Source organism: Kitasatospora sp. NPDC051705, from assembly GCF_044453265.1.
Lineage (GTDB): Bacteria > Actinomycetota > Actinomycetes > Streptomycetales > Streptomycetaceae > Kitasatospora.
The window spans coordinates 1-57,671 of sequence record NZ_JBITCO010000017.1; the positions used below are offsets into that span (position 1 = coordinate 1).

The 57,671-nt window shown below is 75.2% G+C and carries 30 protein-coding genes and 1 rRNA gene (1 of these 31 running past the window's edge); 25 read left to right on the forward strand and 6 right to left on the reverse strand.

Features of this window, described 5'->3' with window-relative positions:
* Positions 1-92: ribosomal RNA gene (gene rrf / locus ACIA8Q_RS21615) — 5S ribosomal RNA — on the forward strand; the annotation flags it as partial.
* A gap of 213 nt (positions 93-305) precedes the next feature.
* On the opposite strand, the gene ACIA8Q_RS21620 is transcribed toward rrf, so the two are convergent.
* The 4 genes from ACIA8Q_RS21620 to ACIA8Q_RS21635 form a co-directional block, all read right to left on the reverse strand.
* Positions 306-965, reverse strand: a complete 660-nt coding sequence (locus tag ACIA8Q_RS21620; RefSeq protein WP_360214046.1) for an ATP-binding cassette domain-containing protein — start codon at positions 963-965, stop codon at positions 306-308.
* Positions 966-1,254: 289 nt separating this feature from the next.
* Entirely contained in the window at positions 1,255-2,058 is an 804-nt protein-coding gene (locus tag ACIA8Q_RS21625) for a winged helix-turn-helix domain-containing protein (protein ID WP_360214048.1), read from the reverse strand.
* Positions 2,059-2,175: 117 nt separating this feature from the next.
* The gene (locus ACIA8Q_RS21630) at positions 2,176-2,805 is read right to left on the reverse strand and encodes a hypothetical protein (RefSeq protein WP_396317558.1); all 630 of its coding nucleotides are present in this window, start codon (positions 2,803-2,805) and stop codon (positions 2,176-2,178) included.
* Positions 2,806-3,565: 760 nt separating this feature from the next.
* Positions 3,566-3,994 carry a hypothetical protein gene (locus ACIA8Q_RS21635; RefSeq protein ID WP_360214052.1) on the reverse strand — a complete coding sequence of 143 codons (429 nt, stop codon included), beginning with the start codon at positions 3,992-3,994 and terminating at the stop codon, positions 3,566-3,568.
* A 318-nt stretch (positions 3,995-4,312) separates the two neighbouring features.
* On the opposite strand from ACIA8Q_RS21635, the gene leuC reads away from it, so the two are divergent.
* Genes leuC through ACIA8Q_RS21660 form a run of 5 tightly spaced genes read left to right on the forward strand, consistent with a single transcriptional unit; the run spans position 4,313 to position 9,973 of the window.
* A complete protein-coding gene (gene leuC / locus ACIA8Q_RS21640; protein ID WP_360214054.1) occupies positions 4,313-5,713 on the forward strand; it encodes a 3-isopropylmalate dehydratase large subunit in 1,401 nt (466 codons plus the stop codon).
* A gap of 36 nt (positions 5,714-5,749) precedes the next feature.
* Positions 5,750-6,397, forward strand: a complete 648-nt coding sequence (gene leuD / locus ACIA8Q_RS21645) for a 3-isopropylmalate dehydratase small subunit (RefSeq protein ID WP_396317559.1) — start codon at positions 5,750-5,752, stop codon at positions 6,395-6,397.
* Positions 6,394-7,605, forward strand: a complete 1,212-nt coding sequence (locus ACIA8Q_RS21650) for a pyridoxal phosphate-dependent aminotransferase (protein WP_396317560.1) — start codon at positions 6,394-6,396, stop codon at positions 7,603-7,605. The genes leuD and ACIA8Q_RS21650 overlap by 4 nt, the downstream gene beginning before the upstream one ends.
* Entirely contained in the window at positions 7,602-8,630 is a 1,029-nt protein-coding gene (locus ACIA8Q_RS21655) for a TauD/TfdA family dioxygenase (RefSeq protein WP_360214060.1), read from the forward strand. The genes ACIA8Q_RS21650 and ACIA8Q_RS21655 overlap by 4 nt, the downstream gene beginning before the upstream one ends.
* A complete protein-coding gene (locus ACIA8Q_RS21660; RefSeq protein WP_360214062.1) occupies positions 8,627-9,973 on the forward strand; it encodes an MFS transporter in 1,347 nt (448 codons plus the stop codon). The genes ACIA8Q_RS21655 and ACIA8Q_RS21660 overlap by 4 nt, the downstream gene beginning before the upstream one ends.
* A gap of 121 nt (positions 9,974-10,094) precedes the next feature.
* On the opposite strand, the gene ACIA8Q_RS21665 is transcribed toward ACIA8Q_RS21660, so the two are convergent.
* Both ACIA8Q_RS21665 and ACIA8Q_RS21670 read right to left on the reverse strand, forming a co-directional pair.
* A complete protein-coding gene (locus ACIA8Q_RS21665) occupies positions 10,095-10,739 on the reverse strand; it encodes a response regulator transcription factor (protein WP_360214064.1) in 645 nt (214 codons plus the stop codon).
* Positions 10,727-12,067 carry a sensor domain-containing protein gene (locus ACIA8Q_RS21670; RefSeq protein WP_360214066.1) on the reverse strand — a complete coding sequence of 447 codons (1,341 nt, stop codon included), beginning with the start codon at positions 12,065-12,067 and terminating at the stop codon, positions 10,727-10,729. The genes ACIA8Q_RS21665 and ACIA8Q_RS21670 overlap by 13 nt, the downstream gene beginning before the upstream one ends.
* Before the next feature lie 244 nt (positions 12,068-12,311).
* Between ACIA8Q_RS21670 and ACIA8Q_RS21675 the strand changes: the two genes are divergently transcribed.
* The 19 genes from ACIA8Q_RS21675 to ACIA8Q_RS21765 form a co-directional block, all read left to right on the forward strand.
* The gene (locus ACIA8Q_RS21675) at positions 12,312-13,046 is read left to right on the forward strand and encodes an ABC transporter ATP-binding protein (RefSeq protein ID WP_360214112.1); all 735 of its coding nucleotides are present in this window, start codon (positions 12,312-12,314) and stop codon (positions 13,044-13,046) included.
* A 3-nt stretch (positions 13,047-13,049) separates the two neighbouring features.
* Entirely contained in the window at positions 13,050-15,620 is a 2,571-nt protein-coding gene (locus ACIA8Q_RS21680) for an FtsX-like permease family protein (RefSeq protein ID WP_360214068.1), read from the forward strand.
* A 420-nt stretch (positions 15,621-16,040) separates the two neighbouring features.
* Positions 16,041-17,201 carry a serine hydrolase domain-containing protein gene (locus ACIA8Q_RS21685; RefSeq protein WP_396317561.1) on the forward strand — a complete coding sequence of 387 codons (1,161 nt, stop codon included), beginning with the start codon at positions 16,041-16,043 and terminating at the stop codon, positions 17,199-17,201.
* Positions 17,202-17,219: 18 nt separating this feature from the next.
* Positions 17,220-23,555 carry an amino acid adenylation domain-containing protein gene (locus ACIA8Q_RS21690; protein ID WP_360214072.1) on the forward strand — a complete coding sequence of 2,112 codons (6,336 nt, stop codon included), beginning with the start codon at positions 17,220-17,222 and terminating at the stop codon, positions 23,553-23,555.
* Entirely contained in the window at positions 23,552-36,037 is a 12,486-nt protein-coding gene (locus ACIA8Q_RS21695; RefSeq protein ID WP_396317562.1) for an amino acid adenylation domain-containing protein, read from the forward strand. Before ACIA8Q_RS21690 ends, ACIA8Q_RS21695 begins: the two co-directional genes overlap by 4 nt.
* A gap of 12 nt (positions 36,038-36,049) precedes the next feature.
* A complete protein-coding gene (locus ACIA8Q_RS21700; protein ID WP_360214076.1) occupies positions 36,050-40,672 on the forward strand; it encodes an amino acid adenylation domain-containing protein in 4,623 nt (1,540 codons plus the stop codon).
* 67 nt (positions 40,673-40,739) lie between these two features.
* Positions 40,740-41,495 (forward strand): alpha/beta fold hydrolase, encoded by a 756-nt coding sequence (locus ACIA8Q_RS21705; protein ID WP_360214078.1) that lies wholly within the window; start codon positions 40,740-40,742, stop codon positions 41,493-41,495.
* Between the two features lie 299 nt (positions 41,496-41,794).
* Complete coding sequence (locus ACIA8Q_RS21710) at positions 41,795-43,339, forward strand: tryptophan halogenase family protein (RefSeq protein ID WP_360214080.1); 1,545 nt, start codon at positions 41,795-41,797, stop codon at positions 43,337-43,339.
* A gap of 29 nt (positions 43,340-43,368) precedes the next feature.
* Positions 43,369-44,634, forward strand: coding sequence for a cation:proton antiporter (locus tag ACIA8Q_RS21715; protein ID WP_360214082.1), 1,266 nt, complete (start codon positions 43,369-43,371; stop codon positions 44,632-44,634).
* A complete protein-coding gene (locus ACIA8Q_RS21720; protein WP_360214084.1) occupies positions 44,631-45,137 on the forward strand; it encodes a flavin reductase family protein in 507 nt (168 codons plus the stop codon). The genes ACIA8Q_RS21715 and ACIA8Q_RS21720 overlap by 4 nt, the downstream gene beginning before the upstream one ends.
* Positions 45,138-45,184: 47 nt before the next feature.
* Positions 45,185-46,888 (forward strand): 2-isopropylmalate synthase, encoded by a 1,704-nt coding sequence (locus tag ACIA8Q_RS21725; RefSeq protein WP_360214086.1) that lies wholly within the window; start codon positions 45,185-45,187, stop codon positions 46,886-46,888.
* Positions 46,889-46,924: 36 nt separating this feature from the next.
* Positions 46,925-48,346 carry a PLP-dependent aminotransferase family protein gene (locus tag ACIA8Q_RS21730; protein ID WP_360214088.1) on the forward strand — a complete coding sequence of 474 codons (1,422 nt, stop codon included), beginning with the start codon at positions 46,925-46,927 and terminating at the stop codon, positions 48,344-48,346.
* A gap of 59 nt (positions 48,347-48,405) precedes the next feature.
* The gene (locus tag ACIA8Q_RS21735) at positions 48,406-49,428 is read left to right on the forward strand and encodes a 3-oxoacyl-ACP synthase (RefSeq protein WP_360214090.1); all 1,023 of its coding nucleotides are present in this window, start codon (positions 48,406-48,408) and stop codon (positions 49,426-49,428) included.
* Positions 49,425-49,706, forward strand: a complete 282-nt coding sequence (locus tag ACIA8Q_RS21740) for an acyl carrier protein (RefSeq protein ID WP_360214092.1) — start codon at positions 49,425-49,427, stop codon at positions 49,704-49,706. Before ACIA8Q_RS21735 ends, ACIA8Q_RS21740 begins: the two co-directional genes overlap by 4 nt.
* Positions 49,707-49,770: 64 nt before the next feature.
* Complete coding sequence (locus ACIA8Q_RS21745) at positions 49,771-50,913, forward strand: acyl-CoA dehydrogenase family protein (RefSeq protein WP_360214094.1); 1,143 nt, start codon at positions 49,771-49,773, stop codon at positions 50,911-50,913.
* On the forward strand, positions 50,910-52,127 hold the full coding sequence (locus ACIA8Q_RS21750; RefSeq protein ID WP_396317563.1) for an HAD-IIIC family phosphatase: 1,218 nt from the start codon (positions 50,910-50,912) through the stop codon (positions 52,125-52,127). The genes ACIA8Q_RS21745 and ACIA8Q_RS21750 overlap by 4 nt, the downstream gene beginning before the upstream one ends.
* A 14-nt stretch (positions 52,128-52,141) precedes the next feature.
* Complete coding sequence (locus ACIA8Q_RS21755; RefSeq protein WP_396317564.1) at positions 52,142-53,071, forward strand: 3-hydroxyacyl-CoA dehydrogenase family protein; 930 nt, start codon at positions 52,142-52,144, stop codon at positions 53,069-53,071.
* Complete coding sequence (locus ACIA8Q_RS21760; RefSeq protein WP_360214100.1) at positions 53,068-54,966, forward strand: non-ribosomal peptide synthetase; 1,899 nt, start codon at positions 53,068-53,070, stop codon at positions 54,964-54,966. The genes ACIA8Q_RS21755 and ACIA8Q_RS21760 overlap by 4 nt, the downstream gene beginning before the upstream one ends.
* Before the next feature lie 50 nt (positions 54,967-55,016).
* On the forward strand, positions 55,017-57,671 hold the 5' portion of the coding sequence (locus ACIA8Q_RS21765; RefSeq protein ID WP_360214102.1) for a condensation domain-containing protein. It continues 2,049 nt past the right edge of the window; the window shows 2,655 of its 4,704 coding nt (coding positions 1-2,655); the start codon lies at positions 55,017-55,019; the stop codon falls past the right edge of the window.

Sequence of the window (57,671 nt, forward strand, 5' to 3'; positions counted from 1 at the left end):
CGCCCGGTTACATTCCGAACCCGGAAGCTAAGCCTCACAGCGCCGATGGTACTGCAGGGGGGACCCTGTGGGAGAGTAGGACGCCGCCGAACAATTCTTCGAGAAAACCCTCGCCGGGGCACCCGGCGGGGGTTTTCTGCATTTCCGCACGCGGACCGGGCGTGGGGGAGCCGCGGGGGGAGGACGCCGCGGGGCCTTCCGGTGGGGGTGGGCCGGGCCGGGTCCGGCGGGGGAGGTGCCGGAGAGGGGGGCGCTGCGGCCGCGGAGGCGCCGGGGGGGAGGGGGCGCCGGGGAGGCGCGGTGGTTCAGGGGGTCGCGGATCTGCGGAGCTGCCGGAGGCAGGCGGCGATCTCGGCCGGCGTCGACGGGCCGAGGGCGTCGGCGAGGCGGCCGTTGTGGAGGAAGACGACGCTGTCGGCGCTGGCGGCGGCTTCGGGGTCGGTGGTGACGAGGACCGCCGTGACGTCGAGGGCCTGGACCGCGCGGCGCAGCGAGGCGCCGACGGCGCGCGCGAGTTCGGGCGAGTCGTCGTGTCCGGGGGCGTCGACCAGGAGCAGCCGTGGTGAGCCGGCCAGCAGGCGGGCCAGCATCGCGTTGTGCTGCTGTGTCCGGCCGAGCTTGCGCAGCGGCCGCCGCCAGAACCAGAGCCGGGTGACCCGGCTGATCTGCCAGGCCTGGCGGCGGCCGAGCCGGGGCGTGCCCGGGTCGACGAACTCACGGACCGTCACGTTCGGGTGGACGGGCTCGTGTTGGCCCCAGAGCGCGCCGACGGCACCCCGTTCACCGTCGGCCCAGTGGACCGTGCCGGTGGACGGGGTGGTGAGGCCGGCCATGCACTCCAGCAGCGCCGTGGTGCTGGCGCGTTCGTCCCCCATGACGGCGCAGAAGCGTCCTTTTCGAACGCCGAGCGAGAACTCGCGCAGCACCGCCGTGGGACCGTTCGTGCCCGGGTGGATTTTCGACACGTTTTCCAGCGTGACGGCACAGCCAGGTGCGGCTTCCCGCTCGGCCGGTGCTCCTCCCATCATGAATCCGCTCCCAGGCTTCCGTAAATGATGCGTGCGGCGACAAGGCATCGTGCTTGCATGCCCCGAACCTACTCGCTCGTAATGGGTTTAGGCCATGCTGCCCGCATCCGTTTGTATGGTGCACTTTCCTAGACCATGCGTGCCGGATCAGGATCGTGCCGGTGGTGGTGCCGCCGGTTCGTCGGTTCGGGGATCGTCGGAATAGGGCGAATTGTCAGAGAATTAGTCAGACCAGCGGATCTCCGCGCAGAAGGGCCCCGCCCAGCGGGGTCAGGGTGTGGTGGACCTTGTTGAGCGAGCGCAGCGTGGTGATGAGGCCGGCGGCCCGCAGGACGGCGGTGTGCTGGCTCGCGGCGGCCGTGGAGATGCCCACCAGCTCGCCGACCTCGGTGGTGGTGCAGGTGGTCGTCAGGACCTGCAGGACGGCCGCCCTGGTGCGCCCCAGGAGGGCTCCCAGGGCCTGGTCGCCGTCGGGCGCCGGATCCCACAGGTTCTCCCGCTCGCGGGGGACCGGGATGGGGTAGAGCAGCAGCAGGGGGCGGTTGCCCTGCTGCTCGATGAGGATCGGCGACCGGGAGAACAGGAACAGCGACGGGGCGATCTCCAGGCCGGTCGCCTCGAGCTTGATGTCGTTCCCGGTGCCGGGGACCTCCAGGACCGGCGGGCGCCAGCGGATCGCCGGGTGGAGCGTGCTGAGCAGCTGGTCGACCCCGCCGCTCATCATGATCTGCGCCCGGGCGTTGCGGTCCACCTCCAGGAGGGTCGAGACCTGGCTCCAGTACGGCTCGACCGCGATGCGGTGGAATGTCTCCAGATCGCGCAGGACGCGCGGTCGGAAGTCGGTTCCGGAGCCGGCCGAGGCGGAGTGTTCGAGAATTCGGTAGAGGTCCGGGAAAGGTCGTACGGTGCGGGCGAGTTCGGCCAGTGCCCGGCCGTCCCGTTCACCCGCGACCCGGCGGCGCCAGGAATGGAAAACCGGTCCTCCGCCGCCCGTGGCGAAGGTTTCCAGTGCGCACAGTGCCTCTCTCATCGGATCCGGATGTGCGGCCGACGACACTTTGGCCAGACTTGCCGGACTGAAGAATATGCGTCGCATTGCCAAGTCCCCCTTGAGGTCCGACGCGTTCGTGATCGGAGGTAATCGTTCTCAGGCCGGCATGGCGGCTGCTTCGATCACGTCCTCGGACGCACGGTCGGGCTCGTCGGGGAGAATCGGATAGAAGAGCGTCGGTCCGTCGGCAATGGCGTGGTCGTCCACCAGGACCGGGGAATCCGGCGCCAGGAAGTAGGACGGGGCGATCGTCAGCCCGACGTCCTCCAGCCGCAGGTCCTCGCTCTGCCCGGGAATCTCCAGCGAGCAGGTGGACAGCCGGAGCGTCGGGTGGAGGGTGCTCAACAGGCTTCGCGCGCCGCAGTCCTGGAGGATTTCCAGCCGCTTCGTGCGCTCGCTCTGGACGGTGTGCGAGATGACGTCCCAGTGGGGGGCGACCATGATGCGGTAGAAGGACTCCAGGTCCGGCAGGAGGCGGGTGTCGGCGCTGGTCCCGCCCTGTCGGGCGCGCCGGATCATGGTGTCCATGTCGGGGAACGGGCGGATGGTCCGGGCGAGTTCGACGAGCCGCCGGGTGGAGCCCAGGCGGTGGGCCGGGGCGAGCCGGCGCGCCGGGCCCGCGGGGCGGGTTTTATGCCATCGCAGCCGGCGTTTCGACTGGCGGTGTCGGGAGGCCAGCAGGTCCAGGGCGAAGAGTGATTCGCTGACCCAGTCAGGGGTCGGCATGATACGCGTTCTCAACAGGCTTGCCGACGTGAAGTGCAGACGTGGCACGAGTCCCCCATGAATGCCGTTGATGTGTGCGGGTCGGGAACGGGATCCACGGTGAGGTGGAAAGCCGACCCTGCGGTTCCGCAAGGTCGGCATGGCCATGCCCGTTCCCGTACCTACTACGCTACGTCGCACTTTAGGGGGGTGACAGTCGAGTCTTCGCCAGTTCGAAGGTGCAGTTCTCTGCACCTGATCCGGATAGCGGACTCGACTCGCTCCGCCCGCCTCCCGGGGCGGTCGTGACCCCAGGGGCGGAAGTGACGAGAGGGGCCGGAGGGGCCGGTGGGGTGATCGGCGCGGACCCCTCCGCGGGGTCGGACGCGGTCACGCACCCGGGTCCGGACACGGGTCCGCGCCCTCGGCGGACCAGCCAAGAGCGCGGAAGTTCCTCCGGCGCGGGACCGATGTCCCGTCAGAGCGTGATGAGCACGTTGATCAGAACGCCAACGGCGACCACGGCGAGGACGACCCAGGGCCACATGGGGCGTTCCTTAGTGGGCTTCCAGCCGGTCGAATCGGGCATGACTGCTCCTGGCTTGTATTGGTACGGGGAGGTTTACGGCCGGGCCCCTCGGAAGACGGGGGACCCAACGAGGGGCCCGGCCAAGGGAATCGGTGCGGGAACTGTTTGTGCCCTGTTCACCGATTCCGGTCTGGGTTCACCGCGGCGCTCGACGGGAACGCCGGCGGTGACGCTGGTTCGGAAGACCAGTCCTCACGGGTAGTCGTGGTGGTCGAGGCAGGTCTGGCGCAGTTCCTTGATGCGGTCGTTCTGCTCTCCGATGTAACCCACCACGGTGCGCGCCGTACCCTTCTCCCGGATGTCGGCGTTGCGCATCTTCTCGGCGGTCGAGTGGATCGCGTCGCGGAGCTTGTCGTCGGGCGCCTGTTTGGACAGCCCGTCGAGCTCGTCGGCCCGCTCGCGCATCTTCTTGCGGGCCTCGTCCACGTTGTCGGGGAACGGGTCGGTGAAGGTCTTGCCGAAGATCTTCGCGCACAGCTCGATCCGGTCGGCCGCCTTGGTGCTGACCTCGCAGGCGGACGTTCCCGCGCCGACCAGGAGCGCGGCGGCCAGGGCCAGAACCGCTGTTCTGCTCCGCCGGCCTCCTGGCCCGGCCCCGCGGCTCCTCCGCGTGGGGTGCATGCTTCCTCCCTGGCTCCCGTGGGATCCGATGTGATGTGCCCGTCCTCCCGGCGTCGCTGCCGCCGTCGGATGACTCCATCCTGACGCCCGGCGAAGTGGTTTTCATGGGGGCTTACTTCCGATCGAAGGTGCAGTTCTCTGCACCTTTCTTCGTGCACGCCGGCGACTGTCCTGCGCGTTTTCGGCCCCGCTTAAAGACGTGGTGGGGGGTGGGTGCGGACATGGAGGCTGAGATCCGTACGGCCGGGGCGACGGGCGGTACCCGGGGTTCCGCCCCAGGGCCGTGCTGCACGGGGAGCGCAGGAGAGAGGGACGACGATGGGCCCAGCACGGACACTCGCGGAGAAGCTGTGGGAGCGCCACGTGGTGGCCTCCCGGCCCGGCGGACCGGACCTCCTCTACATCGACCTGCACCTGACCCACGAGGCCACCTCGCCGCAGGCCTTCGACGGGCTGCGGCTGGCCGGCCGCGGCGTCCGGCGCCCGGGGCTCACCCTGGCGCTGGAGGACCACAACGTGGCCACCACGCCCGACGCGGTCCTCGACCCGGTGAGCCTCGTCCAGCTGCGGACGCTGCGCCGCAACTGCGCCGAACAGGGCGTCGAGCTCTACTCGGTGGGACACCGGCGGCAGGGCATCGTGCACGTCGTCGGGCCCGAGCTCGGCCTGGTCCAGCCCGGCATGACGATCGTCTGCGGAGACAGCCACACCGCCACCCACGGGGCCTTCGGCGCGCTCGCCTTCGGCATCGGCACCAGCGACGTCGAGCACGTGCTGGCCACCCAGTGCCTGGAGATCGCCCGGCCGCGCACGCTCGCCGTCGAGTTCACCGGCCGGCTCCCCGCGGAGGTGGGGGCGAAGGAGCTGATCCTCGCGCTGATCGCCCGGATCGGCGCCAACGGGGCGCAGGGCCACCTCATCGAGTACCGCGGCGAGGCGGTGCGCGGGCTCTCCATGGAGGCCCGGATGACGCTCTGCAACATGAGCATCGAGGCCGGTGCCCGGGCCGGGATCGTCGCACCCGACGACACCACCCTGGAGTACCTGCGCGGCCGCCCGCACGCCCCCACCGGGGCGCGCTGGGACGAGGCCGTCGCCGACTGGGCCACCCTGGTCACCGACCCCGGCGCGGTGTTCGACCGTACCGTCGAGCTCGACGTGAGCGCGCTGACCCCGCTCGTCACCTGGGGCACCAACCCCGCCCAGACCGTGCCGCTGGCCGACGTCGTCCCGGACCCGCGCGGCTTCGCCGACCCGCTCGAACTCGCCTCCGCCGAAAGGGCGCTGGAGTACATGGGGCTGCGGCCCGGCACGCCGATGCGGGACCTCGCCATCGACGTGGTCTTCCTCGGCTCCTGCACCAACGGCCGGCTCGAGGACCTGCGCTCCGCGGCCGGCGTGCTGCGCGGGCGCAGCGTCGCCGACGGGACCAGGATGCTGGTCGTCCCCGGCTCGATGCAGGTGCGCGCCGAGGCCGAGGCGGAGGGGCTGCACGAGGTCTTCCTGGCCGCCGGTGCCGAGTGGCGCCTGCCCGGCTGCTCGATGTGCCTGGGCATGAACACGGACCGTCTCGAGGGCGTCGAGCGCTGCGCCTCCACCTCGAACCGCAACTTCGAAGGCCGGCAGGGCGCGCGGGCCCGCACCCACCTGGTGTCGCCGGCGGTCGCCGCCGCCACGGCGGTGGCCGGGCGGCTCGCGGCCCCCGCCGACCTGGCCTGACCGCCCCCGGCCCGGCCGGAGAGAGGACAGCACAGCATGGAACCCTTCGTGGAACACCACGGACGCGCGGTCGCCCTGCGCCGCGACGACATCGACACCGACCAGATCCTGCCCGGAGAGTTCTGCAAGCGGGTCACCAAGTCCGGTTACCAGGACGGGCTGTTCGCGCGCTGGCGGGCCCAGGGCGGCTTCGTCCTGGAGGAGCCCCGGCACACGGGCGCGACCGTCCTGCTGGCCGGCCGGGACTTCGGCATCGGCAGCTCCCGGGAGCACGCCGTGTGGGCGCTGCGCGACGGGGGCTTCCGCGCGGTGGTGGCCACCGGCTTCGGTGACATCTTCCGCCGCAACGCCCTCAACAACGGGCTCGTCCCCGTCGACCTGCCGACCCCGGTGGTCGAGCCGCTGATGGACCTCGCCGAGTCCGCCGGGGGCCTGACGGTCACCGTGGACCTGCGGGCCGGCCTGCTGCGCTGGCCCGGCGGCGAGCACCCGTTCACCGTGGACGACCGGGCCCGGGCCCGGCTGCTGGAGGGGCAGGACGTGATCGCCGAGACGCTGCTGCAGGACGCCGCCATCGCGGCCTACGAGGCCCGCCGCCCGGCCTGGCTGCCGGAGATCCCGCGCGGCGCCTTCGACCGTGCGCGGCAGCAGCCGGCCGACGCGGTGGCGGGGGCGGCCCGATGACCGCCACCGCGCACCGCGACGCCGGCCGGCCCGATCCCGCGGCCCGCCCGGTGGGCGCTGGGCGGGTGGACGCGATGCCCGGCGGCGGACTGGCCGCGCTGCTCCTGGAGGGGCTGCCGCCGGGCACCGTCGACCTCGCCGTCGGCACCCCGGCCTACCCGGACACGCCGCCCGGGCTGGTCGAGGCGGCGGTGGCCGCGCTGCGCCGCGGGGTCCACCAGTACCAGGACCCGGCCGGCCTGCTCGCGCTGCGCGAGCGGATCGCCGCCGCGCTGCCCGGGGCGCCCGACCCGGTCGGCGAGATCACCGTCACCGTCGGCGGCAGCGAGGGCCTGGCCGTCGCGCTGCTCTCGCTGGTCGACCCGGGCGACGAGGTGGTCGTCTTCGAGCCCTTCTACGAGAACTTCCTCAGCGCCGTCGCGCTCACCGGCGCGCGTCCGCGACCGGTGCGGCTGCGCGAGTCCGACTGGGGCGTCGACCCGGAGGAGCTGGCGGCGGCGTTCGGCCCGCGCACCCGCGCGGTGATCGTGAACAGCCCGGCCAACCCCACCGGGGCGGTCCTGGACCGCGCCACCCTGGACCTGCTGGCCGAGCTCTGCGGCCGCTGGAACGCCACCGTCGTCTCGGACGAGGTGTACGCGGGCTACGTCTACGAGTCGGCCGGCTACCGCTCGGTCGCCGAGGTCGAGGGCCTGGCCGACCGGTCCGTGGTGGTCGGCAGCCTCTCCAAGAGCCACTCGGTCAGCGGCTGGCGGCTCGGCTTCCTGCGTGCGGCGCCGGCCCTGACCGCGCTGCTGCGCAAGGTGCACGTGGCGACCACCGGCGGCGCCGCCGCCGCCCTGCAGCACGCCGCGGCCGACGCGGACCTGCTGCTGCCGGACCGCTGGGACCACGCGGCGGGGATGCGCGAACGGCGCGACCGCACCGTGGCCCTGCTGCGGGACGCGGGCTTCGCCCTCACCCGGCCGGCCGGCGGCTGCTACGTGCTGGCCCGGATCGACGGGCTGACCGACGAGCCCAGCCCGCGGTTCGTGCGCACGCTGCTCGCCGAGACCGGCGTGCTGGTGGCGCCGGGCACCTCGTTCTTCCTCGACCCGGCCGACGGCGAGCGCTACGTCCGGGTCGCGTTCAACCGTCCGCTCCACACCCTCGACACCGCTGCCGAGCGGCTTCGCGCCCGCAGCCCGCAGAAGGGAGTCACCCAGTGACAACCGCCATCAGCATCTCGACCGAAGCGCGGTACGACGGGTTGGTCCTCGGGATCTCCGCCGACACCACGGGCAACCGGCTGGTCGACCTCGGCCGGGAGCAGGGGTCGTTCATCCGCGAGCGGATCACCGAGCACGGCGCGGTGGTGCTCAGCGGCTTCGACTGGCAGGAGTGGCCGGAGCTGGACACCTTCGTCAACGCGGTGGTCGGCCGGCCGCTCGACTACACCGAGCGCTCCTCGCCGCGCACCGAGCTGCACCCCGGGGTGTTCACCGCGACCGACCACCCGGCGACCGAGGAGATCTTCCTCCACACCGAGCAGTCGTACAACCTGAACGTCCCGCGCTACCTGTTCTTCTTCTGCCGGCAGGAGTCGCCCGACGGCGGCGCCAGCCTGCTGGCCGACTGCCGTGCCCTGTACCGCGGGCTGCCCCGGGAGACCGCCGAGCGCTTCGAGCGCGAGGGGTACCTGCTGGTCCGCAACTTCCGCCCCGGCCTGGGCCTCTCCTGGCAGGAGGCGTTCGGCACCAGCGACCCGGACGAGGTCAAGGCCTACTGCGACGCCAACCGGATCGAACTGGAGTGGCTGGAGCGCAACCACCTGCGGACCCGCCAGCTGCGCTGGGCGGTCGCCGCCCACCCGGAGACCGGCGTCCGTTCCTGGTTCAACCACCTGACCTTCTTCCACGCCCGCACCCTGCGCGAGGACGTCGCCGACTTCCTCCTGGAGGAGTACGGCCCGTGGGGCATGCCGACCAACACCTTCCACGCGGACGGCAGCGAGATCCCGGACGAGGTGGTGCACCAGCTGCAGGCCGCGTACCGGGAGCAGCAGGTCGACGTCAACGTGCACACCGGTGAGGTGCTGGTCGTGGACAACATCAGCGTGGCGCACGGGCGGGCGCCGTTCGTCCCGCCGCGCGACCTGTTCGTCAGCATGGCCGGGGCGCACGCCTGGTCGGAGCTCCGCCCGGTGGAGCGGACGTCGGCGCCGGCGGTGGCGCTGCCGACCGCGCCGCGGTGACCCCGGCCGGCACGACGGCCGACGCCGCCGACGCGGTGGCCGCCGAGCCGGGCCCGCCGCCGCTCGCCCGCAACCGCGAGTACAACCTGTTGTGGACCGCGAACGTGGTCTCCCAGCTGGGCGCGCAGGGCACGCTGATCGCCTACCCGCTGCTGGTGCTGGGCCTCGGCGGCTCCGCGTTCGAGGCCTCGCTGGCGGAGTTCGCGATCGCGGGCTCGCGGGCGCTGGCCGCGCTGCCGGCCGGCGCGCTCGCGGACCGGGTCAGCCGCAAGGCGCTGATGCTGGTCTCGGAGCTCGGGCGGGCCGTGGCCCTGGGCCTGCTGGCGCTCCTGGTGGCGCTGGGGCACGCGCCGCTGGCGGTGATCCTGGTGGTGGCGGTCGTCGAGGGGGTCTGCACCTCCCTGTTCGGCACCGCCGACCAGGCGCTGCTGCCGGGCGTCGTGCCGGCCTCGCAACTGGCCGACGCGGTGACCCGCAACACCGCCCGCTACTACCTGGCGACCATCGTGGGCCCGGGGATCGGCGGATTCCTGTACGGCGTCCAGCGGTTGCTGCCGTTCCTCACCCAGGCCGTCACCTCGGCGCTCGCCTTCGTGACGCTGCTGTTCCTGCGCCCGCCGGCGCCGCGGCCCGCCGCGGACGGCGCGGACGCCGGCGGCGGGGACGCCGCCGACGGGCCCGGCGAGGGGCCCGGCGAGGGGCCGCAGGAGAGCACCCTGCAGGCGATGGCCGCCGGGCTGCGCTGGCTGCGCGGCAACCGGCCGGTGCGGGCCACCGTGCTGCTCGGCACCGCCTTCAACCTGGTGTTCAGCGGCCTGCTGATCACCGTGGTGGTGATGGCGCAGCAGGACGGCCGGTCCGGCGCCGAGATCGGGGCCATCGGGGCGCTGATCGGCGCGGGCGGCGTGCTGGGCGCGCTGTCGGCCGGAGTGCTGCGCCGCTCGCTCACCCCGTTCACCGCGCTGATGGTGCTGACCTGGGCGAGCGCCGCCCTGGTGCCGCTGCTCGCGGTGGTGCCGACGGGCTGGCCGGCCGGGCTGGTGCTGGGCGCGGCGGCGTTCCTGGCGCCGACCGCGACCGCGCTGGTGGCCGGCCACCAGATGATGGTCACCCCGGACGCCATGCGCGGCCGGCTGGCCGGTCTGATCGGGGTGTCGATGGGCGCCGCGGCGGCGCTGGGCCCGCTGCTGTCCGGGCTGCTGCTGGAGACCGTGCACGGGGTGCCCACCGTGTTGAGCTGTGCGGCGGCGTTCCTGCTGATCGCACTCGGCGTCGCCGCCACCCCCGCGGTGCGCGCCTTCCCCGCCCTGCCCGACGACCGGGGGCATCCGCCCGGGAGTTGAGGCCCGGGATCCGAGGTCCGGGGAACAGCGGACAGGGGCGGCGCCCGAACGGCGCCGCCCCTGTCCGTCTTCGCGCGTGCCGGCCCTGACTTGCCTAGTCCGTCACCGTGCTGATCGTCCGTCAGGCCCGGAGGTAGGTCAGCACGGCGAGGACCCGGCGGTGCCCGCTGTCCGGCGTCGGCATGTCCAGCTTGGAGAAGATGTTGCCGATGTGCTTGTTCACCGAGCTCTCGGCGATGAACAGCATCTCGGCGATGGTGCCGTTGTTGCGCCCCTCCGCCATCAGGGCCAGCACCTCGCGTTCGCGCTGGGTCAGCGAGGAGAGCGGGTCGTCGCCGGCCCGGCGGACCATCAGCTGCGAGATGACCTCGGGGTCCATCGCGGTGCCGCCGTCGGCGACCCGCTCCAGCGCCTGCAGGAACTCCTCGGCGCGCCCCACCCGGTCCTTGAGCAGGTAGCCGACCCCGGAGGCGCTCTGCGCCAGCAGCTCGGTGGCGTACGCCCGTTCGACGTACTGGGAGAGCACCAGGACGGGCAGGTTGGGCAGTTGCTTGCGGGCCTCGACCACGGCCCGCAGGCCCTCGTCGCGGAAGGTGGGCGGCAGCCGGACGTCCACCACGGCGACGTCCGGGCGGTGTTCGAGCAGCGCGGGCAGCAGGTCGTCCCCGTTGTCCACGGTGGTGCACACCTCGTGGCCCTCGCTGTTGAGCAGCAGCACCAGCCCCTCACGGAGCAGGGCGTTGTCCTCGGCGATCAGGATCCGCATGGAATCTCCACCTTCAGTACGGTCGGGCCCCCGGTCGGGCTGAACAGCTCGGTGGTCCCGTCGAATGCGGCGACCCGCCGCCGGAGTCCGAGGATCCCACTCCCGGCGCCCTCGGTGGCGCCGCCCTTGCCGTCGTCCTCGACCCGGATCGAGATCGCCTCCGGGGCGATCCGCAGCCACACCAGGGCGCTGCGGGCGCCGCTGTGCTTGGCGATGTTGGTGAGCGCCTCGGAGATCACGAAGTAGGCGGCCGCCTCGGCCGCGGCGGGCGCGCGCGGCGGCGCCCCGGCCGACTCGTCGATGTCTATCCGGGTCGGGACCCCGCAGAGCGCGGTGAGCGCCCGGACGGCGTCGGTGAGTCCGCGGTCGGCGAGCACCGGCGGGTAGATGCCGCGGACCAGGTGGCGCAGCGACTCCAGGGCCTGCTCGGCCAGGTGCTGGGCGGCGTCGACCATCTCCGGCACCTGTTCCGGGCGGTGGCCCAGCGCGCGCTTGATCATGCCCAGTCGCAGCGAGACCGCCACGATGCCGGCCTGGGCGCCGTCGTGTAGGTCGCGTTCGATCCGGCGCAGCTCGGCGTCGTGCGCGTCCAGCGCCTCGGCGCGGGTCACCGCGAGTTCGCGGACGCGCTGGGCGAGCGCGACCCGGGCGCGGGCGGTCAGCAGCCGGCGCGACATCCGGGCGTGCACCAGGGCCAGCCCGCGCATCGCGGCCATCGCCACCACGGCGTAGCCGATGCCGATGAACAGCGCCAGGAACGCCTTCGCCCAACCGTCGACGTTCATCAGGATGATGGAGTTGCGCTCGTTCTCGGCGAGCTTCCACCACACCGGTGCGGAGAGCCAGTTGAAGGCGTTGCCGCAGATGCTCAGGGCGAAGATGGACAGCGCCGAGCCGACCACGCCGTGGGTGATCAGCCAGACCAGGTCCTTGCGGACCGCCGGGTCGCGCAGCGAGGGCTTGCGGGGGCCGGTGCGGCCGGGTTCGAGGTCGCGGTAGGGGCTGCGGACCGTGGTCTCCAGCAGCCGCCCCACCCGCCTGCGGTGGAACTCGGCGTAGCTGCGCAGCAGCCGCAGGGTCCGCGGCAGCAGCAGGAATCCGGTGCCGACCAGGCAGAGCGCGAAGACGACGGCGATCAGGTAGAACAGCACCAGACCGGCGAGGCCGGTCATCAGGCAGAGCAGCATGTAGCCGGCGGCCGGAGGGAAACGGGCCAGCGTCTGGCGGATCCACTGCTCCGGTTCCAGCCGCCGTAACTCCGCGATGCCGGGTGCCCGTACGGCTCCCAGAACTCCTCGTACGGCTTCTGAAACCTTCCGAGTGAACATCCCGATCACCCTACCACCGTCCCAAATCCGGCGCGGGGTGGCACTTTTCTGCACCATCGAGTCTCCAGTTCGTGCCCTGGTCCGGGCCCTGCCGCGGGACCTACCTTCGTGAACGTCAAGTGGTGCGTGCGAGTGGTGGAGGCCGGAAGTGAGCAGAAAGGCACGGGGAGCGCGGACGGAGGAGCTCCAGGGCGCGGCGCAGGAGGAGTACGCGAATCCGCCGCGGCCGGACGGGAGTGCCGCTCTGGACGCGCACTGGGTGGTCCGCCTCGACGGGGTCCGCAAGACGTACGGCAAGGGCGCCGGGGCCGTGCACGCGCTGCGCGACCTCTCCCTCGCCTTCGCCCGGGGCACCTTCACCGCGGTGATGGGCCCCTCCGGGGCGGGCAAGAGCACCTTCCTGCACTGCGCGGCCGGGCTGGACCGCCCGGACGCCGGTTCGGTGGTGCTGGGCGGTACGGAGCTGGCGCAGCTGAGCGAGGTCGAGCTGACGATCATGCGCCGGGAGCGGGTCGGCTTCATCTTCCAGGCGTACAACCTGATGTCGGCGCTGACCGTCGCCGACAACATCACGCTCCCGCTGATGCTCGCCGACCGCCGGCCGGACCACCAGTGGCTGCAGCAGGTCGTGACGCAGGTGGGACTGTCCGACCGGATGGGCCACCGGCCGTCCGAGCTCTCCGGCGGTCAGCAGCAGCGCGTGGCGATCGCCCGGGCGCTGGCGGCCCGGCCGGAGGTGGTCTTCGCCGACGAGCCGACCGGTGCGCTGGACACCCGCACCGCCCGCCAGGTGCTGCAGCTGCTGCGCGAGGTGGTGGACGGCCTCGGGCAGACCGTGATCATGGTGACCCACGACCCGGTCGCCGCCTCCTACGCCCACCGCGTGGTGTTCCTCGCGGACGGCAGCTACGCCGAGGAGATGACGCACCCCACCCCGGACCGGGTGGCCGAGCGGATGACCCGGCTGGGGGAGTGGTGAGTCGTGTTCAGGCTCGTCGTACAGACCGTCAAGGAGCGTAAGGCCGGATTCGTCGGGGCGTTCGTCGCCCTGTTCGGCGCGTCCGTGCTCATCACGGCCTTCGGCATCATCCTGCAGTCCGGCATCGGCAACGGGGTGCCGGTCCAGCGCTACTCCGGTGCCGCGGTCGTGGTCGGCGGTCAGAAGCACTTCACGGTCCACGAGGCCAAGAAGAGCAAGTCCAAGGACCTCAAGGACGCCGTCGGCGTCCCCGTCGACCTGGTCGACAAGGTGGCCCGGACCGAGGGCGTCGACCGCGCGGTGCCGGTGCTCACCTTCCCCGCGCAGGTCGTCTCCAACGACGGCGAGCAGCTCGTCAAGGGCGCCGACGACCGGACGACCAACGGCACCAACTGGGGCGCGGCGGCGCTCGGCCCGTACGACCGGGCCGGCGACGAGCCGCGGCGCGCCGGTGAGGTGGTGCTGGAGAAGTCCGTCGCCGACCACCGCAAGGTGAAGGTGGGCGACAGCGTCAGGATCGCCTCCACCCGGGACGCCTCCTCGTACCGGGTCGTCGGCATCGTGACCTACAAGGGCGGCGGCGGGGCGCTGCGCACCCCGCCGCTGTTCTTCTCCGACGACGAGGCGCGCACCCTGTTCGGCCGCACCGACCAGGTCAGCGCCATCGGCGTGCTGGCACCCGGCGGCACGAACGCGGGCAAGCTCGCCGACCGGATCGAGAAGGCGCTCAAGGGCGCCCGCACCGACGTCTACACCGGCGACGGGCGCAGCAGCGTGGAGAACCCCGACGTCGCCTCGGCCCGGGGCAGCCTCAAGGAGCTGGCCGGCTCGCTCGGCGGCACCGTCGTGCTGATCACCATGATGGTGGTGGGCAGCACCCTGGCGCTCAGCGTGCACCAGCGGCGGCGCGAGCTGGCGCTGCTGCGCGCGGTCGGTGCCACGCCCAAGCAGATCCACAAGATGATCTCCGGCGAGGCGCTGGTGATCTCGCTGGTCGCCTCGGTGCTGGGCTGCTTCCCCGGCATGATCGCCGCGGGCATCCTGCGCGGGGCGCTCGGGGCCATCGGCATCCTGCCCGACGACTTCGAGTTCTCCTACGGCCCGATCCCGGCGATCGCGGCGGTGGGCATCGGGGTGATCGCCGCGCAGGTGGCGGCGTTCGCGGTGGCCCGCCGGGTGGTGTCGATCCGGCCGGTGGAGGCGCTCAGCGAGGCCCAGACCGAGCAGCCGGGCATCGGCGGCGCGCGGGTGACCATCGGGGTCCTGCTGTTCGTCCTCGGCTTCGGCGCGTCGCTGCTGCCGCTGTTCTTCGGCAGCATCTTCGCGGTGGCCGGGGCCGGCAGCGGCGGGCTGATCATGGTGATCGCGATCCTCATGCTGGCCCCGCCGGTGGTGGCCAGGGCGACACGGCTGATGGCCGCGCCCTTCCAGCGCCGCTTCGGCACCCTCGGGTTCCTCGCGGTGGCCAACACCCGGGCCAACGCCCGCCGGCTGGCCGCCGGCATCGGCCCGCTGATCATGGCCATCGGCTTCGCCTCGGTGCAGCTGTTCATCCCGACCACCACGTCGGGTGCGGCCGAGGACCAGGCGCGGGCGGGCGTGGTCGCCGACTACACCCTGACCAGCGAGGCCGGCGGACTGCCGGTCAGCGCGCCCGGGTTCATCAGGACCCTGGACGGGGTGGACGCCGCGGCCGGGACGGTGCGGGTCGACCTCTTCGCCTCCACGAAGATGCTGGGCTCCCCGGAGATCTTCGACTACAAGGCGCAGGGGCTCACCACGGGCAACCTGGACCGGGTCCTCGACCTGGACGTCTCCGAGGGCTCGCTGGACGCCCTCACCGCGGACACCGTGGCGATCAGCAGCGGGGCGTCCGCCACGCTCGGTGCGGGCGTCGGCGGCTCCGTCAAGGTGCACATGCCGGACGGGCAGACGCTGGAGCCGAAGGTGGTGGCCGTGTACCAGCGCGGCCTGGGCTTCGGCGACATCACACTGGCCTACGACACCGTGCTGCAGCACAGTTCGCGCCGGATGTACGACTCCGTGCTGGTGCGCGTCAAGCCCGGCGCGGACCAGAAGAAGGTGATCGGCGAGCTCACCGGGCTCAACGACCGCTACCCCGGGGTGCAGGTCCGCGACAAGGGCGGGCTGTCCGCCGCCCAGCAGAAGGCCGGGGTGGCCGGCCTGGTCGGCAGTGCGCTGCCACTGGTCCTGGTCTTCGGGTACATCGCGGTGGCCGTCGCCAACACCCTGGTGATGACCACACTGGCCAGAGCACGGGAGTTCGCGCTGCTGCGGCTGGTCGGGGCGACCCCGGAACAGGTCATGCGGATGATGCGCACCGAGACGCTGATGCTGATCGTGATCGCGGTGGTGGTCGGCAGCCTGGTGCCGATCGTGCCACTGGTGACGGTCAGTCTGGGGCTGACCGGCTCGCTGGTCCCGCACATCCCCCCGCTGCTGTACCTGGCGATCGTGGCGGCGACCTCGGCCCTGGCGGCCGCCGCCGTCCTGATCCCGACCAAGCTCGCCCTGCGCGCCCGCCCGGTGGAGGCCATCGGGCTGCGCGAGTAGTCCGGAGCACGGGGGCGGCCTCGCACCGCACCCTTTGCAGCACCGACCCGCCGATGGGGTCCGCGACCGCGGACCCCATCGGCGTTTCCGGGTTTCCGGCCGGGTTTCCCGGCAGGCCGGACGGCACGTCGTTCGGCAGGTCGGACAGCAGGTCGGACGGCAGGTCGCAGTGCGGCAACCAGGGTCATTCGGCTGCAACTTAACGACCCTGACCGGCCCCGCCGCCCGGTGTTAGCCTGCATTCACCAGAACGAATTCCCCTTTTGCGTAATCCCCGTACCGACGAGCCGCGGACCGAACGCGGCCGAACGGGACTGTCGTGCTGCGCCTTTTTCGGATTCCGGTGAATGCGGTGGGTGGGTTTCAGTGAATTCACAGTCATGGCGTGAAAATGCCGGGCGGCTCGCGCGCGAACACGGCGTGCGGACGCTGCGGTGCGCCTTCTACGACGCCGGCGAACTCCGGGTCGCCGGGCCGGGCGCGGAGGCCGGGGCGGCCCCCGTCCTGCCGTTCGCCTCGCTCACCAAGCTCCTCACCGCGACGGTGGCCGTGCAGCTGGCCTTCGACGGAGACCTCGACCTGGACCGTCCGGTCGGCGAGTACCTGAACGAAGCGCCGTACTCCGCACTTGACATGACGATCCGTCATCTCCTGAGCCACTCCTCCGGACTGGTGACCGACGCCCCCGGCGGCGGCGGGCTGCGGGCCGCTGTCGAGGCGGAGCCGCTCTTCGCCCCCGGAACGGCCTTCTCCTACTCCAACGCCGGGTTCGCCCTCGCCGGGAAGGTCGTCGAGGCCGTCGCCGGGACGAGCTGGCGCACCGCCGTGACGGAGTTCCTGCTCCGGCCGCTGGGCGTCGAACCGGCCTTCCTGCCGGCCGGCGCCCACCCGCGCGACCTCGCCCCCGCGACCGCCGTCGCCGGAACCGTCACCGACCTGGTCGCCTTCGCCCGGCTGCACCTGGACGACCGCCCCGCCGCCCTGGCCGCCCTGCTCGACCGGGAGGCCGTCCACGAGATGGCCCGACAGGCCTTCGACACCCTGCCGTTCGGCCTGGCCGACGGCTGGGGCCTGGGCTGGGCCCGGTTCGGCAACGGCGTCGACCGCTGGCTCGGCCTGGACGGCGTCGGCGCCGGCGCCACCTGCCACCTGCGGATCCAGCCGGAACGCGGCACCGTCATCGCGCTGCAGGCCGACTCCCCGGCCGGGCTCGGCGCCTGGCAGGACCTGCTGGCCCTGCTCCGGGCCGACGGCGTGGACGTCCCCGGCCCCGCCCCGGCCCCCGCGGCCGGCGCCGGGCAGGAGCTGCCGGACTGCACCGGGCGGTGGGCCAACGGCGAGACCGTCTACTGGATCCGCCCCGGCGCCGCGGCGGACGACCGCGCCCTGCCCGGCGCCACCGTCCTGGTCGACGACGACGGGACGGAGTACGACCTGACCGGCCGGAGCGAGCGCGTCTTCGCCGCCCGGCACCCGCGGCTGCCCGAGGTGGAACACCTCGGCCGCTTCCTGCTCGACCCGGAGACCGGGCGCGCGGACCACATGCAGTTCGGCGGCCGCGTCCTGCGACGCGTCGCCTGAACAGGCTGGAGAGCGAACGTGACGATCACCAACGACAGTGCCCTGTCGCCGGCGCAGCAGCGCCTGTGGTTCCTGAACCGCTTCCAGGAGGGCGCCGCCGGCCACACCCACGCGGTGGCGCTGCGCCTGACCGGCGCGCTGCTCCCGGACCGCCTGCGCGCCGCGCTGGACGCCCTGGTGCGCCGGCACCCGCTGCTGGGCACCGTGCACCGCGAGGAGGAGGGCCGCTGCCGCCCCGGTGCGGCCCCCGACGGCGCGCCGTTCGCCGGGCTGCGCGCCGAACCCGTCGACCCCGACCGGGTGGACGAGGCGCTGGCCCGGGCCGCCGCGGAAGGCCTGGACCTCACCCGGGAGGCCCCGCTGCGGGCCCGGCTGCTGGCCGCCGGCCCGCAGGACCACGTGCTGCTGCTGACCGTGCACGAGATCGCCGCCGACGAGCGCTCGCTCGGCCTGATCCTCGACGACCTGGCCCGCGCGTACACCGCCGACCAGGACGCGGCCCCCGCACCCCAGTACGCCGCGGTGGCCGCCGCCGACCGCGCCCGCTACGGCGCCCCCGACCGGCCCACCGACCAGGCCGCCGCCGAACTCGCCCACTGGCGCGCCGTGCTGGACGGCGCCCCGTCGCAGCTGGAGCTGCCCGTCGACCGGCCGCGCCCGGCCGTCACCCGCTACGCCGCCGACGAGTACCGCACCGCGCTGGACGCCCCGCTGACCGCCGCCCTCACCGGCCTGGCCGCCGACGCCGGCGCCGGTGTCGAGGCCGTGCTGCACGCCGCCGTGACCGTCCTGCTCGGCCGCTTCGGCGCCGGCCCGGACGTCCCCCTGGTCGGCAGCCTGCCCGGCCGGGACGACGCCGAACGCGCCGGAACGGTCGGCCCGTTGGCCAACCCGGTGGTGCTGCGCGCGGCCGCCCGGCCCGGCGCCGGCTTCCGCGAGCTGGTCCGCGCCTGCGCGGCCGCCGCCGACACCGCCCGCCGCAACGGCGGCGTCCCCTTCGAGACCGTGGTCGGCGCGCTGCGCCCGGAGCGGGCGCTCAACCGCCACCCACTGGCCCAGGTGGCCCTCGACCTCACCGAGGACCTGCCCGCCCGCCTGCCGTTCGGCCCGCTCGACGCCCGCGTCGAGCGACTGCCCCGCCGGCACTCCCCGTTCGACCTGCGGCTGGCCTTCCGCACCGCGCCGGACGGCGGGGGGCTGCGGCTGCACGTCACCTTCAGCACCGAGCTGTTCGACCCGGCCACCGCCCGGCGGCTCACCGACGCGCTGGTCCGCCTGCTGGCCGCCGTCGCCGCGCAGCCGGACCGGGACCCGGCCGACCACGACCTGCTGGACCCGGCCGAGCGGCAGGCCCTGCTGCACGAGTGGAACGCCACCGCGCGGCCGGTGCCCGACGCCGACGTCTCCGCGCTGTTCCGGGCCCGGGCCGCCGCCCAGCCCGACCGGACCGCCCTGATCGCCGGCAGCACCGTGCTCAGCTACGCCGAACTCGACGACCGCGCCGAGCGGTTGGCCGGCGAGCTGCGCCGCCACGGCGCCGCCCCGGGCCGGCTGGTCGCCCTCGCCCTGCCGCGCTGCGCCGACCTCGTCGTCGCCCTGCTCGCCGTCGCCCGCACCGGCGCCGCCTACGTGCCGCTCGACCCGGACTACCCGGCCGACCGGATCGGCTACATCCTCGACCACGCCGGGCCCTCCGCCCTGGTCACCGACACCGCGACGGCCGCCCGGCTGCCCGCCACCGCCGCGCACCCGGTGCTGCTGGACGACGCGCAGGTGCGCGCCCGGCTCGCCGCCGGGCCCGCCCCGGCACCGGGCCCCGCCGCCACCGCGGCCGACCCGGCGTACGTCATCTACACCTCCGGATCCACCGGCCGCCCCAAGGGCGTGGTCATCAGCCGCCGCGCGCTCACCAACTTCCTGGTCTCGATGGCCGACCTCTTCCCGCTGGCCGCCGAGGACGTCTGGACCTCCGTCACCACCATCGCCTTCGACATCGCGGCCCTGGAGATCTACCTGCCGCTGGTCGGCGGCGCCACCGTCGTCCTCGCCGACCGCGCGACCGTCACCGACCCGGCCGCGCTGGGCGCCCTGGTCACCCGCACCGGCACCACCGTCCTGCAGGCCACCCCCAGCCTCTGGCAGGCGCTCTGCGACGAGGTGCCGCAGGCGCTGACGGGCCTGCGGATGCTCGTCGGCGGGGAGGCCCTGCCGGCCGCCCTCGCCGAGCGGATGCGCCGCACCGGCCGCGAGGTCACCAACCTGTACGGGCCCACCGAGACCACCATCTGGTCCACCGCCGCCCGCCTCGACGACCGCCCCGGCGCGCCGACCATCGGGCGCCCGATCGGCAACACCCGGGTGCGCGTCCTGGACGAGGGGCTGCGCCTGGTGCCCGTCGGCGTCGCGGGCGAGCTGTACATCGCCGGCGACGGCGTGGGCACCGGCTACCTGCACCGCGAGGACCTCACCCGGGACCGCTTCCTGCCCGACCCGTACGGCGCCGACGGCGAACGGATGTACCGCACCGGCGACATCGTCCGCTGGGCCGCCGACGGCAACCTCGAGTACGTCGGCCGCGCCGACTTCCAGCTGAAGGTGCGCGGCTTCCGGATCGAGCCCGGCGAGATCGACGCCGTCCTGGAACGGCACCCCGCGGTGGCCCGGGCCGTCACGGTGGCCCGCGACTACGGCACCGCCGACACCCGGCTGGTCTCCTACGTGGTGCCGGCCGGCCCCGCCGGGGCCGACCCGGCCGAGCTGCGCGCGCACGCCGCCGCGACCCTGCCCGGCTACATGGTCCCGGCCGTGGTCGTGCCGATCGCCGGCATCCCGCTGACCCCCAACGGCAAGACCGACCGGTCCGCCCTCCCGGACCCGGGCACCGCCGCGGCCGGCGCCGGGCACGGGCCGCGCAGCGCCCGGGAGGAGCAGCTGTGCGACCTCTTCAGCGAGGTGCTCGGGGTCGGCTCCGTCGGCGTCGACGACAGCTTCTTCGACCTCGGCGGGCACTCCCTGCTCGCCACCCGGCTGATCGGCCGGATCCGCTCGGTGCTGGACGTCGAGGTGCCGATCCGCACCCTGTTCGAGTCGCCCACCGTCGCCGGGCTGGCCGGCCGGCTGGGCGGCGTGCCGGCCCGCCGGGCCGGGCTCGTCCCGGTCGGGCGCGAGCGGCCGCTGCCGCTGTCCTACGGGCAGCAGCGGCTCTGGTTCCTGTACGACTACGAGTCCCAGGGCACCGAGTACAACTCGCCGCTGGGCCTGCGGCTCACCGGGCCGCTCGACGTCGCCGCCCTCGGCCGCGCCGTCGACGCCCTGGTCGAGCGGCACGAGATCCTGCGCACCACCTTCGCCACCGAGGACGGCCGGGGCGTCCAGGTCGTCCACGACCCCGCACCGCGGCCGCTGCGCCGCACCGACCTCGGGCAGGAGGGCGGCGCCGAGGGCCTGGACGCGCTGCTGCGCACCGGGCTGAGCCGCAGCTTCGACCTGCGCGGCGGCCCGCTGCTGCGCCCCTGGCTGATCCGGCTGGGCGACGAGGAGCACCTGCTGGTCCTCGACATGCACCACGTCGTCACCGACGGCTGGTCCAAGGAGGTGATGGCCCGCGAACTCGTCGCGCTGCTCGACCGGGAGACCACCGGCCGGCCCGCCGGGCTCGCCCCGCTGCCGCTGCAGTACGCCGACTACGCCGCGCACCAGCACGCCGAGCACGGCGAGCGGGAGGCCGCCGACCTGGCCTACTGGAAGGGCCGACTGGACGGCGTGGTGCCGCTGGAGCTGCCCACCGACCGCCCCCGGCCGGCCACCCGCAGCACCGTCGGCGCCGTCCACGCCTTCGAGCTCCCCGCCGCCCTGGTCGCCGACCTCACCCGGCTCTGCCGCCGCGAGGGCAGCACCCTGTTCACCGTGCTGACCGCCGGCGTCCAGCTGCTGCTGTCCCGCTACGCCCGCCAGCGCGACGTCGCGGTCGGCACCATCGTCTCCGGCCGCGAGCACAGCGAACTCGAGGACGTGCTCGGCTTCTTCGTCAACACCCTGGTGCTGCGCGCCCGCACCACGCCGGAGACGACCGTCGGCGCCTTCCTGGCCGAGGTACGGCAGACCGTCCTGGACGCCTTCACCCACCAGCACCTGCCGTACGACCGGCTGATCGACGAGCTCAAGCCCGACCGCGACCCGAGCCGCACCCCGCTGATCCAGGCGGCGCTGATGCTCAAGCGCGCCCAGGACGCCCTGCCCGGCCCCGACGGCCTGCGGGTCGAGGAGGCGGCGCTGCCGCGGATGCACGCGCTGTTCGACATCGGCTTCGAGTTCGAGGAGCGCGACGGCCGGATCGGCGGCCTGGTCGAGTACAGCACGGCGCTGTTCGACCCGGAGACCGTCGAGCGGATCGCCGGCCACCTCACCGCCCTGCTCGCGGGCATGGCGGCCGACCCGGACCGGCTCGTCGACGACGTGCCGATCATGGGGGAGGAGGAGCGCCGGCTCGTCACCACCGGCTGGAACGCCACCGCCACCGACGCCCGCTTCCGCACCGCCACCGTCCACCGGCTGGTGGCCGAGCAGGCCCGGCGCACCCCGGACGCCCCCGCCGTCACCACCGAGGACCGCAGCCTGACCTTCGCCGAACTCGACGCGCTCACCGACGCGCTGGCGCACCGGCTGGTCGATCGCGGCGTCGCACCCGGCACCGTGGTCGGCGTCCGGACGCTGCGCGGCGCCGAGATGACGATCGCCCAGCTCGCGGTGCTCAAGGCCGGCGGAGCCTACCTGCCGCTCGACCCGGAACTCCCCGACGACCGCACGCTCTTCGTGCTCGGCGACGCCGGTGTGCCGGTGCTGCTCACCCAGCGCGGCCTGGCCGGGCCCGGGGCGCCGGAGGGAGTCGAGACGCTCTACGTCGAGGACACCGCGGCGGGCACCCCGGCCGGTGGCCCCGACGGGCCGCCCGAGGTGGCCGTCGGCCCGTCCGACCTCGCCTACGTGATCTACACCTCGGGCTCCACCGGCCAGGCCAAGGGCGTGCTGATCGAGCACCGCGGCGTGGTCAACCTCTGCGACTGGTACCGGGAGTTCTTCGACGCCCGGCCGGGCGACCGGGCCACCCAGATGGTGCCGCCCGGCTTCGACCCCACCGTCCTGGAGCAGTGGGGCGCGCTCGCCTGCGGCGTCGAGATCCGCTACCTGCCCGACCGGGTGCTGGAGGACCCGCACCTGACGGCGGACTGGATCGTCGACCAGGGCATCACCCTGATCCTCGTCCCGGCGCCGCGGCTGGAGGCCCTGCTGGACCAGCCCGCGCTGTACCGGGGCCGGGTGCGGCACGTCATCACCGGCGCCGACGTGGTGCGCCGGCGGCTGCCGCGCGGCACCGCGTTCTCGCTGGCCAACCTCTACGGCCCGACCGAGACCACGGTGCTGACCACCGGCACCGTCCTGGAGTGCGAGGAGGACGCCCCGGCCGGGCGGCTGCCCTCGATCGGCCGGCCGATCGCCAACACCACCGGCTACGTGCTCGACGAGCGCCGCGCGCCGGTGCCGGTCGGCGTCCCCGGCGAGCTGTACGTCGGCGGTGCCGGGGTGGCCCGCGGCTACCTGGGCCGCCCCGAGCTGACCGAGGAACGGTTCGTCCCGGACCACCTCGGCGCCGGGCCCGGCGCCCGGCTCTACCGCACCGGCGACCTCGTCCGCTGGCTGCCCGACGGCACCCTGGAGTTCCTCGGCCGGATCGACAACCAGGTCAAGGTGCGCGGCTACCGGATCGAGCTCGGCGAGATCGAGACCGCGCTGCTCGACGACGAGAGCGTCGAGCAGACCGCCGTCGTCGCCCGCACCGGGCCGTCCGGGCAGACCGCACTGACCGGCTACGTGGTGCCCGCGGGCGGCACCGCCGACCCGGAGCGGATCAGGGCCCGGCTCGCCGAGCGGCTGCCCGGCTACATGGTGCCGCCGGTGGTCGTGGTGCTGGACGCGTTCCCGATGACCACCAGCGGGAAGATCGACCGCCGGGCCCTGCCGGAGCCGCAGGAACGCCGCCCGGCCGGCGAGCCGACCGCCCCGCGGGACGAGACCGAGGCGGCCCTGGCCGGGATCTGGGCCGACGTCCTGGGCGTGGCCGCGGTGGGAGCCGAGGACGACATCTTCGACCACGGCGCCAACTCCGTGCTCACCCTGCAGGTGACCGCCCGGATCCGCGAGGTGTTCGGCGTCGGCGTCTCGGCGCGGCACGTGTTCGCCGCCCGCACCGTGGCCGCCCTGGCGGACCGCGTCCGCAAGCAAGTACTCGAAGACGTGCGCCGGACACCGGCGGACCGGACCACGAAGCGCGGCGTCGCGCGGGGGAGCAAGCGATGACAGACCAGCGACACGGCGACGACACCACGGCCGCCGAGCCGGACGCCGACGAGATCCTGCGCCGCCGGCTGGCCACCGCGGCCGGCGGCGACCGGGACGCCGTCCGCCCCGGCGGGGACGGGCCGGCCCCGCTCTCCTTCGGCCAGGAACGGCTCTGGTTCCTGCAGGAGTTCGAGACCGACGCGGTGGAGTACACCACCTCCTTCGGCCTGCGGCTGCGCGGCGGCCTGGACCTGGACGCGCTGCGCACCGCCCTGACCGCCCTGGTCGAACGGCACGAGCCGCTGCGCACCGTCTTCACCACCGAGGACGGCGTCGCCCGCCAGGAGGTGCGCCCCGCCTACACCCCGGACACCGAGCCGGTGGACCTCGCCGGGCTCGGCGCCGAGGAGCGCGAGGCCGAGTTCGCCGCGCTGCTGCAGCGCGAACTCGCCACGCCCTTCGACCTGTCCCGCGGCCCGCTGCTGCGCTCCACCGTGGTGCGGCACGCCCCGGACGACCACGCGCTCTTCCTCAACCTGCACCACATCGCCGCCGACGGCTGGTCCAAGGGCCTGCTGACCACCGAGCTGGGCGAGCTCTACCGGGCCGCGGTCGAGGGCCGCCCGCACACCCTCGCCCCGCTGCCGGTCAGCTACCGCGACTACTCCCGCTGGCAGCGCGAACGCTGCACCGAGGAGCTCCTCGCCGGCCAGCTGGACCACTGGCGCGAGGAACTGGCCGACCTCCAGCCGCTGGAGCTGCCCACCGACCGGCCCCGGCCCGCGGTGCGCACCACCGTCGGCGCCCTGCACGCCTTCCGGGTGGACGCGGCGGTGGCCCGCGGCCTGGAGGAGCTCGGCGCCGAACGCGGCACCACCCTGTTCGCCGTGCTCGCCGCGGCCACCCAGGTCCTGCTGGCCCGGCACACCGGGCAGCGCACGGTGGGCCTCGGCACCGTCTCGGTCGGCCGCGACCGCTCCGAACTGGAGCCACTGGTCGGCTTCTTCGTGAACACCCTGGTCCTGCAGGGCCGGATCGACCTGGACGAGCCCTTCGGCGAGCTGCTGGAGCGCACCACCGACCAGCTGTGGGACGCCCTGAGCAACCAGGACGTGCCCTTCCACCGCCTGGTGGACGAGATCCAGCCCGAGCGCGACCCGAGCCGCACCCCGCTGGTGCAGGCCGCCCTGGTGCTGCAGAACGCGCCCGGCGGGCTGCCCGACTTCGGCGGCCCGGAGGTCTCCGAGTTCCGCGCGCCCTCGGTCTCCTCCATCTTCGACCTGACGCTGGAGTTCACCCCGGACGCCGACGGCGGGCTGGGCGGGACGGTGGAGTACAACACCGACCTGTTCGACGCCGCCACCGTCGACGCGCTCTGCACCCGTCTGCTGCTCCTGCTGGCCGGCGTGGCCGCCGACGCCGACCGGCCGGTCGGCGACCTGCCGCTGCTCACCGCCGCCGAACTCGCCCTCGTCACCGGCGAGTGGGCCGAGAACCGGGTGCCCTACCCGTCCGACCGGACGGTCCACTCCCTGGTCGCCGAGCAGGCTTCGGCCACCCCCGACGCGATCGCCGCCTCCGACCCGGACGGCGAACTGACGTACCGTCAACTCGACGAGCGGTCGGACCGGCTGGCCCGGCTGCTGGTCGAGCGGGGCGCAGGCTCCGGCCAGCACGTCGCGGTCTGCCTGCCCCGCGGGACGGGGCTGGTCGTCGCCCTGCTGGCGGTGCTCAAGGCCGGCTGCACCTACGTGCCGCTGGACCCGGACTACCCGGCCGACCGGCTGGAGTTCATGCTGGCGGACACCGCGGCCGCGCTCTGCGTCACCGACCGCGAGCTGCTCGCCCGACTGCCCGACCTGGCCGTGCCCGCCCTGCTCCCCGCCGAGCACGCCGCCGACCTGGCCGCGCTGCCGGCCGGCCCGCCGCCGACCGACGCCGGCCCGGAGACCGCCGCCTACGTCATCTACACCTCCGGCTCCACCGGCCGGCCCAAGGGCGTCGTGGTCGAGCACCGCGCCGTCGTCCGGCTGGTCCACGGCGCCGACTACGCCCCGCTGCGGGCCGACGACGTGGTCGCCCAGGTCGCCGACGCCACCTTCGACGCCGCCACCTTCGAGTTCTGGGCGCCGCTCGTGGTCGGCGCGCGGATCGCCGTCATCACCAAGGACGTCCTGCTCGACCCGCCGGCCTTCGCCGCCGCGCTGGCCTCCACCGGCACCACCGCGATGTTCCTCACCGCCGGCGTCTTCAACCAGGTCGTCAGCCTGGAGCCGACCGCCTTCGGCGGCATGCGCCACCTGCTGGTCGGCGGCGAGGCGCTCAACCCGCGCCGGATCGCCGAGCTGCTGGCGGGCGGCCGCCCGCCGCAGCGGCTGGTCAACGCCTACGGGCCGACCGAGACCACCACCTTCGCCGTCACCCACCTGATCCGCGAGACCGACGGCGTGCGGGCCATCCCGATCGGTCGCCCGATCTCCAACACCGCGGTGTACGTCCTCGACGAGCGCCGCCGGCCCGTCCCGCCGGGCACCCCCGGCGAGCTCTGGATCGCCGGCCCGGGCGTGGCCCGCGGCTACCTGGGCCGCCCCGAGCTGACCGAGGAGCGCTTCCTCCCGTCGCCGTTCGCCACCGGTCCCGGCGAGCGGATGTACCGCACCGGGGACGTGGTGCGCTGGGCCGACGGCCTGGTCGAGTACCTCGGCCGCGCCGACACGCAGGTCAAGGTGCGCGGCTACCGGATCGAGCCCGGCGAGGTCGAGGCCGTGCTGGAGCAGCACCCGGGGGTGGCCGCCGCCCTGGTCGTCGCCCTCGCCGACGGCGACCACAAGCGGCTGGTCGGCTACCTGCGGGCGGAGCCCGGCGCCGCGCCGGCACCGCTCGACCTGCGCGCCTTCGCCGAGGAACGGCTGCCGTCCTACAGCGTGCCGACGGCCTTCGTCACCCTGGACGCCTTCCCGCTCACCGCCAACGGCAAGGTCGACGTCCGGGCCCTGCCCGCGCCGGAGACCACCCTGGAACGGGAGGACTACCGGGCCCCCGAGGACCCGGCCGAGCAGGCGCTCGCCGAGGTCTGGTCGGAGGTCCTCGGCATCGACCGGGTCGGCGCCGACGACAACTTCTTCGAGCTCGGCGGCGACTCCATCCTCAGCATCCAGGTGGTCGCCAGGGCCCGCCGGGCCGGCCTCGTCATCACCTCGAAGGACATCTTCTCCCGGCAGTCGCTCGCCGACCTGGCCCGCGCCGCCCGGCCCGTCGAGCAGGCCCCGGCGGCCGGGCCCGAGGCCGAGGACCACGAGCCGGCCCCGCTCGGCCCCGTCCAGGAGTGGTTCTTCGAACACCACACCCGGGGTGCGCACCACTTCAACCAGTCCGTGCTGATCACCCTGGACGGCGCGGTCGACGAGGCGGCGCTGGCCCGCGCGGTGGCCGGCCTGGTCGGCCGGCACGACGCCCTGCGCTCCCGCTTCGCCACCGGCCCCGACGGCCGGCGCGTGCAGCTCCTCCCCGCGCTCGAACCCGGCAGCACGCCCTCCGAGGCCCGGATCGAGCGGATCACCCTCGACCAGGCCGCCCCCGAGGAGCGGGACGCCGCCATGCGCGCCCTCGCCGAGGCCGCCCAGGCCTCGCTGGACCCGGTCGAGGGCCCGCTGCTGCGCACCCTGCTCTTCGACCACGGCGCCGGCCGGCCGCCCCGCCTGCTGATCACCGTGCACCACCTCGCGGTGGACGGCGTCTCCTGGCGCATCCTGCTGGACGACCTGGAGGCCGCCTACCGCCAGGCCGTCCGGGGCGGGGCCGTCGACCTCGGCCCGGCCGGCACCTCCTACCGCGGCTGGGCCCGCCGGCTCGCCGCCCTCACCCGGGACGGCGGCCTGGACGCCGAGCTGGACCACTGGGCCCGCCCGGTGCCGGCCGGCTCCGCCGAGCTGCCCACCGACCGGGAGGGCCGCAACACCGTCGGCGAGACCCGTGCCGTCTCCGCCGGCCTGGACGCCGAGCGCACCCGGCAGCTGCTCCAGGACGTGCCGGCCGTCTACCGCACCCAGGTCAACGACGTCCTGCTGACCGCGCTCGGCCGCGCGCTGGCCCGTTTCACCGGCCGGTCCCGCACCCTGATCACCCTGGAGGGCCACGGCCGCGAGGAGATCCTCGACGGCGTCGACGTCTCCCGCACGGTCGGCTGGTTCACCTCGATCTTCCCGGTGCTGCTGGAGTCCCCGGCCGACCGCCCGCTCGGCCGGCTGATCCGCGACACCAAGGAGCTGCTGCGCGCGGTGCCCGCCCGCGGCGCCGGCTACGGCCCGCTGCGCCACCTGCGCGGCGACGAGCCGCGGGCCCGCGCCCTGGCCGCGGCGCCGCAGCCGCAGGTGAGCTTCAACTACCTCGGCCAGTGGAGCGACGCGGCGGCCGGCAGCGAGCTGTTCCGCGCCGTCGAGCCGGACTACGGCCGCGACCACCACCCGGACGAGGAACGGCCGCACCTGCTGGACGTCGTCGGCGAGGTCCGCAACGGCGTGCTGACCTTCGACGTCCACTACGCCCCGCAGCGCCACGACCGGGCCACCGTCCAGCGCTTCGCCGACGACTTCGCGGCGGCCCTGGCCGAACTCGTCGAACACTGCCTCACCCCCGGCGCGGGCGGCGCCACGCCCGGCGACTTCCCGCTGCTCAGCCTCGACCAGGCCACCGTCGACCGGCTGGTGCCGGCCGGCTCCTCGGTCGAGGACGTCCACCCGCTCACCCCGATGCAGAGCGGCATGCTCTTCCACACCCTCAACCAGGACGGCGTCGGCGCCTACTCCGACCACGTCGCCTTCCGGCTGGAGGGCGTGCGCGACGTCGACGCGCTGGCCGCCGCCTGGCAGCACGTCGTCGACCGCACGCCCGCGCTGCGCACCCGGCTGGTCTGGGACGGCGTCCCCGAGCCCGTCCAGGTGGTCGAGCGCACCGCCGAACTGACGGTCCGCCGCCTCGACTGGACCGGCCTGCCCGCCGCCGAGCTGGAGCGCCGGGTCAGGGCCCTGATCGACGAGGAGCGCGCCACCGGGATCGAGCTGTCCCGGGCGCCGCTGATGCGCCTGGCGCTGGCCCGCGAGGACGAGCGGACGGTGCGCGTCGTGTGGACCTTCCACCACGCCGTGCTGGACGGCTGGAGCACCTCGCACCTGTTCGCCGACCTCTTCGCCGCCTACCGGGCGCTCACCGACGGCCGGGGCGCGGCCCCGGCGCTGCCCGAGCGCCGGCCCTTCCGCGACTACGTCGCCTGGCTGGCCCGGCAGGACAAGGACGCGGCCGCCGCGCACTGGAGCGCCCTGCTGGGCGACCTGGACGCGCCGACCCCGCTGCCGTTCGGCCGCACGGTGCCGCAGGGCCACGAGTCGCAGTCCGCCGGTCAGGTCCGGGTCGGCCTGTCGGGCGCCGAGACGGACGCGCTGGTCGCGATGGTCCGGCGCCACCGGCTCACCCTCAACACCGCCGTCCAGGGCGCCTGGGCGATCCTGCTGGCCCGCCACTCGGGGCAGCGCGACGTCTGCTTCGGCACCACCGTGGCCGGCCGCCCGACCGACCTGCCCGGCGCCGACACCATGGTCGGCAACCTGCTGAACACCCTGCCGCTGCGCACCGCCGTCGACCCGGACGCGCCGCTGGTGGAGTGGCTCGCGGCGCTGCAGGCCGACCAGGCGGAGTCCCGCCGCTTCGAGTACTCCTCGATCGCCGAGATCCAGCGCAGCAGCGGCGTCCCGCGCGGCAGTGCGCTCTTCCAGACCCTGGTGGTGTTCGAGAACTACCCGGGCAACGGCGCCGCCGCCGAGCGCCACGGACTGCGGCTCAGCGACGTCCGCGCCGTAGACACCACCAGCTTCACGCTGGACCTCACCGCCTACGACGACGACGGCTCGCTGACCCTGCTGCTCTCCTACGACCCGGCGCTCTACGACCGGGCCCGGGCCGAGGCGCTGGCCGACCAGCTGGCCGTCCTGCTCGGCAGCATGCCGAGCGCCCCCGAGCAGCGGGTCGGCGACGTCCCGATGCTGTCGCTGCGCGCCCGCGACCGGGTGCTGTACGAGTGGAACGACACCGGCACCCCGGGCAGCGACGCCTGCCTGCACGAGCTGTTCGCCGAGCAGGTCCGGCTGACCCCGGACGCCGAGGCGGTGGTCTTCGAGGACACCTCGCTGACCTACGCCCAGCTCGACGCCCGCGCCAACCGGCTGGCCCAGCACCTCGTCGGCCAGGGCATCGGCCCGGAGACCGTGGTCGCGATCTGCCTGGACCGCGGCCCGGACACCGTCGTCGCCGCCCTCGGCGTGCTCAAGGCGGGCGCCGCCTACCTGCCGCTGGACCCCTCCCACCCGGCCGAGCGGCTGCGCCTGGTGCTGGACGACAGCGCCGCCGCCATGCTCGTCACCCAGCAGGACCTCGCCGAGCGGCTCCCGCTCTGCGACGCGACGGTGCTCTGCCTGGACGCCGACCGCGCCGAGATCGACAGCTGGCCCGCCGAGGCGCCCAGCACCGAGGTCACCCCGGACAACCTGGCCTACGTCATCTACACCTCCGGCTCCACCGGCCGGCCCAAGGGCGTCACGGTCGAGCACCGCAGCGTCGCCCGGGCCGCCGCGGCCTGGCGCGAGGCGTACCGGCTCGACCAGGCGCCGGCCCGCCAGCTCAACCTCGCCAGCATGGCCTTCGACGTCTTCGTCTCCGACCTCACCCACGCGCTGACCACCGGCGGCGCCCTGGTGCTCTGCCCGAAGGAGGCCACCACCGACCCGGCCCGCCTGTTCGACCTGATCGAGCGCCACCGCGTCACCCACGTCGAGACCGTCCCGTCGCTGGCCAACGCGCTGGCCGACGAGGCCGCCCGCACCGGCCGGCCCTTCCCGCCGCTGCGCTACCTGGCCGTCGGCTCGGACAACTGGCGCACCGACGACTGCCGCCGGCTGCTGGCCGCCGTCGCCCCCGGCACCGTGGTGCTCAACTCCTACGGCGTCACCGAGGCCACCGTCGAGTCCTCGTACTTCACCGTCACCCCGCAGTCGCTGCCGGACGTGGCGAGCGTGCCGATCGGCCGGCCCGTCCCGGGCACCCGGATGTACGTCCTGGACGCGGACCTCGAACCGCTGCCGGTCGGCGTCGTCGGCGAGCTCTACCTCGGCGGCTTCGGCGTCACCCGCGGCTACCTCAACCGCCCCGACCTCACCGAGGAGCGCTTCAGCGCCGACCCGTTCACCCCGCACCCCGACGGCCGGCTCTACCGCACCGGCGACCAGGCGCGCTTCCTGCCCACCGGGGACGTCGAGTTCCTCGGCCGCGGCGACGACCAGGTCAAGATCCGCGGCTTCCGGGTGGAACTGGCCGAGATCGAGGCCGTGCTGCGCCGCCACCCCGACGTCCTGGACGCCGTCGCGGCGCTGCGCACCGAACCCGGCGCCGTGCTCACCGGCTACGTGGTGGCCGTGCCCGGCACCGACCCGCAGAGCGCCGACCTGCGCCGGTACCTGGAGGGCTCGCTGCCCCGGCACATGGTGCCGCAGGCCTTCGTCCGGCTCGACCGGCTGCCGCTGAACGCCAACGGCAAGGTCGACCGCCGGGCGCTGCCCGCGGCCGCCGCCGACGACCGCCCCGCCACCACCAGGACCGCCCCCCGCACCCCCGCCGAGCAGGCGCTCGCCGGGCTCTGGGCCGAGGTCTTCCGGGTGCCCGAGGTCGGCGTCGACGACAACTTCTTCGACCTCGGCGGCGACTCGATCCTGAGCATCCAGGTCGTCTCCCGGGCACGCCAGCTGGGCCTGCGCCTCAGCTCGCAGGACATCTTCAGCCACCAGACCATCGCCGGGATCGCCGCGGCGATCACCACCCACGAACCCGAGGAGCCGGCCGGCGTGAACACCGAACCCGTCACCGGAAGGGCGCCGCTGACCCCGATCCAGCGGGCCTTCTTCCAGCACCACACCGAGGCCCCGCAGCACAGCACCATGTCCGTGCTGGCCGAGCTGCGGGAGCTCCCCGACGAGGCGCACCTGCGCACCGCGCTGGACGCGCTGCTCACCCACCACGACGCGCTGCGCACCCGGTTCCGCACCGTCTACGGCCGCTGGCAGCAGGAGATCGCCGCCCCCGGCGACGCCTGGCCGCTGGAGCGGCTGGACCTCGCCCTGGAGGCCGACCCGGAGGGCGCGCTGCTGGCCGCCGCCACCGCCGCCCAGGCCGGCTTCGACCTGGCCGAGGGCCCGCTGGTGAAGGCCGTGCTCGCCGACCTCGGCGGCACCGCCGGCGCCCGGCTCTTCCTGACCGCCCACCACCTGGTCGTCGACGCGGTCTCCTGGCAGATCCTGCTGGGCGACCTGGAGACCGCCTACCGGCAGGCCGCCGCGGGGCGCCCGGTCGACCTCGGCCCGCGCGGCACCTCCTTCCCGGACTGGTCCCGGCGGCTGTCCGAGCACACCGCGGTCGGCGGCTTCGACGAGGAGCTCGACCACTGGTTCGCGGCCGGCCGCGCGGCCGCCGCGCCGCTGCCCGCCGACGCCGACGGCACCCCGACCGTGGCCACCGCGGCCGCCGTCCGGGCCGCCCTCGACGCCGGGACCACAGACGCGCTGCTGCGCGAGGTCCCGGCCGTCTACCGCACCCAGGTCAACGACGTGCTGCTGACCGCGCTCGCCCGGGTCCTCGCCGACTGGACCGGCGGCTCCGCCGTCCTGGTCGACCTGGAGGGCCACGGCCGCGAGGAGATCTTCGACGACGTCGACCTGAGCCGCACCACCGGCTGGTTCACCAGCTCCTTCCCGGTCGCCCTGGACACCGACGCCGGCGCCGACTGGGGCGCCCGCCTGCGGTCCGTCAAGGAGCAGCTGCGCAGCCTCCCGCAGCGCGGCATCGGCTACGGCGCGCTGCGCCACCTCAGCCCCGCCGGCGCGCCCGGGGAGCTGCTCGCCGAGGGGGCCCGCGCCCAGGTCGGCTTCAACTACCTCGGCCGGGTCGTCGACGGCCACGACGGCGCCCTGCTGCGGGACGTGCGGCTCGGCTACGGCGCCGAGCAGTCGCCCGCGGAGCTGCTGGAGTACCCGCTCGACATCGTCGCGTACGTGCGCGACGGCGAGCTGGGCTTCGAGCTGTTCCACTCCACCGCCACCCACACCACGGAGACCGTCCAGCGGGTCGCCGACCAGCTGGTGGCGGCCCTGCGCGGGATCGTCGCGCACTGCCGGGAGGCCGGTGCCACCGCCTCCGGCGCGACCCCCTCGGACTTCCCGCTCGCCCGGGTCGACCAGCCGCTGCTGGACGAGCTCGGCCGCGCCGGCCGGATCGCCGACCTCTACCCGGCCACGCCGATGCAGCACGGCCTGCTGTTCCACAGCCTCACCGAGGAGGGCGAGGGCGTCTACCTCGGCCAGCTGTCCTTCCTGCTGGAGGGCGGCGTGGACCCGGACGCCTTCGCCGAGGCCTGGCAGCGCCTCGCCGACCGCACCCCGATGCTGCGCACCGCCTTCGCCCGGGTGGACACCGACCAGCCGCTGCAGGTCGTCCGGGAGAAGGTCACCGTGCCCGTCGAGCGGCTGGACTGGCGGGACCTGCCCGCCGCCGAGCGCGAGGAGCGGCTCGCCCGCCACCTCGCCGAGGACCGCACCCGCGGCATCGACCTGGCCGCCGCGCCGCTGATGCGGCTGGCCCTGATCGACGAGCCGGACGGCGCCCTGCGGGTCGTCTGGACCTCGCACCACCTGCTGCTGGACGGCTGGAGCAGCGCCGAGCTGGTCTCCGAGGTGGTCGACGACTACCTGCGGCTGACCGGCCACGACCGGCCCGCCCCGGCCGCCCGCCGCCCGTTCCGCGACTACGTCGCCTGGCTCGGCGAGCAGGACCTCGGCGACGCCGAACGCTACTGGCGCGGGCTGCTGGACGGCTTCACCGCCCCGACCGCGCTGCCCGCCGACCGCACCGGCGAGGAGGCGGCCCGCCAGGGCAGCGAGGCGACCAGCGTCTTCCAGCTGGACCGGGCCACCACCGAGCGCCTCGCCGAGGTCGCCCGGCGCCACCGCCTCACCACCAACACGCTCGCCCAGGGCGCCTGGGCCCTGCTGCTCTCGCGCTACTCGGGCGAACGGGAGGTCTGCTTCGGCTCGGCCGTCTCCGGCCGCCCCGCGGACCTGCCCGACGTCGAGTCGATGATCGGCCTGTTCATCAACAACCTGCCGGTGCGGGTGGAGGTCAGGCCCGAGCAGCCCGTCCTCGACTGGCTGGGCGACCTCCAGCGCGGTCAGGTCCAGGCCCGCAGCCACGAGTACGTGTCGCTGGCGCAGATCCGCGGCTGGACCGGACTGCCCGCCGGCGTCGACCTGTTCGACAGCTACGTGGTCGTCGAGAACTACCCCTTCGACGGCGAGATGGGCTCCGACCAGGGCATCGGCATCCGTGACGTGCGCTCGCAGGAGCCCACCAGCTACGCGATGGTGCTGGCGGTCTTCGCGGGCGAGCGGCTCTCCTTCCGGCTCGCCTACGACCCGGGGCTCTTCGACGCGGACACCGCCGACCGGGTCACCGGAGACCTGCGGGCCCTGCTGGAGGACCTCGCGGCCGAGCCCGGGCGCACCCTGGCCGAGCTGCCCGCGCTCGCCCCCGCCCACCGGGAGCTGCTGGTCACCGGGTACAACGCCACCGAGACCGCGCTGACCGACGACGCCCTGGTGCCCGGGCGGTTCGCCCGCCGGGCCGCGCAGACCCCGCAGGCCGTCGCGCTGGTCCACGACGGCGAGCGGCTCACCTTCGCCGAGCTGGACGAGCGGGCCAACCGGCTCGCCCACCACCTCGCCAACCGGGGCGTCGGCCCCGAGGTGCCGGTCGCGGTCTGCCTGCGGCGCGGGACCGGCCTGATCACCGCGCTGCTCGCGGTGCTCAAGGCGGGCGGCGTGTACACCCCGCTGGACCCGGCCGCCCCGGCCGAGCGGCTGCGGCTGCTGGTCGAGGACGTCCGCCCCCGGGTGGTGATCGCCGACGAGGCGACCGGCGCCCTGCTGACGCTGCCCGCGGACGTCGACCTGCTCGCCCCGGACCGGGAGCGGGACGCGATCGCCGCCCGGCCGGCCACCGCGCCCGAGGTGGCGCTCGCCCCCGAGCACGCCGCCTACGTCATCCACACCTCCGGCTCCACCGGCCGGCCCAAGGGCGTGCTGATCGAGCACGGCAGCCTGGCGAACCTGTTCGACAGCCACCTGCGGACGGTCTTCGAGCCGCTGCGCGAGGCCTGCGGCGGCCGGCAGGTCCGGGTCGCCCACCTGGCGCCCGCCTCCTTCGACGCCTCGTGGAACCCGGTCCTGTGGATGGTCGCCGGGCACGAGCTGCACCTGGTCGACGACGAGGTCCGGCGCGACGCGCACGCCCTGGTCGCGTACCGCGCCGAGCAGCGGATCGACTTCCTGCAGACCACCCCGTCCTGGTTCCGCCAGCTGGACGACGCCGGACTGCTCGACGACGGCGCCCACCCGCTGCGCGGCGCCGCGCTCGGCGGCGAGGCGATCGGCCAGGCCCAGTGGGACCGGCTGCGGGCCCGCACCGGCCTGCTCGCCTACAACTTCTACGGGCCCACCGAGGCCACCGTGGACGCGCTGGTCTGCCGGATCACCGACAGCCCCCGACCGGTCCTCGGCCTGCCGGTCCAGAACGTCCGGGCCTACGTCCTCGACCCCGAGCGCAACCTCGCCCCGGTCGGCGCGCCCGGCGAGCTGTACCTGGCCGGCGACGGCCTGGCCCGCGGCTACCTGGGCCGGCCCGACCTGACCGAACGGGCCTTCCTGGCCGCCCCGTTCGACCCGAAGGAGCGCCTGTACCGCACCGGGGACCGGGTCCGCCGGCTCTCCGACGGCCGGCTGGAGTTCCTCGGCCGGCTCGACGACCAGGTCAAGCTGCGCGGCTACCGGATCGAGCCGGGCGAGATCACCGCGGCCCTGGACGAGCACCCGGGCGTCGCCGAGTCGGTGGTCCTGGTCCGCGGCGAGGCCGAGCACGCCCGCCTGGTCGCCTACCTGCGCCCCGCCGCGGGCGGCCTGCCCGGCGGCGCCGAACTGGCCGGCTACCTCGCGGAGCGGCTCCCCGCCCACCTGGTGCCGGCCGCCTACACCGAGGTGGCGGAGTTCCCGCTCACCCGGCACGGCAAGATCGACCGGGCCGCGCTGCCCGACCCGGAGGAGACGGCCGTCGAGGCCGCCGAGGAGTGGGTGGAGCCGCGCGACGGGACGGAACGGCTGATCGCCGGGATCTGGGCCGAGACCCTGCACGTCGAGCGGGTCGGCGCGCACGACAGCTTCTTCGCCCTCGGCGGGCAGTCCCTGACCAGTGTCCAGGCGATCACCAGGATCAAGCAGACCTTCGGTGTCCGGATCGCGTTCCGCAGCCTCCTCGAGAACCCCACCGTGGCCGCGGTCGCCCGGCTGGTCGAGGACGCGCTGCTGGAGGAACTCGAGCGAGAGGCCGCGCGCCAGTCGGCGCCCGCGGCGGAGTGAGGGACGACGACCATGAGTGAAGTCCGGACGACCACGTCCCGGGAGGACCGCATCGCGGCCCTGCCCGAACACCTCAGGGCCCTGCTGCGGGACCGGCTGGCGGGCGCCGAGGCGCCCGCCCCGGAGGCGGCCGCGCCCACCGCGCTGCGCACCGTCGAGCGCGGCCGCCCGCTGCCGATGTCCTTCGCCCAGCAGCGGATGTGGTTCCTCTACGAGTTCGACCCGCTGGCGGTCGGTTACAACTCCTCGTTCGCGCTGCGGCTGCGGGGCGAGCTCGACCACGCCGCGCTGCGCCGTGCGCTGGCCGCGGTCGTCGACCGGCACGAGGCGCTGCGCACCACCTACGACCAGGTGGACGGCGTCCCCGTGCAGGTCCCGCACCCGTCGGTGGACATCCCGCTGCCGGTCGTGGAGGCCGTCGGCGGGAGCGCCGAGGACCGCGAGGAGGAGCTGCTGCGGCTGGTCCGCGAGGAGGCGGTGCGGCCCTTCGACCTGCGCACCGGCCCGGTGCTGCGGACCCTGCTGGTGCGGCTCTCCGAGCGCGAGCACGTCCTCGTGCTGAGCATCCACCACATCGCCCACGACGGCTGGTCGCTGTCGATCGTCACCCGGGAGCTCGGCCAGTACTACGCGGCCGCGCTCCAGGGCCGCGAGCCGGACCTCCCGGCGCCCGGGCCGCAGTACGCGGACTACTCGGTGTGGCAGCGCGAGCGGCTCTCCGACGGGCGGCTCGACGAACAGGTCGACTACTGGCGCGAGCAGCTCGCCGGCGTGCCGGTGCTGGAGCTGCCGACCGACCGGCAGCGCCCCGCGGTGCCCACCGGCGCCGGCGCCTTCCACGAGTTCACCGTCCCGGCCCGGACGCTCGCCGGGCTGCGCGAGCTCACCGAGGCCTCCGCGGCGACGCTCTTCATGACGCTCACCGCCGCCACCCAGCTGCTGCTGGCCCGGCTCTCCCGGCAGGAGGACGTCGCCGTCGGAACGCCGGTGGCCGGGCGCGACGAGCCCGAGCTGGCGGACCTGGTCGGGCTCTTCCTGAACACCCTGGTGCTCCGCGCCCGGCCCGAACCCGACCTGAGCTTCCGGGAGTTCCTGGGCCGGGTCCGGGACACCGTGCTGGCCGGCTTCGACCACGCCGAGGTCCCGTTCGAGCGGGTGGTGGACGCCGTCCAGCCCGAGCGCGACCCCAGCCGGATGCCGCTCGCCCAGGTGCTCGTCGTCCTGCAGAACGCCCCCGAGGCGCGGCTCGACCTGCCCGGGCTGACCATGGAGCAGCTCGCCCTGCCGCAGGCCAGCACCGGCTTCGACCTGGTGGTGGCCTTCGAGGAGCGGCCCGACGGCAGCCTCTGGTCGGCCCTGGAGTACAGCACCGACCTGTACGACGAGGCGACGGTGCGCCGGTTCGCCGGCCACCTCACCACCCTGCTCGGCTCGATCGCGGCCGACCCCGACCGGGCGATCGGCGCGCTCGACCTGCTGAGCCCGAAGGAGCACCACCGGCTCACCGTGGACTGGGCCCGCAACCCGGTGGCGTTCCCGGAGCAGGAGCCGGTGCACCTGCTGGTCGCCAGGCGGGCCGCCGAGCGGCCCGACGACCTCGCGGTGGTGCGCGGCGAGGAACGCCTCAGCTACGCCGAACTCGACCGGATGGCCGGGCTGCTGGCCGGGGTGCTGCGCGAGCGCGGCACCCGCCCCGGCGACGTGGTCGGCATCTGCTGCGAGCGCGGGCCCGCGCAGGTGGCCGCCACCCTCGCGGTGCTCCGGGCCGGGGCGGCCTTCCTGCCGCTCAACCCGCGCTTCCCGGCCGCCCGCCGGGAGCTGATGCTGGGGGAGACCGGCGCCCGGTTCGTCCTCACCCAGCGCTCGCTGGCCGCCGCGCCGGGCGAGTCCGCCGCCGAACCGCTGGTCCTGGAGGACCTGCGGCCGCTGCTGGAGGCGCACACCGGGGAGGTGCCCGAGGGCCTGGCGGTGGAGCCGGACGCGCTCGCCTACGTCGTCTACACCTCCGGCTCCACCGGCACGCCCAAGGGCGTGCTGCTGGGCCACGGCGGCCTGACCAACATGATCAACGCCTCCCGGCTGATCGTCGGCACCGGCCCCGCCCACACCGTCTGCCAGCTCTCCTCGCCGAGCTTCGACGGCGCGGTCTGGGAGACCTTCCTCGCCCTGGTGTCCGGTGCGGCGCTCGCCGTCCCGGCGAACGAGTCCGAGGCGCTCGGCACCGAGCAGCTGCGCGCCATGGCGGCGGGCCGGCCCACCGTGCTCGGACTGCCGCCGGCGGCGCTCGCCGCCGTCGACCCGCAGGCGCTGCCGGCCGGCTCGGTGGTGCTCGCGGTCGGCGACCGCTGCCCCGTCGGCCTGGCCCGCAGGTGGTCGCGGGTGCACCGGTTCATCAACGGCTACGGCCCGACCGAGAACACCGTCGGCGCCACCATGTTCGAGGTCGGCGCCGAGGAGGGCGGCGACCGGCTGTCCATCGGGCGGCCGCTGCCCAACACCGAGGTGTACCTGCTGGACGGGCAGGGCAACCCGGTGCCGCCCACCGTCACCGGTGAGATCCACCTCGGCGGCCGCGGCGTCGCCCAGGGCTACCTGGGCCGCCCCGAGCTGACCCGCCGGAGGTTCGTCCCGCACCCCTTCGACGAGGACCCGAAGGCCCGGCTCTACCGCACCGGCGACCTCGCCGCCTGGCTGCCGGACGGGCGGATCGACTTCCGCGGCCGCGCCGACGACCAGGTCAAGATCCGCGGCTTCCGGGTCGAACCCGGCGAGATCGAGGCCGCCATGCAGCGCCACCCGGCCGTCGCCGAGGCCGCCGTGGTGGTCCGCGAGAGCGACCGCGGCAAGCAGCTCGTCGGCTACCTGGTCGCCGCGGACGGCCACGAGCCGGGCGGGGCCGTCCGCGAGCTCCGCGAGGCCCTCACCGAGGAGCTGCCCGCCTTCATGGTGCCGGCCGCGCTCGTCCCGCTGGACGCGCTGCCGCTCACCGTCAACGGCAAGGTCGACCGGGACGCCCTCCCGGACGCCCGGGAGGCGCTGGCCCGGGCCGTCACCCCGCCCGACGGCCCGGTGGAGACCGCGCTGGCCGAAGTGTTCCGTTCGGTGCTGGGCGTCCAGGAGGTCGGCGCGCAGGACGACTTCTTCCTGCTCGGCGGGGACTCCATCCTCTCCACCCAGGTGGTCGCCCGGGCCCGCGAGGCGGGCCTGCACTTCACCGCCCGGGACCTCTTCCAGCACAAGACCGTGGCCGCACTGGCCAGGGTGGCCGGCACGGGGGAGGACGAGCCGGAGGAGGCGGACCCGTACCGCACCGGCCCCGTCCCGCTGACCGCCGTCCAGCAGTGGTTCTTCGACCACCACACCGTCAACCCGGACCACTTCAACCAGTCCGTGCTGTTCGAGCTGGTCCCGGGCGCCGACCTCGCGGCGGTGCGCGCGGCCCTGGCCGGGCTGGTCGACCGGCACGACGTGCTGCGCGCCCGCTACACCCGCGACGACGCGGGGCGGTGGTCCCAGGAGGTCGCCGAGGTCGCCGAGGAGTCCGACGGCCACTGGGGGTTCGAACCGCTCGACCTCGCCGGCGCGGACGACGCCACGGTGCGGGAGCGGACCGCCGCGGCCTTCGGGCGGGCCCAGCGCGGCCTGCGGCTGGCCGACGGCCCGCTGCTGCGCGCCGTCCTCGCCGACCTCGGACCGGACCGCCCGGCCCGGCTCTTCCTCACCGCGCACCACCTGGTGGTGGACGGCGTCTCCTGGCGCATCCTGCTGGACGACCTGCGCGCCGGCTACGCCGAGCTGGCGGCCGGCCGGCCGCTGCGCCCCGCCCCGCGCTCCACCTCCTTCGGGCAGTGGTCGCGCCGGCTGCGCGAGCACGCCCTGGCCGGCGGCTTCGACGACGAGCTGGCGCACTGGCGGGCCCTGCCCGCGCCCGTCGGCGAGCCGGCCGCGGCCGGCCGCTTCGGTGACCGGCGCACCGTGCGGCGCACCCTGGGAGAGGAGGAGACCGAGGCGCTGCTGCGCCGGGTGCCCGGGGTGCTGCGCGCCCAGGTGCACGAGGTGCTGCTGACCGCACTGGCCCGGGCGCTCGCCGTCCGCGGGTACGCCGAGGAGGGCGGCACCGTGGTCGACCTGGAGGGCCACGGCCGCGAGGAGATCCTGGACGGGGTCGACCTGTCCCGCACCGTCGGCTGGTTCACCACCATCTACCCGGTGCTGCTGGACGCGCCCGCGGACCTCGCACCGGCCGCCGCGGTCCGGGTCGTCAAGCGCCGGCTGCGGGCCGTCCCGCGCCGCGGCCTCGGCCACGGCGTCCTCGGGCTGGTGGCCGCCGGCGGCCGCGAGGACCTGCGGGTCCCCGCGTCGCGGGCGCGGATCGGCTTCAACTACCTCGGCCAGTGGGACAACCAGCTGCCCGAGGGGGACCGCCTGGTGCTGCGCCACCTGGACCACGGCGGCGGCGACCACGAGCCGGACGAGACCCGCACCTACGAGCTGGACGTCGCGGCCGCCGTGGAGGGCGGCCGGATGGAGCTGTCCTGCGTGCACGCGGGCGGCCGGTTCGACGACGCCTCGGTGACCGCCCTGCTCGGGGCGATGCACGAGGCGCTCGCCGAGATCGTCCGGGCCTGCGGATGACCGGCCGCCGCGGCACCGGCCGCGCCGCCGCCCACCGCCGCACCCGTCGACCCGGGGAGGGGAACCGGTGAACGACCAACCCTGGCTGGTGGTCCCCCGGCCGCGCCCGGAGGCCACCCGGCGGCTGGTCTGCCTGCCGCACGCCGGCGGCAGCGCCGGGTTCTACCGGCCGTGGGCCAACCACCTGTCGGCCACCGTCGAGCTCCAGCTCGTCCAGTACCCGGGGCGCGAGGAGCGGGTCGAGGACCCGTTCGTCGACGACGCGGCCACCCTGGTGGAGCAGTTGACGCGGGCCCTGCTGGAGACCGACCGCCCGGGCGTAGAGACGGTGGTCTTCGGGCACAGCATGGGCGCGCTGCTCGCCTACGAGACGGTGCTCTCGCTGCAGGCCCACGGGCTGCCGGTGGCCCGGCTGGTGCTCTCCGGCTACCCGCCGCCGCCGCAGACGGCGGGCGGGCCGGCGGCCCCGGTCGGCCCGAGGAGCGACGAGGACCTGCTGCGGACGGTGGCCGGCCACGGCGGCACCCAGATGTCGATCTTCGACGACCCGGACATCCGGGAGATGGTGCTGCCGATCCTGCGCAACGACTACCTCCTGATCGACTCCTACCGCTCGGCCGGGCCCCGCCCGGTCGAGTGCGGGATCGTGGTCCTCACCGGGGACTCCGACGTCACCGTGACCCCGGAACGGGCCCGCGGCTGGGAGGCGCTGGCCGGCAAGGAGTTCGCCTGCCACGTGCTGCCCGGCGGGCACTTCTACCTGACCGCGCAACGGGCCCGGGTCATCTCCCTGCTGCACGACCACCTGCTGGACCGCGGCTGAGCCGGCCGCCTGCTGCACGACCACCTGCTGGACCGCGGCTGAGCCGGCCGCGACCCGCCCCCGCCGAATTCCGCGCGTTCCGCGGGATCCGGCGAGTTCGCCGACGGATGGCACCCGGCACTATCGGGTCGCCATCCGTTCGGCATGCCCGGAATACCCCCGCGAAGGCCGGGGCGCGCTGGAGTGCGTGTTTCCGCTGAGGCTTAAAAGCCTGTTTCCGGCGGCTCCGCTGCCGGAGGATTTCGAGCCATGGGACAGCCCGGGGCTCCGGGTTGAACGACCGGCTGAGAGGGTCAGGAATGCTTGGCAACGTCGTCATCGTCGGCGGTGGGACATCCGGTTGGATGACCGCCTCGTACCTGCGCGCCGCATTCGGCGATCGGATTTCCGTCACGCTGGTGGAATCCAAGCGAATCAAGACCATCGGGGTCGGTGAGGCGACCTTCAGTACCGTCCGGCATTTCTTCAACTACCTGGGCCTGCCCGAGCACGTGTGGATGCCCAAGTGCAATGCCACCTACAAGCTCGGCATCCGATTCGAGAACTGGCGGCGCAAGGGCCACTACTTCTACCACCCCTTCGAGCGCCTCCGGGTCGTCGACGGCCTGCCGCTCACCGACTGGTGGCTGAACAGCCGCTCCGGCGACCGCTTCGACCAGGACGTGTTCCTGATGGCCGCGATCTGCGACGCCGAGCGGTCCCCGCGCCACCTGGACGGCACCCTCTTCGAGCAGGAGTTCAAGGAGGGCGCCGACACGGCCGACCGCAACACGCTCACCGAGCAGGACACCCAGTTCCCGTACGCCTACCAGTTCGACGCCTCGCTGCTCGCCGACTACCTCTCCGAGTACGCCACCGAGCGCGGCGCCCGGCACATCGAGGACGACGTCGTCGAGGTCGTCCAGGACGAGCGCGGCTGGATCAGCGGCGTGCGCACCAAGGAGCACGGCCTGCTCGAGGGCGACCTGTTCATCGACTGCACCGGCTTCCGCGGCCTGCTGATCAACCAGACCCTCGAGGAGCCCTTCGACTCCTTCCAGGACACCCTGCCCAACAACCGCGCGGTGGCGCTGCGCGTCCCGGTCGACATGGAGAAGCGGGGCCTGCGCCCCTGCACCACCGCGACCGCCTCGGACGCCGGCTGGATCTGGACCATCCCGCTGTTCGGCCGCATCGGCACCGGCTACGTCTACTCCGACGAGTACACGACGCCCGAGGAGGCCGAGGCCACCCTGCGCGCCCACGTCGGCCCGGACGCGGAGGCCCTGGAGGCCAACCACATCCGGATGCGGATCGGCCGCACCCGCAACGCCTGGGTCAACAACTGCGTCGCCATCGGCCTGTCCAGCGGCTTCGTCGAGCCCCTCGAGTCGACCGGCATCTTCTTCATCCAGCAGGGCATCGAGGAGCTGGTCAAGCACTTCCCGGACGCCGACTGGAACCCGGCGCTGCGCCGCTCCTACAACCGCACGGTGGGCAACACCATCGACGGCGTGCGGGAGTTCCTCGTCCTGCACTACAAGGCCGCGGCCCGCGCCGACAACGCCTACTGGCGGGACGCCAAGACCCGCGTGATGCCCGACGGCCTGGCCGAGCGGATCGAACTGTGGCAGGCCAAGCCGCCGACGGAGAACACCATCTACCCGCACTACCACGGGTTCGAGTCCTACTCGTACCTGGCGATGCTGCTCGGCCTCGGCGGCGTGGAGCTCAAGGCCCCGCCGTCCGTCGCCCTGCAGGACTCCACCCGGGCGGAGAAGGAGTTCCAGCTCCTGCGCGACCAGTCCGCCGAGCTCGTGAAGCGCCTGCCCAGCCAGTACGAGTACCTCGCCCAGATGCACTGACCCGCCGGAGCCCCGAGGAAGGAGGCACCATGGACAGTCTTCCGTACGTACCGGCCGCGGTGACGCTCGCTCTGCTCGTCCCCGCGGCACTGCTCGGACGCCGGCTGGCCAAGCTGTTGCGGCAGCCTGAGATCGTCGGCGAGATCATGGCCTGCCTCCTGCTCGGCGCGCTGCTGGCGAGTCAGTGGGACTGGAAGCCGGCCGGCATGGACGGCGGCGCCGTCCTGGAGAAGGCGGGCCACCTCGGCCTCGCGCTCTTCCTGGTCGGCGCCGTCCACGAGATCAGGGCCGGCGGCAGCCGGCTCGGCGGCCGGACCATCGCGCTGACCGCCGCCGGCTCCCTGCTGCTGCCGCTGGGCTGCGGCGTGGCGTTCGCCGCCTGGGTGCTGGCCGACGGCTCGCCGGCCCTGCGCGGCGACGCCCCGGCCGGGGTCCTGGTCCTGATGCTGGCGATCGCCCTCGCCGTCACCGCCGTCCCGGTGCTCGCCGGCATCCTGGACGACCGCGGCATGCTGAACACCGCGATCGGCCGGCTCTGCATGGCGGTCGCGGTCTCCATCGACGCCGTCACCTGGTCGATGCTGGCGATCGCGGTCGGCCTGGCGCACGGCGGCGGGAGGATCACCCCGTACGCGGTGTTCGCCGTCGGCCTGCTGGTCGCCTGGGCGATCCGGCGGGCGGGCGCCGCACCGGTGCCCCGGGCCTGGGCCGAGCGGGTCCCGGTCGCGGTGCCGATCGGGCTGACCGCCGCCGCGGCCGTCGCCGCCGCGCTGACCACCTCGCGGCTGGGCCTGACCGACGTGCTCGGCGCCGTGCTGGTCGCCCTCGCCCTGCCGGGCGACGACGGCGCCGGCCCGTGGACCAGGGCCGCGCACACCGTCGGCGGCTGGGGGCGGCTCGCGCTGCCGCTGCTGTTCACGGTGACCGGCATGGGCCTCGCCTCGGCGCCGCTCAGCGTCTTCTCCTGGCAGGCCGTCCTGCTCTCGGTGGTGCTCGCGATCCTCGGCAAGCTGGTCGGCAGCTACGCCGGTGCGCGGGCGGCCGGCCGGCCCCCGGTCGAGTGCATGAAGATCGCGGTGTTCCTCAACGCCCGCGGCCTGACCGAACTCGCCGTCCTGCAGGCCGGCTACCAGGCCGGGATCCTCACCCCCGCGCTGTTCCTCGCGCTCGTGGTGATGGCCCTGTTCACGACGGCGCTCAGCGGCCCGCTGCTGTGGGCCATCGACCGGTTCACGGCGCCCGAGGCCGCCCCCCGGACCGCGGAGCCGGCCGTCCCCTACCCCGTCGAGCGGTGAGCCACGTGGAACTCGTCACCTCAACCCCCTCCGACTTCCGGACCTTCATGTCCGGCTTCCCGAGCGGCGTCTCCGTCGTCACCTCGCTGGACGACGCCTCGCGCCCGTGGGGCATGACCTGCTCCGCGCTGTGCAGCGTCACCGTCGACCCGCCCACGCTGCTGGTCGGCATGCGGGCCGAGAGCCCGACCCTGCGGGCCGTGCTGCGCAGCGGCGCCTTCGCGGTGAACCTGCTGCACGCCGACGGCCGCGGCACCGCCGAACTGTTCGCCTCCGGCGACCCGGACCGCTTCGACGCCACCCCCTGGCGGCTGCCGCCCGGCGCGGGCGGACCCCACCTGGTGCGCGACGCCCACGCGGTGGCCGACTGCCGGGTCAGCCAGCTGGTGCCCGTGGGCGGCCAGCGGATGGTCTTCGGCGAGGTCGTCCGGATCACCGAACTCAGCGACGCGCCGCCGCCGCTGCTCTACGGGAGGCGACAGTTCAGCACCTGGACCGCCTGACCAGAGGGTTCCCACCCGACCCCCGAGAACACCGTTGTGGAGGAGAGATGACAGCTCAACCCACTGACGCGGACACCCCCCGGCGCGCACCCGCCCGCGACCAGGGCATCCAGCGCCACAGCGCGATGCCGGTCCGGAAGTACCGGCCCTACGAGGCGGTCGGCCTGCCCGACCGGACCTGGCCGGGACGCCGCGCGGAGCGCGCCCCGCTGTGGTGCAGCGTCGACCTGCGGGACGGCAACCAGGCCCTGACCGACCCCATGGACACCACCCGCAAGCGGCGGATGTTCGACCTGCTGGTCGGGATGGGGTTCAAGGAGATCGAGGTCGGCTTCCCCACCTCCTCCCAGGACGACCACGCCTTCCTGCGCCACCTCGTGGACACCGACGCCATCCCGGAGGACGTCGTCGTCCAGGTGATGACGCCGATCCGCGGCGACTTCATCGAACGCACCGTCAAGGCCCTGGAGGGCGTCCCCCGCGCCGTCCTGCAGATCTTCAACCCCACCTCGGAGGCCCAGCGCCGGCTGGTCTTCCGCAAGGACCGCGCGCAGATCACCGCGATGGCCCTGGACGGCGCCGAACAGGCCCTCAAACTCCAGGACTCCATCCCCGGCACCGAGATCTACCTGCAGTACGCGCCCGAGTCCTACACCCAGACCGAGCCCGACTACGCGCTCGAACTCTGCAACGCCGTCCTCGACTTCTGGGCCCCGCGGGCCGCGCACACGCTGCGGATCAACCTGCCCTCCACCGTCGAGGTCTTCCCGCCGCAGGAGTTCGCCGACCGGATCGAGTACACCCACCGCAACCTGCTCCACCGCGAGCGCACCATCCTCTCCGTGCACCCCCACAACGACCGCGGCAGCGGCGTGTCCGCCGCCGAACTCGCCGTGCTGGCCGGGGCCGACCGGGTCGAGGGCACCCTGTTCGGCAACGGCGAGCGCTCCGGCAACGTCTGCCTGGTCACCCTGGCCATGAACCTGTTCTCGCAGGGCGTCGACCCGATGCTCGACCTGCGCGACATCGACGGCGTCCGCCGGATCGTCGAGAGCTGCAACCAGATGCCCGTCCACGCCCGCCACCCGTGGGCCGGCGACTTCGTCTACACCTCCTTCGCCGGCTCCCACCAGGACGCCATCGCCAAGGGCCTGCGCGCCCGCGAGGAGTCCGGCCAGGACACCTGGGACGTGCCCTACCTGCCGATCGACCCGCGCGACATCGGCCGCGACTACCAGGCGCTGATCCGGATCAACACCCAGTCCGGCAAGGGCGGCATCGCCCACCTGCTGCGCACCGAGTACGGCATCGAACTGCCGCGCCGCCTCCAGATCGACTTCGCCTCCGAGATGCAGGCGGTCTGCGAGGAGATCGGCGGCGAGATCACCGGCGACCAGCTGTGGAGCCACTTCGTCGAGCGGTACGTGGCGCTCGGCACCGAGGCGGTGCCCGGCCTGCCCCGGCCCGAGCCGCTGGCGGCGGAGCCTGGCGGCGCCCGCTGGACGGAGGCGGCCGCCGCGGCCGTCGCCGGGTACGGGCTGGACGCCGTCGTCCAGGGGCTCACCGTGGACCGGGCCGGCGCACCGCTGAACGCCGTCACCGCCGCCTTCGAGATCGTCGTGGACTCCCGCTCCCACTGGGGGGTCGGCATCGCCGACGAGGAGGGCGAGGCCGTCGGCCGGGCCGTCCGCGCCGCCGCCCTGCGGGCGCTGCTGGAGACCGAGCCGGCCGGCGTGTCCGGAGCCCGCTAGCGAGGCCGCCGAGGGCGGGGGAGGGAGGGGGCGCAGATGCCCTGGAACACCTTGATCGACGTGGCGCGGGAGGACGTGCTCCCGCTCACCGCCCAGATCCGGGACGGCATCAAGCGGGAGATCGCCGAGGGGGCGCTGCACCCCGGCACCCGGCTGCCGTCGAGCCGTCAGCTCGCCGAGGACCTGCGGGTGTCCCGCAGCGTCGTCGTCGAGGCCTACGGGCAGCTGGTGGCCGGCGGCTACCTGGAGGCCACCCGGGGCTCGGGCACCCGGGTCGCCGCCCACCTGGACCGCGGCACCCGGCCGCCGACCCTGCTGAGCGACGCCCGCCCCGCCCCGGTGGTCCGCTGGGACCTGCGGGCCGGCGGCGCCGACGCCTCCGCCTTCCCGCAGCGCGAGTGGCTCGCCGCCTACCAGCGGGCGGCGCGCCGGCTCGGCCCGCGCGACCTCGGCTACCCGCCGGTGTCCGGCGTCCCGGCGCTGCGCGCCGAACTCGCCCGCTACCTCGGGCGGGCCCGCGGCGTGCACACCACCCCGGAGCACGTGATGGTGGTCTCCGGGTTCGCCCAGACGCTCGGCCTGGTCTGCGCCACGCTGCCGCGCACCGGCCTGGCCGCCCTCGCGGTCGAGGACCCGTGCCACCCGCAGCAGCGCCAGTTCATCGTCGAGTCGGGCCTGGACTGCCCCTCCGTCCCGGTCGACGAGCACGGCATCGACGTGGCCGCCCTGGCCCGCACCGGCGCCCGGGCCGTCCTGGTCACCCCCGCCCACCAGTTCCCCACCGGTGCCGTGCTCAGCGCCGAGCGGCGGGCCGCGCTGGTGCGCTGGGCCGAGGACGTGGACGGCTGGATCATCGAGGACGACTACGACGGCGACCTCTGGCTGGACCACGGGCGCCGGCCCACCGCGCTGCAGCGGCTCGCCCCGACCCGGGTGCTCTACGCGGGCACCGCGAGCAAGTCGCTGGCCCCCGGGATGCGGCTGGGCTGGCTGGTCGCCCCGCCCCGGCTGCGCCGCCGGCTGGAGGAGGTCCGGGCCCAACGCGACCTGGGATGCGACGTGTTCACCCAGCACGCGTTCGCCGAGGTGCTCGACAGCGGAGAGCTCGACCGGCACCTGCGGCGCCAGCGGGAGCGGCTGCGGGCCCGCCGGGAGGTCTTCCACGAGGCCGTCCGGCGCCGGCTGCCCGGCGCCCGGATCACCGGAGCCTTCGCCGGCCTGCACGCCTACGTCCAGCTCCCGCCGCGGGTGGACGAGGCCGCGCTGGTCGCCCGGGCGCTGCGCCGCTCGGTCCTGGTGCGCGGCGCCCGCAGCTACCACCACCGCTCCTGGCAGGCCGGCCCCGCCCTGGTCGTGGGCTACGCCGGGGTGCCCCGCAGCGGGGTCGCCGAGGCGGTGCGGGAGCTGGGCGAGGCCTACGCGCAGGCGGCGGCCGACGGCTGCCTGCGCAGCGCGTAGGGCCCGCCCGGCTCCACGGGGACCGGGCACGACGGACGACGGAGAGTGAGGAGGACCCGATGGTGACGACGAGCCCGGGCGGCGCGCCCGCCCCGCTCGCGGTCCGCGCCGCGGCCTGGCACCTGCCGGAGCACCGGGTGCCGGTCGGCGAGCTGGCCGAACGCGAGGGCCTGGACCGCGAGCGCAGAACCGTCCTCGCCGGCCTCGGGATCGACACGGTGGCCGTCGACACGGGGCTCGGCGCCACCGCGATGGCCGAACGGGCCTGCCGCGGCGCGCTCGCCCGCGCCGGTGTCGCCGCGCAGGACCTGGGCGCCCTGGTCGTCGTCGAGTCCCGCGCGCCCGAGACGCTGATCAGCTCCGAGGTCACCAGGCTGCAGGCCCGGCTGGGCGCCGACCGGGCCCTCGCCTTCGGCGTCGGCGGCCTCGGCTGCGTCTCGCTCGGGCCGGCCCTGCTGGCCGCCCGGGGCCTGCTCGCCGCCGACCCGGACCTGCACCACGTGCTGGTCGCCCACGCCTCCACCCCGGCCACCCCCGGCCGCTACCGGCACCCCGTCACCGTCAACGGCGACGCCGGCCAGGCCCTGCTGCTCGCCCGCACCGGTCCGGTCCGGATCCTCGACCTCGTCCAGGAGACCAACGGGGCCCACTGGGACCTCTTCCGGGTCGACTACCGGGACCGCCCCTGGGAGCAGTGGCGGGAGGAGTGCCGCGACCTGCCCGGCTACTCCTTCCGGCTCGCCGTCGAGACCAGGAACCGGCTCGCCGCGCTCCTGGCGGGCCTGCTGAAGCGGCACGGCCTCGACCGCGCCGACGTCGCGGGCTACGCCAGCCAGAACCTCTCCGCGGGCGGGCTGCGCTTCCTGGAGGAGTCGCTGGACGTCGAACTGCTGCCGGAGTGCCGGGAGAACCTGGCCCGCTACGGCCACCTCGGCCCGAACGACGTCCTCCTCAACCTCTGGACGGCGCTGGCGAACCGGCGGCTGGCCGAGGGCGACCGGGTCGTGCTGGTCAACGTCAGCCCGGTGGCGGCCTGGAACCTGCTGCTGGTGGAAATCGGACCCTGGGAGAGCACCGCGTGACCGACACCGCAATCGAGATACGGGAGTTCCTGACCGTCGCCCTGCGCCGGCCGGTGGAACCGGACGAGGACTACTTCGCCCTGGGCCTCGCGGACTCGCTGTTCGCCCTGGAGCTGGTGGTCTTCGTCGAGGAGCGGTTCGGGATCCGGATCGAGGTGGAGGACCTCGAACTGGACAACTTCCGCACCGCCGAACGGATCGCCGCGCTGGTCGCGGGCAAGCACGGCGGGCCCGCCGCGGGCGACGAGACGGGCGCCGGCCGTGCCGCCCGCGGCTAGCGGCGCCCGGCCGGCCGGCCCGGACGCACCGCGGCCCGCGGGCGCCCCGGGGCTCCCCGCGGCCGTGCCGGACGTCCCCGCGGCCGTCCCGGACGTCTCCGTGGTGGACGCCGCCGCCGACCTGGCCGCCGCGGTGCGCGAGGACGCCGGCCGCTGGGACGAGCGGGGCGCCCTGCCCGACGAGGCGGTCCGCGCGGTCGCCGCCGCCGGGCTGCTCGCACCCGACCTGCCGGCCCGCCACGGCGGAGCCGGCGCCACGCCCGTCCAGCTCGGCGAGGCGGTCGCGCACCTGGGCGGCGTCTGCGGCGCCCTGCGCGCGCTGCTCACCGTCCAGGGCATGACGGCGGCCGCCCTGCTGCGCTGGGGCAGCGCCGCCCAGCGCGAGCGCTGGCTGCCCGCCCTGGCCTCCGGCGAGCGGCTCGCCGGCTTCGCCGCCACCGAGCGGGAGGCGGGCAGCGCGCTCGCCGAGGTCGGCACCCGGATCGAGGACGACGGCGAGCAGCTGGTGGTCACCGGCGCCAAGCGGTGGGTGACCTTCGGGCAGAGCGCCGACCTCCTGCTGGTGCTCGGGCGCACCGCCGCCGGCCCAACCGCCGTCCTGGTGGAGGGCGACCGCGCCGGGATCGGCCGCGAGCCCGTCGCCGGCCAGCTCGGCCTGCGCGCCGCGCGGATCGCCCACCTCACCTTCGACCGGGTGCGGGTGCCGCGGGAGAACCTGGTGGCGCCGGCCGGGGCGGGCCTGACCCACACCGCGGCGGTGGCCCTGGACCACGGCCGCTTCACGGTGGCCTGGGGCTGCGTCGGCATGGCGGAGGCCTGCCTGGCGGACGCCGTCGAGCACGCCGTGCGGCGGGTCCAGGGCGGGGTCCCGCTGGCCGAGCACCAGCTGGTGCGCTCCCTGCTCGCCCGCTCGGCCGTCGACGCGGCGGCCGCCCGTGCCCTGGCCGAACGGGCCGCCCAGGCCCGGGCCGGCTCGCCGCTGGGCGCCGTCACCGAGACGGTGGCCGCCAAGTACGCGGCGGCCGGGGCGGCGAAGGCGGTCGCCGACCGGGCCGTGCAGGTGCTCGGCTCGGCGGGCTGCGAACCGGGGGGCCGGCCGGGCCGGTTCTACCGGGACGCCAAGGTGATGGAGATCATCGAGGGCAGTCCGCAGCTGGCCGAACTGCACCTCGCCGACCGGCTGTTGCGCCGGGCGGTGCGCCGATGAGCGCCCCGCGCGGGGCCACCGCGCCGGGCGGCGGGGCCGGGCCGGAGCGGCCGACCGTCAAGGTCCTGGTCTGGGACCTCGACGACACCCTGTGGGACGGCACCGTGCTGGAGGGCGACGACCCGGCGCCGTTCCCGGCCGCCACCGCCGCGCTGCGGGAGCTGGACGGGCGCGGCGTGCTGCACGCCGTCGCCAGCCGGAGCGACCGGGCCGCCGCCACCGCCCACCTGGAACGGCTCGGCCTGCACGAACTGTTCACCGTGCTGGAGGTCGGCTGGGGCCCGAAGTCCGGTGCCGTGCGGCGGATCGCCGAGGCGATCGGCATCGGCCTGGACACCGTCGCCTTCGTCGACAACGACCCGGTCGAGCGCGCCGAGGTGGCCGCCGCCCACCCGGAGGTGCGCTGCTACCCGGCCGAGCAGGTCGGGGCGCTGGCCGGACTGCCGGAGTTCCGGCCGCCGTTCGTCACCGCCGACGCCCGCGAGCGGCGGCTGCGCTACCGGGCCGAGGCCCGGCGCGCGCAGGCCGGGGGCGAGTACCAGGGCACGCCGCAGGAGTTCCTGGCCTCGCTCGACCTGACGCTGACCGTCCGGCGCGCCGAGCCGGGCGACCTCGCCCGGGCGCACGAACTCACCGTCCGTACCCATCAGTTGAACACCACCGGCCGCACCTACGACCTGGCGCGACTGCGGGCGCTGTGCGGCTCGCCGGACCACCGGGTGCTGGTCGCCGAACTGACCGACCGCTTCGGCGACTACGGCACGATCGGCCTCGCGCTCAGCGAGCGCATCCGGTACGCCGCGGGGGAGGGCCCGGCCGAACCGGCGGAGCTCCTGCGGCTGCTGCTGCTCTCCTGCCGGGTGATGTCCCGGGGCGTCGGCCCGGCGCTGATCGGCCACGTGGTGCGCAGCGCGCTCGCCGAAGGGCGGCGCCCCCTGGCCGAGTTCGTCCCGACCGAGGTCAACCGGGTGATGCTGGTCAACCTCCGCTTCGCCGGGTTCACCGTGCTGGGCCCGGCGGAGGAGGGGCGGCTGCTGCTCGGCTACCCGCCGGCCGCCCCGCCGCCCCCGCCCCCGGGCCACCTGCGGCTCATCACCCCGCCGCCCGCCGAGACCCCGCCGCCCGCCGACACCCGGGGGCCCGCCGAATCCTTGCGGCCCGCCCCTGCCGGCCCCGGGCCGGCGGCCCGCCCCGAACCCCCGGCCACGCCGTGACCAGGAAGGACACCGTGCACACGCAGGACACCACGCCCCGGGACACCGCCGGGAGCGGTGCGGGCACCGCAGGACGGATCCCGGTCGGGATCGTCGGCGCCGGCACCATGGGCACCGCCGTCGCCCAGGTCTTCGCCTCGGCCGGGCACCCGGTGGTGGTGGTCGACCGCCACCGCCCCGCCCTCGACGCCGCCCCGGGCCGGCTGCGGGACGGCCTGCGGGCCGCGCGCCTGCTGGGCCGCCGACCGGCCGCCGACGAGGCCCGGCCCACGGCCGCGGAGACCGTCGGACTGGTCCGCTGGACGGACGAGTTCGGCCGCCTGGCGGAGGCCGGCTTCGTCGTGGAGTGCGCCTCCGAGCGGCTCTCCGTCAAGGAGCGGGTGCTCCGGGAGCTCGACGAGGTCTGCGCCCCCGAGACGGTCTTCGCCTCCTGCACCTCGGCCGTCCCGGTCCGCCGGCTCGCCTCCTACACCGACCGGCCCGACCGGGTGCTCGCCACCCACTTCATGAACCCCGCCTACCTCAAGGAGACCGTCGAGGTGGTGCGCGGCCCGGCGACCACCGCCCGGACGCTGGAGACCACCCTCGCCCTGCTCGCCGGGGTCGGCCGCCGCGCCCACGTGGTGCGCGACTCGCCGGGCTTCGTCTCCAACCGGGTGCTGATGCCGATGGTCAACGACGCGGCCGCCCGGGTGCAGGAGGGCGTGGCCGACGCGGAGACCGTCGACCTGATCTTCCAGGACTGCTTCGGCCACGCCATGGGGCCGCTGCGCACCGCGGACCTGATCGGGCTCGACACCATCGTGGACACCCTCGACGTCCTGCTGGAGACCACCGGGGACGAGCGCTACCGGCCCTGCGGGCTGCTGCTCGACCTGGTGCGCCGCGGTCACCTCGGCCGCAAGACCGGGCTGGGCTTCCACGCCTACGGGACGCGGCCGTGACCGCCGGGCGGCCGGCCGCCGACGTGCTCGACCTGATCCGGGAACGGTTCCGCACGGTGCCCGACCGGACGGCCGTGGTGGTCGGCGGGGAGTCCCTGACGTACCGGCGGCTCGACGTCGCGACCCGGGAGCTGGCCGCCCGGCTGGCCGCGGCCGGCGCCGCCCCCGGCGGGCTGGTGCTGGTCCACCGCCGTCAGGGGGTGCGGACCGTCGTCGGCATGCTGGCCGCCCTGCGGCTCGGCGCCGCCTGGTGCGTCCTGGAACCCGACCGGCCCGCCGCCGCGGTCCGCGCGCTGCTGCGCGACGGCGGCTGCGGCGTCCTGGTGCACGACGAGGCGGACCGGGCCACGGCCCCCGCCGCCGTCCGCGAGCTGGTGGCCGGCTGCGGCCGGCCGGTCGCCCTGGTGCCCGAGACCGGCCCCGCGCCGGCCGCCGGCCCGCTCCCGGACGCCGCCGCGCCCGCCTCCGCGCCCGCCTACGCCGTCACCACCTCCGGCACCACCGGCGAGCCCAAGGCCGTCCTGGTCTCCCGGGGCGCCCTCGCCGCGCTGGTCGCCTCCCGCGACGAGGACCCCGCCGCGACCACCTTCACCGCCTCCCGGCTCTCCTGGGACGGCCCGCTGCTGATGCTGCTCCACACGCTGTGCGGCGGCGGCACCGCGGTGCTGCCGGACGAGCGGGCCCTGCCCGACCCGGAGGCCTGCGCCGCCCTGGTGCGGCGCCACCGGGTCGAGGTGGCGGTCTGCCCGCCCTCCTTCCACCGGCTGATGCTGCCGTACCTGGCGGGCGCCGACAGCCACCTGCGCCGGTGGATCGTCGGCGGCGAGGCCCTGCCGGCCGCGCAGGCCGCCCGCCACCGCGCCGTCCTGCCGGGCACCGCACTGCGCAACGAGTACGGGGCCACCGAGACCACCGTGACGGTGGTCGCCCACGACGTCCCGCCCGCGCCGGCCGACCCCGTCCCGATCGGGCGCCCCACCGCCGGGGCCCGGATCCACCTGCTGGACGGGCGACTGGCGCCGGTGCCGCCCGGGCGGACCGGCGAACTGTACGTGGCCGGCCCGCAGGTCGCCGAGGGCTACGCCGGCCGGCCCGTCGACACCGCGCTGCGTTTCGTCCCGGACCCGTTCGCGCCCGCCCCCGGCGCCCGGATGTACCGCACCGGCGACCTCGCCGCGGTCGACGCCACCGGCGCCCTGGTCTTCCGCGGCCGGGCCGACGGGCAGCTCAAGGTGCGCGGGGTCCGGGTCGAGCGGGAGGAGGTGGAGGCGGCCCTGGCCCGCCACCCCGCCGTGCGGCAGGCCGCGGTGCTCGCCGTCGCCGACCCGGCGGGCGGCACCGCGCTGGCGGCCTTCTGGTCCCCGGTGGACCAGGCCGCGCCCGGCCCGGGGGCGGGGGAGCTGGTCGCGCACTGCGCGGCCCTGGTCGGCGGGCCGGCGGTGCCCGAGCGGTTCGTCCGGGTGGCGGCGTTCCCGCTGGCGCCGTCCGGAAAGACCGACCTGCGGGCGCTGCGCGCGCTGCTCCCGGCGGTACCGCAGGCCGGGGGCCCGGACGGCGGGGGCGTGGAGGGCGGGGGCGTGGACGGAGAGGCCCCGGTAGGCCAGGACCGGGGCACCGGTGCCGCCGTGGCGGTGGTGACCGGGTTCTGGGCGGACGTCCTCGGCCACCGCGACTTCGGGCCCCGGGACGACTTCTTCGCCGTCGGCGGCAACTCCCGGCGCGTGGTCGACCTGCACCTGCGGCTCGAGCGCACCTGGCCCGGCGCCGTCCGGGTCGGCCGGCTCTTCGACCTGCGCACCGTCGCCGACCAGGCCGCCGCCGTCGCCGCCACGGCCCCGCCGCCCGGCCCGCCGGAGCACCCGGGCCCCGGACCGGGCACCGCGTACGAGGTCTGACGGACGAACCGGCGAACGCGCACCGAGCCCGAGGAACGGGAGCAGAGACAGTGACCACCAGCCCCACGACGGCGCCCCGCGACACCGACATCGCGGTCGTCGGCATCGGCGCCCGCTTCCCCGACGCCGACGACCTGGCCGCCTTCCGCGCCAACCTCGCCGCCGGCCGGGACTCGGTGGGCGCCATGCCGGCCGCCCGGGCCGCCGCCACCGGACTCGACCCGGACGCCCACCGCCTCCCGATGGGCCACCTCGCCGACGTCCACACCTTCGACCACGCGTTCTTCGGCCTCTCCCGGCGCGAGGCCGCCCTGATGGACCCGCAGCACCGGATCGCCCTGGTCCTCGCCCACCGGGCCGTCGAGGACGCCGGCTACCCCGTGGACGCCCTGCGCGGGCACCCGGTGGCCGTGGTGCTCAGCGCCGCCGCGTCCGGCTACCGGGCCGCCGCCGCCGAACCCGGCCCGCTCGGCGCCCTCGGCAACGTCCCCTTCGCGCTGCCCGCCCGGATCGCCCACGTGCTCGGCTTCACCGGCCCCTGCTACGCCGTCGACACCGGCTGCAACGGCTCGCTCGTCGCCGTCCACCAGGCCTGCCGCGAACTGCGCGACGGCGAGGCCGCGTACGCGCTCGCCGGGGGCTTCAGCCTGCGCCCCGAGGGCCTGCCCGCCCCGCAGACCGAGGGGATGACCGAACTCGTCTCCCCGGGCGGGCGCTGCCGGGCCTTCGACGCCGACGCCGACGGCACGGTGAGCGGAGAGGGCGGCGCCGTCCTGCTGCTCACCACCCTCGGCCGGGCCCGTGCCGACGGCGCGCCCGTGCACGCCGTCCTCCGCGGCAGCGCCGTCCGGCACAACGGCCGGGCCGCCGCCACCATCAGCACCCCGAGCGCGCCCGCCCACGCGGCCGTCATCGGCGCCGCCTGGCGCGCCGCCGGCCTCGACCCGGCGCTGGCCGGCTACCTGGAGGCGCACGGCTCCGGCACCCGGCTCGGCGACGCCGTCGAACTGGAGGGCCTGGGGCAGGTGTTCGGCACCCGCGGCTTCGGCGGGCGGGGCCGGCGGCTGCCGATCGGCTCGGTCAAGACCAACATCGGCCACCTCGACCACGCCGCCGGGATCGCCGGCCTGGTCAAGGCCGTCCTCGCGGTCGGGCACGGCGAGCTCTACCCCTCGCTGCACTTCCGCCGGCCGGTGGACGCGGCGGCCCTCGACCCCGTCGAGGTGGTCACCGAACTGCGGCCCTGGGAAGGCGCGGAGCGGATCGCGGGCGTCAGCTCGTACAGCCTGGCCGGCATCAACGCCCACTGCGTCGTCCAGCGGCCGCCCGCGCCCGCGCCCGCCGCGCCGCGCCGGGCCGAAGGGCCGCGTCCGGCCCGGCTGGTCGCGGTCTCCGCCCGCAGCCGCCCCGCGCTGGCCGCGCTCTGCGCGGACCTCGGCGCCGCCCTGGCCGGACCGGCCGCCGGCGCCGACCTCGACGACGTCGCCCACACCCTCAACTCCGGGCGCGCCCACCACCGGTACCGGCTCGCCGTGGCGGCCCGGGACACCGCCGGACTGGCCCGCGCCCTCGCCGACCGGGCTCCGGGGCCGGGCGAGCCGGTCGCCGACGCCGCGCCCGGCGGCCGCGGCGGGCCGCCCGCCGTCTGTCTGCTGCTCTCCCCGGACGCCGCCCCCGTCGCCCCCGGCCCGGCGCCGCTGCCCGCGGACCTGCCCGCCACCGGCCGGGTGGAGGCCGAACTCCTGGCCGGTCAACTGGCCCTCCACCGCGCCCTGCTGGCCGCCGGCGTGCCGGTCGAGACGGTGCTCAGCAGCGGCGTGTCCCGCTACGCGGCCCGGCACCTGCTCGGCACCCTCACCGCCGCGGACACCCGGGAGCTCGCCGCCGGCGTCGAGGCCCCGCCGCCGGACCGGGACCGCCTGGTCGCGGCCGCCGAGCGGCTCACCGCCGCCGGACCGGTGGTGTTCGTCGACCCCGGCCCGGGCGGGGTGCTCGGCCGGCTGCTCGCCGAGCGGTTCGGTCCGCACGGGCAGGACGGCGCCCGGCTGGTGACCGTCCCCGCCGAGGCCGAGGCCGAGGCCGCGGCCGCGGGTGCGGGCACGGCCGCCGACGGATTCGAGGCCCTGCTCGGCCGGCTGTACGAGGCCGGCGTCGAGCTCGACTGGGCCGCGCTCGGCCCCGCCCCCGGTACGGCCCGCCGGCTGCGGCTGCCCGGGCACCCGCTGGCCGCCACCCCGTGCTGGCTCCGGCCGCCGGCCGCACCCGCCGCGCTCGTCCCGTCCGCTGCCGCCATCGCTGCCGCGCCCGCCATCGCTGCCGCGCCCGCCACCGCTGCCGCGCCCGCCACCGCCGTCGCGCCCGCCCCCGTCGAGCGGCCGGAGGACCCGCAGCCCTGGCTCGCCGGCGTGCTGGCCGAACTGCTGCACAGTGAGCAGCCGCTCGGCCCGGCCGACCACTACTTCGAGCTCGGCGGCAACTCGATCATCGCCCTGCAGCTCGCCGACCGCGTCGAGGCCCGCTTCGGCTTCCGCCCCAAGCTGCTCGACGTCTACGAGCACCCCGAGGTCGGCGCCCTCGCCGCGCTCATCCGGGCCAGGGCGGGCCGCCCGTCCGCCCCCGCCCTGCCCCCGGTCGTCCCGCGCGGCGCCGCGGTCACCTCCTTCGGCCAGGACCGGATCTGGTTCCACCACCAGCTCGACCCGGAC

Excerpts from the sequence above, each read along its gene's own strand:
- ACIA8Q_RS21625 (WP_360214048.1), bottom strand. The coding sequence starts at position 2,058 with ATGAGAGAGGCACTGTGCGCACTGGAAACCTTCGCCACGGGCGGCGGA.
- ACIA8Q_RS21630 (WP_396317558.1), bottom strand. The coding sequence starts at position 2,805 with ATGCCGACCCCTGACTGGGTCAGCGAATCACTCTTCGCCCTGGACCTG.
- ACIA8Q_RS21635 (WP_360214052.1), bottom strand. The coding sequence starts at position 3,994 with ATGCACCCCACGCGGAGGAGCCGCGGGGCCGGGCCAGGAGGCCGGCGG.
- leuC (WP_360214054.1), top strand. The coding sequence starts at position 4,313 with ATGGGCCCAGCACGGACACTCGCGGAGAAGCTGTGGGAGCGCCACGTG.
- leuD (WP_396317559.1), top strand. The coding sequence starts at position 5,750 with ATGGAACCCTTCGTGGAACACCACGGACGCGCGGTCGCCCTGCGCCGC.
- ACIA8Q_RS21650 (WP_396317560.1), top strand. The coding sequence starts at position 6,394 with ATGACCGCCACCGCGCACCGCGACGCCGGCCGGCCCGATCCCGCGGCC.
- ACIA8Q_RS21665 (WP_360214064.1), bottom strand. The coding sequence starts at position 10,739 with ATGCGGATCCTGATCGCCGAGGACAACGCCCTGCTCCGTGAGGGGCTG.
- ACIA8Q_RS21670 (WP_360214066.1), bottom strand. The coding sequence starts at position 12,067 with ATGTTCACTCGGAAGGTTTCAGAAGCCGTACGAGGAGTTCTGGGAGCC.
- ACIA8Q_RS21695 (WP_396317562.1), top strand. The coding sequence starts at position 23,552 with ATGACAGACCAGCGACACGGCGACGACACCACGGCCGCCGAGCCGGAC.
- ACIA8Q_RS21700 (WP_360214076.1), top strand. The coding sequence starts at position 36,050 with ATGAGTGAAGTCCGGACGACCACGTCCCGGGAGGACCGCATCGCGGCC.
- ACIA8Q_RS21710 (WP_360214080.1), top strand. The coding sequence starts at position 41,795 with ATGCTTGGCAACGTCGTCATCGTCGGCGGTGGGACATCCGGTTGGATG.
- ACIA8Q_RS21715 (WP_360214082.1), top strand. The coding sequence starts at position 43,369 with ATGGACAGTCTTCCGTACGTACCGGCCGCGGTGACGCTCGCTCTGCTC.
- ACIA8Q_RS21725 (WP_360214086.1), top strand. The coding sequence starts at position 45,185 with ATGACAGCTCAACCCACTGACGCGGACACCCCCCGGCGCGCACCCGCC.
- ACIA8Q_RS21730 (WP_360214088.1), top strand. The coding sequence starts at position 46,925 with ATGCCCTGGAACACCTTGATCGACGTGGCGCGGGAGGACGTGCTCCCG.
- ACIA8Q_RS21735 (WP_360214090.1), top strand. The coding sequence starts at position 48,406 with ATGGTGACGACGAGCCCGGGCGGCGCGCCCGCCCCGCTCGCGGTCCGC.
- ACIA8Q_RS21750 (WP_396317563.1), top strand. The coding sequence starts at position 50,910 with ATGAGCGCCCCGCGCGGGGCCACCGCGCCGGGCGGCGGGGCCGGGCCG.